The organism is Streptomyces narbonensis, from assembly GCF_014649015.1.
GTDB classification, from domain to species: domain Bacteria; phylum Actinomycetota; class Actinomycetes; order Streptomycetales; family Streptomycetaceae; genus Streptomyces; species Streptomyces narbonensis.
Genome location: NZ_BMSF01000012.1, coordinates 1 through 57,671, shown reverse-complemented (window position 1 = coordinate 57,671; position 57,671 = coordinate 1). Strand labels below are relative to the sequence as shown.

At 72.3% G+C, this 57,671-nt stretch carries 44 protein-coding genes and 2 pseudogenes (1 of these 46 running past the window's edge); 34 read left to right on the top strand and 12 right to left on the bottom strand.

Going from position 1 to position 57,671, the window contains the following annotated elements:
* The 4 genes from IE124_RS22930 to IE124_RS22915 all read left to right on the top strand — a co-directional run.
* On the top strand, window positions 1-1,934 hold the 3' portion of the coding sequence (locus tag IE124_RS22930) for a hypothetical protein (RefSeq protein WP_189509821.1). 436 nt of this gene lie to the left of the window's left edge; only the last 1,934 of its 2,370 coding nucleotides appear in the window; its start codon lies off the left edge, out of view; the stop codon is at window positions 1,932-1,934.
* 271 nt (window positions 1,935-2,205) lie between these two features.
* The gene (locus tag IE124_RS22925; protein WP_189509820.1) at window positions 2,206-3,414 is read left to right on the top strand and encodes a PE-PGRS family protein; all 1,209 of its coding nucleotides are present in this window, start codon (window positions 2,206-2,208) and stop codon (window positions 3,412-3,414) included.
* Entirely contained in the window at window positions 3,411-3,959 is a 549-nt protein-coding gene (locus IE124_RS22920) for a Pycsar system effector family protein (RefSeq protein WP_229832737.1), read from the top strand. Before IE124_RS22925 ends, IE124_RS22920 begins: the two co-directional genes overlap by 4 nt.
* 75 nt (window positions 3,960-4,034) lie before the next feature.
* Complete coding sequence (locus tag IE124_RS22915; RefSeq protein WP_189509819.1) at window positions 4,035-5,921, top strand: M48 family metalloprotease; 1,887 nt, start codon at window positions 4,035-4,037, stop codon at window positions 5,919-5,921.
* Between the two features lie 11 nt (window positions 5,922-5,932).
* On the opposite strand, the gene IE124_RS22910 is transcribed toward IE124_RS22915, so the two are convergent.
* The gene (locus IE124_RS22910) at window positions 5,933-6,394 is read right to left on the bottom strand and encodes a MarR family winged helix-turn-helix transcriptional regulator (protein WP_189509818.1); all 462 of its coding nucleotides are present in this window, start codon (window positions 6,392-6,394) and stop codon (window positions 5,933-5,935) included.
* Window positions 6,395-6,482: 88 nt separating this feature from the next.
* Here IE124_RS22910 and IE124_RS22905 point away from each other — a divergent pair, with 88 nt between their 5' ends.
* Together IE124_RS22905 and IE124_RS22900 are read left to right on the top strand one after the other, a co-directional pair.
* Window positions 6,483-6,812, top strand: a complete 330-nt coding sequence (locus IE124_RS22905; protein WP_189509816.1) for a rhodanese-like domain-containing protein — start codon at window positions 6,483-6,485, stop codon at window positions 6,810-6,812.
* Between the two features lie 18 nt (window positions 6,813-6,830).
* Complete coding sequence (locus IE124_RS22900; protein ID WP_229832735.1) at window positions 6,831-7,400, top strand: YceI family protein; 570 nt, start codon at window positions 6,831-6,833, stop codon at window positions 7,398-7,400.
* A 211-nt stretch (window positions 7,401-7,611) separates the two neighbouring features.
* On the opposite strand, the gene IE124_RS22895 is transcribed toward IE124_RS22900, so the two are convergent.
* Window positions 7,612-8,223, bottom strand: coding sequence for a TetR/AcrR family transcriptional regulator (locus IE124_RS22895; RefSeq protein ID WP_189509812.1), 612 nt, complete (start codon window positions 8,221-8,223; stop codon window positions 7,612-7,614).
* Window positions 8,224-8,657: 434 nt separating this feature from the next.
* Here IE124_RS22895 and IE124_RS22890 point away from each other — a divergent pair, with 434 nt between their 5' ends.
* From IE124_RS22890 to recQ, 8 genes are all read left to right on the top strand, one after another.
* On the top strand, window positions 8,658-9,842 hold the full coding sequence (locus IE124_RS22890) for an aminotransferase class I/II-fold pyridoxal phosphate-dependent enzyme (protein WP_189509810.1): 1,185 nt from the start codon (window positions 8,658-8,660) through the stop codon (window positions 9,840-9,842).
* Window positions 9,832-10,377, top strand: a complete 546-nt coding sequence (locus IE124_RS22885; RefSeq protein ID WP_189509808.1) for a DUF6190 family protein — start codon at window positions 9,832-9,834, stop codon at window positions 10,375-10,377. The genes IE124_RS22890 and IE124_RS22885 overlap by 11 nt, the downstream gene beginning before the upstream one ends.
* A gap of 1 nt (window position 10,378) precedes the next feature.
* Complete coding sequence (locus IE124_RS22880; protein ID WP_189509806.1) at window positions 10,379-11,176, top strand: dihydrodipicolinate synthase family protein; 798 nt, start codon at window positions 10,379-10,381, stop codon at window positions 11,174-11,176.
* Complete coding sequence (locus IE124_RS22875) at window positions 11,173-12,069, top strand: iron-containing redox enzyme family protein (protein WP_189509804.1); 897 nt, start codon at window positions 11,173-11,175, stop codon at window positions 12,067-12,069. The genes IE124_RS22880 and IE124_RS22875 overlap by 4 nt, the downstream gene beginning before the upstream one ends.
* A complete protein-coding gene (locus IE124_RS22865) occupies window positions 12,066-13,373 on the top strand; it encodes a methyltransferase domain-containing protein (protein WP_229832733.1) in 1,308 nt (435 codons plus the stop codon). Before IE124_RS22875 ends, IE124_RS22865 begins: the two co-directional genes overlap by 4 nt.
* Before the next feature lie 44 nt (window positions 13,374-13,417).
* Entirely contained in the window at window positions 13,418-17,218 is a 3,801-nt protein-coding gene (locus IE124_RS22860) for a multicopper oxidase domain-containing protein (protein WP_189509801.1), read from the top strand.
* Window positions 17,215-17,961 carry a DsbA family oxidoreductase gene (locus IE124_RS22855; RefSeq protein ID WP_229832731.1) on the top strand — a complete coding sequence of 249 codons (747 nt, stop codon included), beginning with the start codon at window positions 17,215-17,217 and terminating at the stop codon, window positions 17,959-17,961. Before IE124_RS22860 ends, IE124_RS22855 begins: the two co-directional genes overlap by 4 nt.
* A gap of 123 nt (window positions 17,962-18,084) precedes the next feature.
* A complete protein-coding gene (gene recQ / locus IE124_RS22850) occupies window positions 18,085-20,163 on the top strand; it encodes a DNA helicase RecQ (RefSeq protein WP_189509800.1) in 2,079 nt (692 codons plus the stop codon).
* A gap of 90 nt (window positions 20,164-20,253) precedes the next feature.
* Here recQ and IE124_RS22845 read toward each other — a convergent pair whose 3' ends face one another.
* Entirely contained in the window at window positions 20,254-20,919 is a 666-nt protein-coding gene (locus tag IE124_RS22845) for a class I SAM-dependent methyltransferase (protein WP_229832728.1), read from the bottom strand.
* Between the two features lie 129 nt (window positions 20,920-21,048).
* Between IE124_RS22845 and IE124_RS22840 the strand changes: the two genes are divergently transcribed.
* The 4 genes from IE124_RS22840 to IE124_RS22825 are packed head-to-tail and all read left to right on the top strand — an operon-like array spanning window position 21,049 to window position 24,348.
* Window positions 21,049-21,984 carry a hypothetical protein gene (locus tag IE124_RS22840; RefSeq protein WP_189509798.1) on the top strand — a complete coding sequence of 312 codons (936 nt, stop codon included), beginning with the start codon at window positions 21,049-21,051 and terminating at the stop codon, window positions 21,982-21,984.
* A 7-nt stretch (window positions 21,985-21,991) separates the two neighbouring features.
* A complete protein-coding gene (locus IE124_RS22835; RefSeq protein WP_189509796.1) occupies window positions 21,992-22,510 on the top strand; it encodes an HD domain-containing protein in 519 nt (172 codons plus the stop codon).
* Window positions 22,511-22,555: 45 nt separating this feature from the next.
* The gene (locus tag IE124_RS22830; protein ID WP_189509794.1) at window positions 22,556-23,263 is read left to right on the top strand and encodes an RNA polymerase sigma factor; all 708 of its coding nucleotides are present in this window, start codon (window positions 22,556-22,558) and stop codon (window positions 23,261-23,263) included.
* On the top strand, window positions 23,260-24,348 hold the full coding sequence (locus IE124_RS22825; protein ID WP_189509792.1) for a CU044_5270 family protein: 1,089 nt from the start codon (window positions 23,260-23,262) through the stop codon (window positions 24,346-24,348). The genes IE124_RS22830 and IE124_RS22825 overlap by 4 nt, the downstream gene beginning before the upstream one ends.
* On the opposite strand, the gene IE124_RS22820 is transcribed toward IE124_RS22825, so the two are convergent.
* The 5 genes from IE124_RS22820 to IE124_RS22800 all read right to left on the bottom strand — a co-directional run bounded on the left by IE124_RS22820 (window position 24,338) and on the right by IE124_RS22800 (window position 30,407).
* Complete coding sequence (locus IE124_RS22820) at window positions 24,338-25,240, bottom strand: glycerophosphodiester phosphodiesterase (RefSeq protein WP_189509790.1); 903 nt, start codon at window positions 25,238-25,240, stop codon at window positions 24,338-24,340. The two genes, IE124_RS22825 and IE124_RS22820, sit on opposite strands and share 11 nt — an antisense overlap.
* A 325-nt stretch (window positions 25,241-25,565) precedes the next feature.
* Window positions 25,566-27,008 carry a GH1 family beta-glucosidase gene (locus tag IE124_RS22815; RefSeq protein ID WP_189509788.1) on the bottom strand — a complete coding sequence of 481 codons (1,443 nt, stop codon included), beginning with the start codon at window positions 27,006-27,008 and terminating at the stop codon, window positions 25,566-25,568.
* Between the two features lie 71 nt (window positions 27,009-27,079).
* A complete protein-coding gene (locus IE124_RS22810) occupies window positions 27,080-27,964 on the bottom strand; it encodes a carbohydrate ABC transporter permease (protein WP_189509786.1) in 885 nt (294 codons plus the stop codon).
* Window positions 27,965-27,968: 4 nt separating this feature from the next.
* Complete coding sequence (locus IE124_RS22805) at window positions 27,969-28,973, bottom strand: carbohydrate ABC transporter permease (RefSeq protein ID WP_189509784.1); 1,005 nt, start codon at window positions 28,971-28,973, stop codon at window positions 27,969-27,971.
* Window positions 28,974-29,063: 90 nt separating this feature from the next.
* Window positions 29,064-30,407 (bottom strand): ABC transporter substrate-binding protein, encoded by a 1,344-nt coding sequence (locus IE124_RS22800; protein WP_189509783.1) that lies wholly within the window; start codon window positions 30,405-30,407, stop codon window positions 29,064-29,066.
* Between the two features lie 331 nt (window positions 30,408-30,738).
* On the opposite strand from IE124_RS22800, the gene IE124_RS22795 reads away from it, so the two are divergent.
* The 3 genes and pseudogenes from IE124_RS22795 (at window position 30,739) to IE124_RS22785 (ending at window position 32,852) form a co-directional block, all read left to right on the top strand.
* Window positions 30,739-31,824: a LacI family DNA-binding transcriptional regulator gene (locus IE124_RS22795; RefSeq protein ID WP_189509781.1), complete on the top strand. Its 1,086-nt coding sequence runs from the start codon at window positions 30,739-30,741 to the stop codon at window positions 31,822-31,824.
* 88 nt (window positions 31,825-31,912) lie between these two features.
* Window positions 31,913-32,251: pseudogene (locus tag IE124_RS35645) on the top strand (NAD(P)-binding domain-containing protein); the annotation flags it as partial.
* Between the two features lie 91 nt (window positions 32,252-32,342).
* Entirely contained in the window at window positions 32,343-32,852 is a 510-nt protein-coding gene (locus tag IE124_RS22785; RefSeq protein WP_229832726.1) for an imine reductase family protein, read from the top strand.
* Window positions 32,853-32,937: 85 nt separating this feature from the next.
* On the opposite strand, the gene IE124_RS22780 is transcribed toward IE124_RS22785, so the two are convergent.
* On the bottom strand, window positions 32,938-34,689 hold the full coding sequence (locus IE124_RS22780) for a glycoside hydrolase family 6 protein (protein ID WP_189509776.1): 1,752 nt from the start codon (window positions 34,687-34,689) through the stop codon (window positions 32,938-32,940).
* A 61-nt stretch (window positions 34,690-34,750) separates the two neighbouring features.
* Entirely contained in the window at window positions 34,751-36,298 is a 1,548-nt protein-coding gene (locus IE124_RS22775) for a cellulase family glycosylhydrolase (protein ID WP_189509774.1), read from the bottom strand.
* Window positions 36,299-36,572: 274 nt separating this feature from the next.
* Here IE124_RS22775 and IE124_RS22770 point away from each other — a divergent pair, with 274 nt between their 5' ends.
* From IE124_RS22770 to IE124_RS22735, 8 genes are all read left to right on the top strand, one after another.
* Window positions 36,573-39,476: a glycoside hydrolase family 48 protein gene (locus tag IE124_RS22770; RefSeq protein WP_189509772.1), complete on the top strand. Its 2,904-nt coding sequence runs from the start codon at window positions 36,573-36,575 to the stop codon at window positions 39,474-39,476.
* Window positions 39,477-39,681: 205 nt separating this feature from the next.
* Window positions 39,682-41,196 carry an arabinosylfuranosidase ArfA gene (gene arfA, locus IE124_RS22765; RefSeq protein WP_189509770.1) on the top strand — a complete coding sequence of 505 codons (1,515 nt, stop codon included), beginning with the start codon at window positions 39,682-39,684 and terminating at the stop codon, window positions 41,194-41,196.
* 193 nt (window positions 41,197-41,389) lie between these two features.
* Complete coding sequence (locus IE124_RS22760) at window positions 41,390-42,640, top strand: ABC transporter substrate-binding protein (protein WP_189509768.1); 1,251 nt, start codon at window positions 41,390-41,392, stop codon at window positions 42,638-42,640.
* Window positions 42,640-43,674, top strand: coding sequence for a carbohydrate ABC transporter permease (locus IE124_RS22755; RefSeq protein WP_370468801.1), 1,035 nt, complete (start codon window positions 42,640-42,642; stop codon window positions 43,672-43,674). The genes IE124_RS22760 and IE124_RS22755 overlap by 1 nt, the downstream gene beginning before the upstream one ends.
* A complete protein-coding gene (locus IE124_RS22750; RefSeq protein ID WP_229832721.1) occupies window positions 43,671-44,543 on the top strand; it encodes a carbohydrate ABC transporter permease in 873 nt (290 codons plus the stop codon). The genes IE124_RS22755 and IE124_RS22750 overlap by 4 nt, the downstream gene beginning before the upstream one ends.
* Window positions 44,540-45,124: a hypothetical protein gene (locus IE124_RS22745; RefSeq protein WP_189509766.1), complete on the top strand. Its 585-nt coding sequence runs from the start codon at window positions 44,540-44,542 to the stop codon at window positions 45,122-45,124. The genes IE124_RS22750 and IE124_RS22745 overlap by 4 nt, the downstream gene beginning before the upstream one ends.
* Before the next feature lie 961 nt (window positions 45,125-46,085).
* Window positions 46,086-48,818, top strand: coding sequence for an exo-rhamnogalacturonan lyase family protein (locus IE124_RS22740; RefSeq protein WP_189509764.1), 2,733 nt, complete (start codon window positions 46,086-46,088; stop codon window positions 48,816-48,818).
* A gap of 8 nt (window positions 48,819-48,826) precedes the next feature.
* Window positions 48,827-49,876, top strand: a complete 1,050-nt coding sequence (locus IE124_RS22735; protein ID WP_189509763.1) for a rhamnogalacturonan acetylesterase — start codon at window positions 48,827-48,829, stop codon at window positions 49,874-49,876.
* A 3-nt stretch (window positions 49,877-49,879) separates the two neighbouring features.
* Here the strand turns inward: IE124_RS22735 and IE124_RS22730 are convergent, their stop codons facing one another.
* Entirely contained in the window at window positions 49,880-52,759 is a 2,880-nt protein-coding gene (locus IE124_RS22730; RefSeq protein ID WP_189509761.1) for a glycoside hydrolase family 2 TIM barrel-domain containing protein, read from the bottom strand.
* A 273-nt stretch (window positions 52,760-53,032) separates the two neighbouring features.
* On the opposite strand from IE124_RS22730, the pseudogene IE124_RS22725 reads away from it, so the two are divergent.
* The 3 genes and pseudogenes from IE124_RS22725 to IE124_RS22715 form a co-directional block, all read left to right on the top strand.
* Window positions 53,033-54,049: pseudogene (locus IE124_RS22725) on the top strand (LacI family DNA-binding transcriptional regulator); the annotation flags it as partial.
* Window positions 54,050-54,368: 319 nt separating this feature from the next.
* Entirely contained in the window at window positions 54,369-54,899 is a 531-nt protein-coding gene (locus IE124_RS22720; protein WP_189509759.1) for a SigE family RNA polymerase sigma factor, read from the top strand.
* Entirely contained in the window at window positions 54,899-55,585 is a 687-nt protein-coding gene (locus IE124_RS22715) for a hypothetical protein (protein ID WP_189509757.1), read from the top strand. The genes IE124_RS22720 and IE124_RS22715 overlap by 1 nt, the downstream gene beginning before the upstream one ends.
* 147 nt (window positions 55,586-55,732) lie before the next feature.
* Here the strand turns inward: IE124_RS22715 and IE124_RS22710 are convergent, their stop codons facing one another.
* Window positions 55,733-56,218 (bottom strand): hypothetical protein, encoded by a 486-nt coding sequence (locus IE124_RS22710; RefSeq protein ID WP_189509755.1) that lies wholly within the window; start codon window positions 56,216-56,218, stop codon window positions 55,733-55,735.
* 122 nt (window positions 56,219-56,340) lie between these two features.
* Here IE124_RS22710 and IE124_RS22705 point away from each other — a divergent pair, with 122 nt between their 5' ends.
* Window positions 56,341-56,688, top strand: a complete 348-nt coding sequence (locus IE124_RS22705) for a PadR family transcriptional regulator (protein ID WP_189509753.1) — start codon at window positions 56,341-56,343, stop codon at window positions 56,686-56,688.
* On the top strand, window positions 56,685-57,434 hold the full coding sequence (locus IE124_RS22700; protein WP_189509751.1) for a permease prefix domain 1-containing protein: 750 nt from the start codon (window positions 56,685-56,687) through the stop codon (window positions 57,432-57,434). Before IE124_RS22705 ends, IE124_RS22700 begins: the two co-directional genes overlap by 4 nt.
* Window positions 57,435-57,671: the final 237 nt, after the last annotated feature.

Here is a 57,671-nt window from a genome sequence, read left to right as displayed (position 1 = left end):
CCGCCCCGGCCGACTCGGGCGCAGACGGGGGCTTACCCCACGGACCGTGGCAGCCCGGCAGCCCCTTCGCCCTCGCCCTCGCCGGACTTCGCGAACACCGCGTCGCCATCCTCTCGGGACCCGCCACCACGGGCCGCCGCGCCGCCGCCCTCATGCTGCTCCGCGCCGTCGGCTCCCGCTCCTACCGGGCCCTCGACCCGGCGCTCCCGCCGGGCCGGCTCGCCGGAGAGCTCCGCGACGCCTGCGGACACCTCGTCGCCGACTTCGTCACCACCGCCGAACGCCCCCTGCGCGAGCACCACATCCGCGCCCTCAGCGAGCGGCTCCACGCCTCCGACAGCCACCTCGTCGTGGTCGTCGGACCCCACCCGGTCGTCCACGGCAGCCTGAGCCCGGTCCCCTGGGAACCGCCGGAGCCCGCGGCCCTGCTCGCCGGACACCTCCGGCACAAGGACCTGGCAGGGCGGAGCGTCGACGAACTCCTCGCCCTCGCCGAGGTACGGGCCGTCCTCGCCCACCACCGGCCCGTCGCCGACACGGCCCGCTTCGCCGAACGCGTCGCCGGCCACGCGCGGGGAACCGTGTCCCTCGCCGAGCTCGGCGCCTTCGGCCACTACGCCGCCGAGCGCCAGGTCAGGGAGTGGTTCGACAGCGCGGACCACAGCCTGCACGACAAGGCCTTCCTCATCGCCCTCGCCACCTTCGACGAGGCGCCCTACCCCCTCACCGCCGAACTGAGCGACGTCCTCTTCGCGCTCCTCCAGCGCATCGAGAACCCCGGGGAGCCGGCCCGCATCCCCGTCTTCGGCACCTCCAGCGCCCAGCGCGTCGAGCAGGCGCTCGCCGACCGCTACCAGGAGCCGGAGGAGACCGAATGGGGCCCGGTGCTCCAGACGAAGGTGCAGTTCAGGGACAGGCTCACCGCGATCACCCTGCTGCGCGAGGTCTGGACGGGCCACCCCTCCGCCCGGCCCGCGCTCGTCGCCTGGCTCCGCCGCCTCGCCGACGACCCCCGGCCCGTCGTCCGCACCCGCGCCGCCGCCACCGCCGCCGTCATGGCCGAGGCCGACCTGCCGTCCGCGATGGCACTCCTCATCCGCTCCTGGGCGGCGGACCGCCGACTGCGTGCCCGCCTCGCGGCCGCCAACGCCCTTGCCCTCGCCCACCACTTGGGTGCCCCGCACGTCTCCAGGATCCTCGCGGAGTGGTGCGTCGCCCCCGACCACCGGCTCCGCTGGACGGCCGTACGCGGCTACGCCCTGGTCGGGGACGCCTTCCCCGAGGAGGCGCTCGCCGCGCTCACCGAGGCGGTACGGGGCCTGGAAGGCCGGGGCGGGCCCGCCAACGGCTGGTCGAACGAACGCGACGACCTCGCCCAGTCGGCCGCGGCCCTGCTGCTCGCGGCGGGACAGGAAGCGGCAGCGCGCGACGACTGGGACTCCGTCGCCCGCCTGTGGAGCGCGCTGCCGCCCCAACTCCGGGGAACCACGAGGGACTTCGTCCTGCGTGCCACGGTTCACGCCAGCGGACCCACCGACGGACCCGTGGGTACGGGACGCGCCCTGCTGCTCGACCTGTTCGCCCGGGCCGACGCGACACCCGGCACGGACGGAGCAGTCCTGCGGCACGCCCTCGCCGCCCTGTGGCGCGGTGTCCTCAACGACCCCGTGTGCTCGGCCTCCGGACTCAACACCCTGCGTCAATGGGTCCGCGCCGCCGAGGACGACCGGGGGGCCGAGGCCGCGCTGGCCGAGCTGCTGCCCCTGCTCGCGGTCTCCACCGAGGACCACAAGCGGCTCGTCTACCTGCTGGAGAACCTGCGGAGCGCGGGCGAATCGGCCGCGCCCTCCGTCGCCCTCCGGCTGCGCGCACTCGTCCTGGTGTCGGCGCCGCCGCTCGCGGACGCCCATGCCCGGCGTACGTCCCCGGCGTAGTTCCCGGCGCGGATCACCGGCGCGGTTCCCGGGCGTCGGATCCCCTGCGCGGTTCCCGGGCGTCGGATCCCCTGCGCGGTTCCCGGGCGTCGGATCCCCTGCGCGGTTCCCGGGCGTCGGATCCCCTGCGCGGTTCCCGGGCGTCGGATCCCCTGCGCGGTTCCCGGGCGTCGGATCCCCTGCACGACCCGCCGCGTACACCACCGCCGTAAACCCCCGGCGTGCGCCTCGTGCGCACGCCACCAGAACGGTCCCAAGGAGCCAAGTCACCATGATGAGCCAGCCGCCCCAGTGGCAGCAGGACGCGAACCGCCACACCGCGCTCGTCGACCCGGTGGTCACGATCCAGGAGCTGTCCCGCTTCAAGCCGCTGCGCGCCACGCGCATCGACCACGCCCTCGTCTTCACGACGGCCCAGGGAAGCCGCGACACCTATCTGCCGCCGAGCCGGCCGAGCCGCACCGAGCTCGCCACCAAGCGCTGGACCAGCGTGTACGAGGTGGACATGGGCCGGCACGAGGCCGCCACCCTCCTCGCCGTCCCCAGCCGGCGCGACGCCTTCCTGTTCGAGGTGACGCTGAGCTGCACCTGGCAGGTCGTCGACCCGGCCGCCTTCGTGGCGAGCGGCGAGCGGAACGTCCCGGCCATGGTCCAGCGCCTCGTCGAGGACTCCGTCCGGCCTGTCCTCCGGGGCTTCGACATGGAGGACAGCGCGGCGGCCGAGTCCCACGCCCGCAAGGCCGTCGAGGCCGCCGGGCCGCTGGGCGTACGCGCCGGACTCGACGTCCGCTGCGGCCTCCAGATCCGGCGGGACGAGGCGGCCCTCGAACAGGAACGCCAGATGCGCGAGATCGCGTTCGCACGCGAGAAGCTCGAACCGCAGCACGCCCTGCTCATGCGGGAGGACGAACTGGCCGCGGAGCGCGCGCTCGTCCAGGGCCGGCAGCAGCACCGCATCGACTTCCAGCAGCAGGAGCTCGACCACGAGCGCAGCCTCGCCCGCGGGCAGCAGGAGCTGGAGCTCCAGGAGATCGAGGCCAAGAAGATCGAGTACTACGCCTACTACCTGGAGCGCGGCGGCCCGGCCGCGATGGCCTTCCAGCTGGCCCGGCACCCCGAGGACGCCCGGCTCGTGATGGAGAACCTGCGCCAGGACCAGTTGCTGGCGATGAAGAACCAGCTGACGGTCGCCATCCAGGCGCTCGGCGGCGGGCCGGGCGGGCTGGAGGAACACCAGATGGACGAGCCCCGCCGGCTCGCGGCGAACGTCATCAAGGAGGTCCTCGGGGCGAAGCTGTCCCCGGGCCCGGTGCTGCCACAGCCCGCGGTCGACGCGGCGGCGGTCGAGGGAGCCGGGGCCCCGGCCGACGCCCCCGTCGAGGACCTGGTGCCCGGGGCGCCCGACACCGCGGCGGCCCCGCCCCCGCCGGAGGACGGGCCGGTCTTCGGCTACCGCACGCCTCCGCAGCCGCCCCGATGAGTACGCCCGCTCCCGAAGGGGGCACCGCGGCGGCGCCGCGGGCCGCGGACCTGTCACCGGGCGCGGCCGAGCGGCTCCTGGGCGAACTCCGGCAGGAGGCCGTCCGCGCCGACACCAAGGGCTCCATCCTGGTGGCGGCGCAGGGCATGGCCGCCGCGGCGCTCGTCGGCGTGCTCGCCGCGCGCGGCTGGCACCCCACCGACCTCTCGGGTTTCGGCCAGGTGCTGTGGTGGGCCGGGGCCGCGTGCTTCCTCGTCTCGCTCACCGCCCTGCTCATGGCCGTCGTACCCCGCTACCGGACCGTCGGCTGGCAGCCCGGCGACCCCCTCACCCACTTCGCGGACATCCGGGGCGCGGCGCGCCACGGACAGGAGGTCCTGGAGGAGGCGCTGCGGGACACCGACCGTGCGCCGAGGGCCGCCGTCATCGCCTCGCTCATGGAGAACAGCCGGATCGTCTCGATCAAGTACGACTGGCTGCGGGTGGGCATCGCCGGGTTCACGGTCGCCCTGGTGCTGCTGCCCGGCGCGCTGCTTGCCGGCTGACACGGCGCGGCCACCGCGCGGGCGGACGCCGCCGCCGACGATTCGTCACGCACAACCGTCAGGAGACACTTCGCCATGTCCGACCACGAGGACGTCCCGCCCCCGCCGTACCCGGGGGAGGACGCCCCGCCACCGCCCTACCCGGGAGGCCAGGCCCCGCCCCCGTACCCGGGAGGACAGCTCCCGCCCCCGTACCCGGGAGGCCAGGCCCCGCCCCCGTACCCGGGCGAGGGGGAGACATCCCCGCCTCACCCGGGTGAGACCCCGGCACCGCCCACGCCGCCGGCGCACCCGGCGGCCCCCGCGTACCCGGGGGACGACGACGGCGCGCCCACGTACCCGGGCGCCGCGGCCCCCGCGTACCCAGGCGAACCTGAACCCCCCGCGTACCCGGGCGAGTCGACGCCCATCACTTTTGAGGACGTTCCTCCCGCGTACCCCGCTGAGATCCCTCCGCCCGCCTATCCCAGTGAGATCCCTCCGCCTGCCTACCCCAGCGAGATCCCTGCCCCCACCTACCCGGGCGACGCCGCGCCCCCCACCTACCCGGGCGACGCCGCGCCCCCCGCCTACCCGGGCGACGCCGCGCCCCCCGCCTACCCGGGCGACGCCGCGCCCCCCGCCTACCCGGGCGACGCCGCGCCCCCCGCCTACCCGGGCGACGCCGCGCCCTCCGTCTATCCGGGCGAGGCCCTCTCGGTCTCCCCGCAGGACGCCTCGCCCGCGTACCCCGAGGCGGTCTCGTCCTCCGTCCTCGCGGGCGTCGCCGAGCCCTCGTACCCCGGGGACGTGCAGACCGTCTTACGGGACGAGGCGCCGCCGGCGTACGCCGCCGAGGGGGCGGTGTCCGCGGTGCCCGGGCCCCGGTCCGGGGGTGACGTGGTGCCCGCCGACTCCCATGACGACCTGGCCCTGGACCACGGTCGCCGGATGGTGAAGTCTGTCCAACGGGGGATGGACGGTGCCGCGTTGTCCCATCTTCTGGTGACCGTTCCCATCGGGGTCATCAGCCTGGGTGTCGTCGCCTTCCTGTCCGCCCTGGTCAACCCCGTCCTCGCGGTGGTCGTGCCGGTGGTCTGGCTGTTCTCCGGTCCGCTGGTCTTCCACCGCAAGGTCGAATCGGCCATCGCCCGGCGCCTGTTCGGCATGCGCAGGCCCACCCCCGAGGAGGCGCAGCGGCTCGACCTGGTGTGGGAGCAGGTGACGCGGCGCGCGGGCGTGGACCGGGAGACGTACGAGCTCTGGATCCAGGAGCGCACCGAGCTCAACGCCACGGCCGCCGCCGGGCACATCGTCGCCGTCACGCGGCACGCGATGGACCGCCTGCCCAACTCCCGTCTCGGTGCCGTGCTCGCGCACGAGCTCGGCCACCACGTGGGCGGTCACACCTGGGCGGCGATGCTGGCCGACTGGTACGCCCTGCCCGCGCGGGCCGCCGGGCGGGCCATCGTCGTACTGCTCTTCGTCCTCTTCCGGACGAAGCACTGGGCCGGCATCGCCTGCGGGGGCTGCCTCACCCTGATGATCGTGCAGTTCCTCTTCGTCTTCACCTTCGTCCAGGGGAACTGGTGGTTCGTCCTTCCCGTGGCGGCTGCTCCGCTGCTCGTCGCCTGGCTCCACCGCCGGGCCGAGTTCAAGGCCGACGCGTACGCCGTGGGGCTCGGATTCGGTCAGGCACTGGAGACGGTCCTCGTGGAAGAGGCCCAGTCGGCGGCGCCGCCGCCGGGCCTTCCGCCGCAGATGCCCCCGCAGCAGCAGCACCCGGGGCAGCAGTACCCCGGGCAGTACCTCCCGCCGCAGTCGTATCCCGGCCGGCCGCATCCCACACCGCCGGGGGCCGAGGCCGACAGGGCCGCGAAGGGCCGGGGCATCGCGGCCAGGGCCGCGCACACGAACACCGAGGCGCGCCTGCGGAACGTGCGGCTCGTCATGTCGCAGCAGGTCCGACGCTCGGCCCCGTAGGCCACGGGGGCTCAGCCCAGCTGGATGTCGTCGCCCGCGTGCGCCACGCGCAGGAGCGCCGTCGTGATCACGGCGGCCTCCTCGTCCGTGAGGTACCGGCCGAAGTGTTCCCGGATGCCCCGCATATAGGCGGGTGCGGTCGCACGCAGGGCCGACCGGCCCTCGTCGGTGATGACCGCCCAGGTCACGCGCTTGTCCGTGGCGTCGGGCTCCTTGGTCACCAGGCCGGAGCGGGCCATCTCGTCGACGAGCCGGCTCACTCGCGTCCTGCTGAGCACCACGCGCTCGGCGACCTCCTGCATGCGCAGGCCCTGCTCGCCCGCGCCGCGGAGCTCCAGGAGCACGTCGTACCAAGTGAGCGGAATCCGGCCGTTGCGCTGCACATCGCTCTCGATGGCGCGCACGGCGGCGTTGTGGGCCAGCAGCAGGGCTCGCCACGCTTCGACCCGGTACTCACCTTCTCTCATGACCATGACGAGAAGTATAGCTTGTGTGCGCACGCACGGACTATTAGAGTGTGTGCAGACGCACGGACTATTTCCTCATTGAAGGAGAACAGCCATGGCTCAGCGGATCTCGCGTGACGAGCTCAAGAAGAAGATCGACGAGAACCTGGTGACGGTGCTCGAAGCCCTGCCGGCGCAGTACTACAACGACAAGCACCTGCCCGGAGCGCTCAACCTGCCGCACGACCAGGTGGACGAGCTCGCCCCGGCCCTGCTGCCGAACAAGGACGCCGAGATCGCCGTCTACTGCGCCAACAGCCCCTGCCCCAACTCGGGCATCGCGGCCGACCGTCTGGTCGAGCTGGGCTACACCAACGTGTACGAGTACTACGAGGGCAAGGACGACTGGGTCGAGGCGGGTCTGCCGACCGAGTCCGTCGCCTGACCGAAGGAGCGCATGGACATGACCACTGCACCGACCCGTACCGTCGACGGCGTGGAACTGCCCGCCGCCGGCTCGTGGAAGATCGACCCCGGTCACGCCGAGGTCGGCTTCGTCGGGCGTCACTTCATGCTGACGAAGGTCCGCGGGCGCTTCACCGGAGTCGAGGCCACCCTCGTCATCGGTGAGCGGCCGGAGGACAGCAAGGTCGCCGCGGTCATCGACGTGGCCAGCGTCGACAGCGGTGACGCCACGCGCGACGATCACCTGCGCTCCGCCGACCTCTTCGACGTGGAGAAGTACCCGAAGGCCACCTTCGCGTCCACCTCGGTGACGTGGGACGGCAAGCGGGGCACGCTCGTCGGGGACCTGACCATCAAGGACGTCACCCGCCCGGTGACGCTCGCGGTGGACTACCTCGGCTACGCGCGCGACCCGTGGGGCAACGACCGTACGGTCTTCTCCGCCCACGGCAAGGTCAACCGTGAAGACTGGGGCCTGACCTGGAACATGGTCCTGGAGTCCGGCGGCATCCTCGTCTCCAAGGAGATCGAGCTGTCCCTCGAGTTCGAGGCGATCAGGGAGAGCTGACCCGCTCTCGCGAGGGGCCCCGGTGCGGTGTGCACGCCGCACCGGGGGTTCCTTCGTCATGCCCCGGCGACCCCGGCGTGCCCCGGCGTACCCCCGTGGACTCCGGGTGCCCGGGCGCGCGCAAGCGTGCGCGGTGTGCCCCGGCGCAGCGGTGTGCGCCGGGGTGTTCGCGCGCCTGCGTAGGCCCGGGCCGCGCCGCCGTGGTGCCCTGTCAGTCGGCGATGACTCGTTTCACCAGCGTGAGCAGCGTGCCCCTGATGCGATCGGGCGTGAACTGCCCCTGGCGCAGGGCGTGCTGGAGGTCGGAGTCCAGCGGTGCGAGCAGCAGGTGGGCCGTGCAGTCGGCGTCGAGGTCGGGGCAGGCCTCCCGGAGCATCAGTGCCAGGTGGACGCGCCAGAAGCCGTACGAACCTATCCGGTAGCGCGCGCCCGGCGCGGCCGTCTCGGAGAGCCTCAGCAGCTCCAGGTTGTCGTCCACGAGGTCCAGGTACGCGTCGAAGAACGCCAGGATCCGGTCACGGGCCGGCGCGTCGGGGCCCAGCGGGGGCGGGTCGAAGAGGATGCGCTCCTGGAGCCGGCTGTCCTGGGTGTCGAGCAGGGCGGCGGCGAGCCCCGCCTTGCTCCCGAACCTGCGGAAGAGCGTGCCCTTGCCCACGCCCGCCTCCGCCGCGATGCGGTCCATGGACACGCTCTCGACCCCATGGGTGTCGAAGAGCTCCTGGGCCGCGGCCAGGATGCGGAGTCGGTTGCGTGCGGCGTCGGACCGCTCGGACGGCGGTTCGGGGGCGGCGAGGGGACAGCTGTCCGGCGAAACGTGCTGCACCTGGGGGCCTCTCGGTTCACGCTCCGTGGGGGGTCCCGGTGGGGGGCCGGGTGGCGTCTGCGCAGTTTACGGGCAGGGGCCTCGATGCGGCCCTCGGTGGCCGCGACGCGCCCTCCCCCGGATCGCTTGTCCCGTCACCGCCGCATGTGGCAGAGTCGCCCCCAATCGGACCGCAGTCCGTTTACGGGGGAGATACATGTCTGGAACCGAGTTCCGATATTGCATCGCAGCCGACGATGAGCGCCTCGGCCACTGTCCGTAGAGGCAGTCCCCCCACCGTCCGACCGAGACGGTCTTCCGTGTGCCCCGGGGGCGCGGCTCGCCGCGGCGGCCCCCGGAACACGTAGCAAAAGACGAGCAAAATCCGTGACGCCCACACGTCACGCCGGCACTTCCGCACGCGCTCACCCGTATGCCGTTCGCATGGAGGAACCATGACCGCGCACGCCGGCACGACCCTGAGCAGCCAGGAACTCCTCGACCTGACGCAGCACGAGATCCAGGCCCTGCTCACCGAGTTCAACCTCGCAGACGCCCACACCCACCAGCGCCAGTCCGCCGCCCAGCACAAGATCGTCGAGCGGCTGCCCGAGCTCTGGTACGAGGCGGAAGAGGGTCTCCAGGCCACCTACGAGCAGCGGTTCGTCGAGGCGTTCTTCCGCCTCCACCGCCAGCCCACGGCGCTCGCCAAGAACAAGACGCTCCTGTCCTACGCGGCCTCCATCTCCACGATGGTCGTGGCGATGTACCTCAAGCAGCAGCGCATGGCCGTGACCCTCGTCGAACCGTGCTTCGACAACCTGCACGACGTCCTGTCGAACATGGGCGTCCCGCTGTACCCCGTCGAGGAGTCGGCGCTGCACGACCCCGACCGGATCTACGCCGAGCTCAAGCGCCGGGTCCGCACCGACGCGCTCTTCCTCGTCGACCCCAACAACCCCACGGGGTTCAGCCTGATGCACTCCGGGCGCAAGGGCTTCGAGGAGGTCGTCCGCTTCTGCAAGGACCACAACAAGCTGCTCATCATCGACTTCTGCTTCGCCTCGTTCACCCTCTACGACCCCGAGCTCGCGCGGTTCGACGTATACGAACTGCTCGAGGAGTCCGGGGTGCGGTACCTGGCCATCGAGGACACCGGGAAGACCTGGCCCGTGCAGGACGCGAAGGCGGCCATGCTGACGGCCAGCGACGACATCAAGGAGGAGGTGTACAACCTCCACACCAGCGTCCTGCTGAACGTCTCGCCCTTCGTCCTCAACATGCTGACCCAGTACGTGGAGAACTCGGAGGCCGACGACCTCGCCTCGATCCGCGACGTCCTCGACGTCAACCGGGCGGCCGTCAAGGAGGCCCTCCAGGGCACGATCCTCGAATACCAGGAGCCGATCGCGAAGACCAGCGTGGCCTGGGCCAGGATCCAGCATCCCGACCTCACCGCGACCGAACTCCAGCGTGAGCTGCGGGAGGTGGGCGTGTACGTCCTGCCGGGGCGGTTCTTCTACTGGAGCCAGCCGGGCCGCGGCGAGCCGTTCGTCCGGATGGCCCTCGCACGCGAGCCCGAGATGTTCGCCGGTGCCATGAAGCGCCTGCGGGAGGTGCTGGACCGCCATGAGCGCTGACGACATCGGCACCGGCCGGGACGTCTTCATCGACGCGGCGCTCTTCCTCGGCATGCACAGCGCCGACGACACCGTGCGCGTCGCCGCCAAGGCCTTCTTCGTGCGGCACCTCGACGGGCGCGTCGTGATGAGCCTGGAGCAGGTCGGCCGCTGCGACGACGTGATCTGGGGATACTCGCGCGAACTCCAGGACCTCTACTACCCGTTCATGGACCACCTCCACACGGTCATGGACATCAGCCGGGAGGGGTACGACCGGGCGGACGTCCGGCTGGCCCTCTCCGACACCGGAACTCCCCCGTGGCTGCCCTTCACCGACCGCATGCTGCTCGGTCAGGTGATCAACCGGAAGGGGCTGCTGCACACCGTCGGCGGCCGGTCGGAAGCCTTCGACGGGCTGCCCGTCCGGGCCGTGGCCGACTGGCCGGCCGGCCAGCCGGAACCCTCCTTCCCCGAGCCGCTGGAGCGGCTCTACCGTGAATCGCTCGCACTGCGCCTGCCCGTCGGGCCCGGCGCCCTGTCCGAGGGAGTCTGAGATGAACCAGGGAGTGATCGCGGCCCTGGTGACACCCTTCTCGGAGACCGGCGAGGTCTCGGAGAGCGGGGTCGCCCGGCTGCTCGACACCCTCCGCCCGCACGTCGACGCGCTGCTGCCGAACCTCAGCACCGGCGAAGGGCGCCGACTCACGGACCGCCAGTGGGAGGACATGCTCCGGGCCACCGTGAGGCACGCCGGCGAACTGCCCGTCCTCGCGGGCGTCCTGCGGCCCACCACGGAGCAGGTGCTCGAACGGGCCCGGGTGGCGGCCGACCTCGGCGCCCATGGACTGGTCGCGACCAGTCAGTACGGCGCCGGAGTCACCCAGGCCGAGATCTACCGCCACTTCGCGGACCTCGCCGAGCAGAGCGGCCTGCCCGTGGTCGTCTACCACGGCACCGAAGTATCCGGAAACGCCGCCGACTTCGACACGCTGCTCCGGATCTGCGAACTGCCCTCGGTCGTGGGCGTCAAGGACTCCTCAGGCAGCGCCGACTTCACCCGGCGGCTCGTCGAGGCCCGCCCCGGCGCGCGCGTCCTCGCCGGCCTCGAACACCTGCTGCTCGAATCCGGCCCCGTCGACGGCTACGTGGTCGCCCTCGCCAACGTCGAACCGGCCCTGTGTGCCGACCTGTTCGCCGGTCGCCTGGCCGACCCGGAAGGCTCCCTCGCCGAGGCCTGCGAGCGCTACGGCCTGGAGAAGGACGACTGGTACCGCTGGGTCAAGAACGAGCTGTACCGCCGCGGCGTGCTGGAGACCGACAGGACCGCGGACACCGGGGAGCTGCCATCATGACCTTCGCGACGAGCACCACGGTCCCCACCCCCCGGACCGTCGGCGCGGAGCAGGAGCCGGAGCCGCAGTCCGTGCACCGGGAGCTGTTCCGCCACAACCGCGGGCTCCTGGACTCCCGGCTGCTCGCCCGGGTCGAGGAGATCGAGCGGGGCTGGATCGTCCCCCTCGTGGACTCCCTCGACTCCACCGGCGAACCCGTCCCCGACCGGGCCGCCTGGCAGCGGCTCCTCGACGGCCTGCTGGCGGACGAGCGGGCGGGCAGTCCGTCCGGCGAGTACCTCGCCGACCACGCCGACAGGGAGGAATTCACTTTCGTGGTAAGGGAGTTCGCGCTCGACGGGCTCACCGAGGCGCAGAACTTCTTCCCGGCCGTACCCCGGCTCCCCATCAAGGCCCAGATGGCCGTGATGCGGGTCCTGATCGACGAGTTCGGCTGCGGCAACCTCCAGCAGGCGCACTCCCAGCTCTACCGACTGCTCCTCGCCGAGCTGGACCTGCCGCAGGAGCCCGAGGGCTTCCTCGACACCACAGGGGACGAGACCTTCCAGTTCCTCAACGTCTTCTACTGGCTCACCCAACGCGCCCCGCACGTCGAGTACTTCCTCGGCGCGCTCGCCTACCTGGAGGCGTCCATCCCGGACGCCTTCACCCACCAGGCGCGGGCCTGCGAGCGGCTCGGCATCCGGCAGGGCCGCTACTACACCGAGCACCTGCACATCGACACCTTCCACATGCAGGAGATGCAGCTGGCCATCAAGGAGTACGAGACGGCCCGCGGCCTCGACCCGGCCCGGCTGTGGACCGGGGCCCGGCTCCTCTCCGCACTGATCGGCGACGCGTTCGACGCCGCCGTGGCGCGGGCCAGGGAACTCGCCGGCCGGGCGGCGGCATGACCGGCCGCGACCCCGCCGCCGAGCCGCCGTCCCTCCTCGAGCTCCCCGGTGACCGGCTGCGCGTCCGCGCGGCGGGCCAGGAGTTCGTGATCGACGCCTCCTGCCCGCACCGCAAAGGGCGCCTCGTCCACGGCTACGTGAACCCCGGCACCCTGCGCATCAGCTGTCCGCTCCACCACAGCAGCTTCGACCTGGCGACCGGCTGCGCCGTCCGCGGCCCCGGCGACGACCCGCTGACCGTGTACCGGGCGGGCGTCTGGCCCGGCTACTACGGCTCCGAGCAGGTCTGGCTCCCCGCATCCGAGCAACTGCTGGAATGGGGCGAGGAGTTCCACGAGCTGATGCTCGGCGACGAGCTCCGCATGACGGCCTTCAGGACCGCCATCGCCGAGTCCGTACGGCCCGGGGACGTCGTCCTCGACCTCGGCACCGGCACCGGCATCCTGGCCCGCTGGGCCCTGGAGGCCGGCGCGGCCCGGGTCTACGGGATCGACCTCAACGAGAAGGTGCTCGCCACGGCGGCCGAGCGCCTCGCCGAAGCGGGCTTCGCCGACCGCTTCGTCCCACTGTCCGGCCTCTCCTTCGATCTGGAGCTGCCCGAGCGGGTCGACATCGTGATCTCCGAGATCATGGGGAACCTCGCCGACAACGAGAACTTCTCCGCGATCCTCGACGACGCCCGCGAGCGCTTCCTGCGGCCCGGCGGCACGATGCTCCCCGGCCTGGTGGACAGCTTCCTGGTGCCGGTGGCCGCCGAGACCGCCCACGCCCAGCTCACCGGCGAGGGGCCCCGGGACGCCGGCGGGCGTGAGGCGTTCGCGGCGCTGCTCGCCGCCCGGGGCGCGCAGGGCCCCTTCTCGCTGTACTACGACACCGTCCTCCCCATCGCGGGCCACCTCGCCTCGCCCCGGCTGATCCGGCGCTACGACCCGGCGGCGCCGGCCGGCGCGGCCGGGACGGAGACCTCGTACCGCGTACCGCTGGCGTACACGGTGCAGAGGGACGGTGTGTTCACCGGCTTCAAGGGCTACTTCGTCGCCCAGCTCTCGGGGTCCGTCGCCCTCGACATCTCCGGGGACGACATCGAGGGACGCACCACGTCCGACAGCTGGAAGCACTGCTACCTGCCGGTGGAACGGCCCGTACGGGTCAGGCGGGGCGACCGCATCGCCCTGACCTTCAGCCGCCGGGGCGGTCGCGACGGCGAACCCTTCGGCCAGACCTACAGCTGGGAGGGGCAGGTCCTCTCCGGCACCCGGGTGGTGGACCGGTTCGCCCACAGCACCGGTCCCGCCACCGACTGATCCACCGCGACAGAACCGATCGAGCACGGGGGAGTACCGCAGAGATGAACAGCACCACGGCCTTACCGGCCGAGCGCCACGGGGACGGCAGGCCCGTCCGGACGTACGACGTCGTCGCGCTCCACGTACCCATCGCGTACAACGAGTTCGGCGACCACGACCGCAACGGCACCCTGTACGTCCTGGCCTCGGACGCCCCGGAGCTGAGGGAGGTCGCGGCCACCTGGCCCCAGCCGTTCCCCAGCTATCTGGAGCACCCGGAGCTCGTGCCCGGACCGAACCCGCTCGCCCGCCCGCTGGTCCTGCGGGTCCGGCGCGGCGAGCGGCTGCGGGTCCGGCTGACCAACGAGCTCGCGCGACCCGCCGGCATCACCCTCCAGGGCGTCCGGTACGACGTCCGCACCATGGACGGGCTCGCGGCGGGCGCCAATCCCGACAGCAGCGTCCCGCCGGGCGGCACCCGCGTCTACGAGTGGGTGTGCGAGCACGAGGGGGTGTTCCACTTCGGGGACATGTCCGACGCACGGGGCGAGGGTTCGCAGAGCCACGGCATGGTCGGCGCGGTGGTCGTCGAGGCGCCCGAGGCCACCTGGACCGACCCGGAGACGGGAAACCCGCTCGCGACCGGCCTGTACGCGGACGTGCATCTGCCGGACCGCAGCTTCCGCGAGTTCGTGATCTTCATGATGGAGTACCCGAGCAACGACAACCCGGCGCTCCCGCCGCCGATGCCCGGCCACGGCCACGGTGGAGGGCACGGCGGAGGACACGGCGCGGCCCTCGATGGCGCCCGGCCGGCCGCCGCGGCCGGGATCTACCGGCCCGTCGCCTCCGCCACCGGCTCCCCGGCGGCCGGCCCCGGCACCTCGGACACCGTCGACGACCTGACACCCGTCAACATCGCGATGCTTCCGGTCAACCACCGCATCGAGCCCATGGAATGGCGGATGTACCGCTACCAGCAGCTCCTCGACGAGGGCCGCATCGACCCCGTGCGGGACGCGGTCCTCGGCGAGGAGGTGCACCACAGCTCCTGGCTGTTCGGCGACCCGTCCACGCCCGTCCTGCGCGGATACTCCGGCGACCCCACGGTCATCCGGCTCGTCCACGGCGGCATGCGCGACACCCACGTCTTCCACACCCACCTGCACCAGTGGCGGCTGCGGTCCGACGACGAGAACGCCCCGATCGTCGACTCCGTCAGCATCGGCCCGCAGGAGGCCATGACCCTCGAACTGATCGGCGGCCTCGGCTCGACGCAGGGCGCGGTCGGCGACTCCATCTGGCACTGCCACATGTACGTCCACTTCCACATGGGCATGTGGGGCATGTTCCGGATCTTCGACACCCTCCAGGACGGCACCCGTGGCTACCCCGACGGGCGGCCGATCCAGCGGCTCGTACCGCTGCCCCACCGGGAGGCCCCGCCCGTCCCCACGCCCGAACGCCCCGGATTCCCCGGCTTCCTCGCCGAGGCGGCCACCTTCCCGCAGAAGAACCCCCGGCCGCCGCGGACCCCGCTTCAGCCGCCGGGCATGGGCCGCGAGCCCACCCCGCTGGAAGCCGCCGCGTTCGTCACGGACCCGCGGCCCGGCGAGGCCTTCACCCGGGTCGGCCCGCGGGACGCGCCGGTACGCCGCTACGACCTGGTCGTCACCAACGGCACCCTGCACTACCACGGCGACCCGGCCGACGAGCACGCCGCGACCTGGCACGACCACAACGCCCACTTCTACGTCCTCGCCGAGGAGATCGAGGAAGCGGGCGGCCTCGCCGAGTTCAAGCGCCAACTGGCCAAGGGCGAGAGGACCCTCGAACCGCTGGTCATCCGGGCCAACAAGGGAGAGGTGCTCGAACTCACCCTGACCAACTCCCTGCCGGCCGGGCCCCAGAAGGAATCCGCCTTCGACCCCAAGCTCCCCTTCCAGCCCGAGTGCGGACTCCACACCCACCTCGTCAAGTACGACCCGCTCATCTCCGACGGCTCCGCCGTCGGCTGGAACTACCTGTCGGCGACCACCACCGCCGACCAGGGAGCCGAGGCGAACGACCGTTACAACTCCTGGACGTACCGCTGGTACGTGGACGAGGACTTCGGCACCGTCCTCTTCCACGACCACCTCCTCGCCAACTACCGCCAGCGGCACGGCCTGTTCGGGGCGCTCATGACCGAACCGGAGGGCGCTGTCTGGGTGTCGCCGGACGACCACGACAAGGAACTCCGGCGCGGCGCCCAGGCCGTCATCAAGACCGCCGACGGCAAGGCCCACCGCGAAATGGTCCTGGCCATCGGCGACTTCGTCCCCATGGTCACCCACGGACACGGCGACCACGGCGGCCCCATCAACCCGCCGCCGTTCCCCGGAGCCCCCGACGACCAGGGCTCGATGGGCGTCAACTACCGCAGCGCACCGCTCTCCGAGCGGGGCGGCGACCCCGCCCACTGGTTCTCCAGCACCGTCCACGGCGACCCCGGCACCCCGCTGCTCCGCGGCTACCCCGGCGAGGACCTCCGGGTCCACGTCCTCCAGGGCTCCCACGACCTCCAGCACAGCTTCACCCTCTCCGGCGCCCGCTGGCGCGAGTGGCCCGACCGCGAGGACACCGCCTGGCGCAACCAGCAGACCCTCGGCATCTCCAACGTCGCCGAACTCGCCCTCGCCCCCACCCTGGGGCCCGGCGACCACCTGTGGTCCTTCGGCGCGGGCAACGACCTGTGGCTCGGCTGCTGGGGACTGCTGCGGCTCCACGGGCGCCCGCAGGCCGACCTGCCGCCCCTGCCCGGGCGCACCCCCGACGCCCCGGCGAGGCCCCCGCGCCGCCGGGTCCGCCGGCACACCGTCCGGGCCCGCGCCGAGGTCGTCACCTACAGCCCTCTGCGCACCGACCCGTACGGCCTCGTCTTCACCGCCGACGGCGACGGCGGCCCCGAGGAGGGCCCGCTGGTCCTGCGCTGCCGGGCCGGCGAATGGGTGGAGGTCACCCTGATCAACGAGCTGGACGGGCCGCCGCCCGCCAGCCCGCTGGACCCGCGGCTGATGAACGAGGCCGACAGCGGGGCCCGGACGATCTCCGGCCGTGTCTCCCTCCACCCCACCCTGCTCGACTTCGACGTCCGCACCGACGACGGCGCCCACGTCGGCCGCAACGCCGACACCACCGTCAAGCCGGGCGCCTCCCGGACCTACCGCTGGTTCGCGGCCGAGCCGGGCGTGATGCTGCTGCGCTCCCACGCCGACGTCATCTCCCACCCGCGCCGCGGCCTGGCCGGCGTGCTCGTCGTGGAGGAGGCCGACGCCACCCCGTACGACCCCGACAGCGGCCTGGAGCGGTGGACCGGCGAGCGGGCCGTGGTCCGCAGGCCGGACGCCGAGCCCGTACGGGAACTCGTCCTGGTCTCCCAGGACGGACTGCGGCTCTACCACGACGGGGACCTGACCCAGCCGGTCACCGACCTCTTCTCGGACAGCCCCGACGACGCGGGCCAGAAGGCGTACAACTACCGCAGCGCCGCCCTGCACCCGCTGGATCCGGTGCTGTCCGACCCGGAGCCGCCCACCCCGCTGCTCACCTGCCGCGCCGGCGACCAGGTGGCCGTGCACCTGGCCGTCGCCTCGCACCGCATGCGCAACCAGGGCTTCACCGTGCACGGCCAGGTGTGGGACGCCTCGGAGACCGGCCTCGGCTGGTACGTGTCGACGCTCGGCGCCCTGGCCTCGGGAAGCACCCGGACGGTGCGCTTCCGCGCCCAGCACCCGGGCGACCACGTGTACCGCACCGGGAACCTCCACTGGGGTGTCAGTGAGGGCTGGTGGGGACTGATCCGCGTCGAGGAGGCACCGTGACCGACACGACCACCGACAGCACGGCCGCGCAGGAGCGGGGGAGGGCCGCCGACCCCCGGCTGCCCGCCGCGCCCGACACCATCGCCGTCTACACCGACCTCAACTGCTCCTTCGCGCACGTCGCCGTGCACCGCCTGCACGAGGCGCGGCGGCGCCTCGGCCTCGAAGGGCGCGTCTGGTTCGACCTGCGGGCCTTCCCCCTGGAGCTGTTCAACCGCGAGGTCAACGCCCGCCCCGGGGTGGACTCGGAGATCTCCGTCCTCGGAGCCCTGGAGCCCGAGGCCGGCTGGCGGCTGTGGCAGGGCCCCGACTGGACCTACCCGGTGACCACCCTCCCGGCGCTGGAGGCGGTCCACGCCGCCAAGGCCCAGAGCTGGCACGCCAGCGAGCAGCTCGACCGGGCCCTGCGCCGCGCCTTCTGGGCCGAGGGCCGCTGCATCTCGCAGCGCCACGTCATCCTCGACGTGGCCGAGGAGACCGGGGCGGTGGACGTGACGGCCCTCGCCGAGGCCTTCGACAGCGGCACCGCCCGCCCGGCGGTCATGGCCCAGTACGCGTCGGCGCGGGACGGGCGGGTCGACTGCAGCCCGCACCTCTTCCTGCACGACGGCACGGACAGCGCCAACCCGGGCATCCGGGCACGCTGGGTCAACGGCGACTTCGGCACCGGTTTCCCCGTCATCGACGAGGACCGCCCGGAGATCTACGAGAAGCTCCTGACCCGGGCGGCGGACCTGCTGTAGCACCGGCGGGTGCCGGCGGTCCCCCGACCCGCGACCGCCGGCACCCCCCTTTCCGCTCTCGGCTTGTCCACAGGTTCCGGCGGACGGCGCCGGGGTGTCGGCGGCGGCCGCTAGGCTTCTCGAATGGCCCCTTCCGACGAATCCGCCCAGCTCTCCGACGCCTCGGAGGTGCTCCAGCGCGTCTTCGGCTACAGCTCCTTCCGAGGGGAGCAGCAGGAGATCATCGAGCAGGTCGTCGGCGGCGGCGACGCGCTCGTCCTGATGCCGACCGGCGGCGGCAAGTCGCTCTGCTACCAGATCCCCGCGCTCGTCAGAGAGGGCACGGGAGTCGTGATCTCGCCGCTCATCGCGCTGATGCAGGACCAGGTGGACGCGCTCCGCGCCCTCGGCGTGCGGGCCGGATTCCTGAACTCGACGCAGGACCCGTACGAGCGGCAGTCCGTCGAGCAGGCCTTCCTCGCCGACGAGCTGGACCTTCTCTACCTGGCCCCCGAGCGGCTGCGCACCGAGGGCACACAGCGGCTGCTCGACCGGGGCAAGGTGTCGCTCTTCGCGATCGACGAGGCGCACTGCGTCGCCCAGTGGGGCCACGACTTCCGGCCCGATTACCTCGCGCTCTCGATGCTGCACGAGCGTTGGCCCAAGGTGCCGAGGATCGCGCTGACCGCGACGGCCACCGAGGCCACCCACGCGGAGATCGCGGCCCGCCTGGGTCTGGAGGAGGCCCGGCACTTCGTCGCCGGCTTCGACCGGCCGAACATCCAGTACCGCATCGTCGGGAAGAACAACCCCCTCAAGCAGCTCCTGGAGCTGATCAGGACCGAGCACGACGGGGATGCCGGAGTCGTCTACTGCCTCTCGCGGTCCTCGGTGGAGAAGACCGCCGCGGCCCTTGTGGAGCAGGGCATCGACGCCGTGCCGTACCACGCGGGCATGGACGCCCGCGCGCGTGCCGCGAACCAGTCCCGGTTCCTCCGCGAGGACGGCGTCGTGGTGGTCGCGACGATCGCCTTCGGCATGGGCATCGACAAGCCCGACGTGCGCTTCGTGGCCCACCTCGACCTGCCGAAGTCGGTCGAGGGCTACTACCAGGAGACCGGCCGTGCCGGCCGTGACGGCGAACCGGCCACGGCCTGGCTGGCATACGGCCTGCAGGACGTCGTCCAGCAGCGCAAGCTCATCGACGGCTCCGAGGGCGACGAGACCCACCGCCGTTCCCTCGGCATGCACCTGGACGCCATGCTCGCGCTCTGCGAGACCGTCGACTGCCGCCGCGTCCGGCTCCTCGCCTATTTCGGGCAGTCGGGCGAGCCCTGCGGCAACTGCGACACCTGCCTGACCCCGGCCGAGTCCTGGGACGGCACGGTCGCCGCGCAGAAGCTGCTGTCCACGGTGTGGCGACTGGCGAAGGAACGGCGCCAGAAGTTCGGCGCCGGCCAGATCATCGACATCCTCCAGGGCAAGAAGACGGCCAAGGTCATCCAGTTCGACCACGACGCCCTCTCGGTGTTCGGAGTCGGTTCGGACCTGGGGACCGCGGAGTGGCGCGGCGTCGTGCGCCAGCTCCTCGCCCAGGGCCTGCTCACGGTGGAGGGCGACTACGGCACGCTCGTCCTGACGGAGAACAGCGGCGAGGTGCTCGGAGGCCGGCGCACCGTCCCGATGCGCAAGGAGAAGGCGCCCGCCGCCGCGCCCCGGAAGGAATCCGGCGCACGCTCCGGGAAGAGCGCCCGCGTGCCGGTCGACCTGCCCGCCGCCGCCGTGCCGGTCTTCGAGGCCCTCCGCGCCTGGCGGGGGGCGACGGCCCGCGAGCAGGGCGTCCCGGCGTACGTCGTCTTCCACGACGCGACGCTGCGCGAGATCGCGACGCTGTTCCCCACCACGGCCGAGGAGCTGGGCACCGTCGGCGGAGTCGGCGAGGCCAAGCTCACCAAGTACGCCGAGGGCGTCCTCGCCACCCTCGCGGAATGCGGGGCCCCGGCCCCGGACCCGGACCCGGCCCAGGCGACCGGCACTGCCCCGTCCGCCGCGCCCGCCTCCGCCCCCGCGGCGCCCGCACGAGCCGGTTCCGTCGGCCGGGCCCCCGCGCCCCGCGCGGAGGCGGGTGCCTCCCGGCAGTCGCCGTACGACGACGGACCGCCGTTCGACCTGGACGAGCCGCCCGCCGACATGGACGAGTTCGAGCCGCCCTGGGACGAGTGACGACACGCCGCGGGGCCGCCCTTCGGGCGACGACGGGAATGTGACGACACCCCCTAGCCCGGTTCCCGCGCCCACGCGCCGGAACCGGGCTCACCCGCCGGGCAGTTCCTTCGCCCGGCGGGCGTAACAGAAGACGTGCTCCTCCGGGCCCGCCTTCTCGTCGTCCGGCTGGAAGACGGAGACCGCGTGGTGGAGGACGTCGAGCCCGCACTCTTCGCGGACCTGGCGCACGTACTCCTCGGCCGAGAAGCTGGAGACCCTGACCCGGCGCCCCATCCACTCGATCTCCACGTCCTCGACGTCCGCCGGGACGGTGGCCGTCACCAGATAGCCGCCGGGCGCCAGCCAGCCGGCCATCCGCCGCAGCGCGGCGGACACCTCCGCCCGGCTCATGACCAGCAGCGGGAAGAACGCGCACACGGCGTCGAAGCTGCCCTCGGGCGCCTCGAAGTCGTTGACGCCGCACTGCTCGAACCGGGCCCCCGGCACCTGGGCGCGGGCCAGCTCGACCATCGTCCGGGACACGTCGATCCCCGTCACGTCACAGCCGGACCGGACCAGCAGGTCCGCGACCGGCCGGCCGGTGCCGCTGCCGACGTCCAGGACGCGCGCCCCCTCGCCCAATCGGTCCGTGAGCCACCCGACCGCCTCCACCTGCGCCGGCAGACGCCCGAAGGCCCGCTCGTACTCGATGCCCATGCCGTCGAACAGCTCCGCCGCCGACAAGGCCCGTCCCTGCACCTCGTGTTCCCGCACGCCACTTCCCTTCGCTCGCGCCCTCGTGTCCCGCCGGACGGCCCGACACGAGGCCGTCCGGCGGACCCACTACCCTTCTGTGGCGATCCTTACCACCGGGATCGCCTGTACCGACATCGGAGGCTGTGAATGACGGGGAACGGGCGAAGGGTCCTGCGAGGGATCGCCGCGACGGTGCTCGTCGGCGTCCTGGGCGCCGGAGCCGCCGCCTGCGGCGACGACGCGGCGGACTCGGCCGGCGGCTCGCCGACGGGACTCACCGCCGTGCTCGGGACCGTGGCCGAGGCGGACGCCGGCACCGTCCTCACCTACACGGACGTGACCGCCACCCGACGGCTCGTGGAGCAGGACAAGAAGCTGTACGGCGGACTCTCCACGTACGGCATCCCCGAGGTCGCGCAGGCGGGATACGAGAAGCGCCCCCTCAAGGACACCCACGGCTTCGACGAGAACGACGTGACCACCGCGCTCGGGATCGGCTCCGACCGGTGGCGGCTCACCGGCGGCTTCGACGTCGGCGCCGTCACCGCCGGCATGAAGAAGCTCGGCTACACCGAGAGCGCGACCGACGGCGGAACGCTCCTGAAGGACCCGAAGGGCGGCCAGGTCGCCGTCTCCGCGTCCGTACGCTCCCTGTCCCTCTCGCCGGACACGCCCCCGCCCGCGCTCGCCGCACCCGAGGCGTCGGTCGCGGACGACGCCACCTACCAGGCCGTCGCCCGCTGCGTCGGCGATGCCACGTACTACGCGACCTTCTACGGCAAGGGCGGCGAGAGCCGGACGCCGGACGTCACGCTGTACGCCATCGGGGCCACAGCCGCGGCCGAGGGCACGTCGCGCGAGCGGCTCTGTGCGCTCACGGTCTCCGCCGAGGGCGCCCGGCGCACGGCCGACAGGCTGCGGACGGCCACCGGCGCCGGCGAGCGGTTCGCGGGAGCCACCGTCGACGCGGGCAGCGGCGACACCCCGATGGTCACGATGGAGTGGGCCAACGGCCCCAAGACGCTCCCCGGCGACCAGAACCGCACGATGCAGCTGCCGAAGCTGCTCATGAACGGACGGTGAGACGGAGATGACGACACTCGCGGAGGTCGACGCGCTCGCGGCCCGCGCGCACGCGGGCCAGGTCGACCTCATCGGCGTCCCGTACGTCGAGCACGTCCGGGCCGTCGCCGCCGGACTCGAACCCTTCGGCGAGGAGCTGGCGATGGCCGGACTCCTGCACGACGTCGTCGAGGACACCGACTGGACGGCCGAGCGGCTCAGGGCCGCCGGCATCCCGGACCGGGTCGTCACCCTCGTCGAAGCCGTCACCAACCGGCCGGACCTGTCCTACGAGGCCAAGCTCCACCTCATCGCGCGGGACCCCGACGCCACCCTCGTCAAGATCGCCGACAACGCGCACAACAGCCGCCAGGACCGCGCCGCGGCACTCCCGCCCGACCGGCGCGAGCGTCTCGCCGCCAAGTACCGGGGCGCGCGGGACATCCTGTGGGCGGGCGTCGACGCCGAGCGCCTCGCGACGATCCTGACCGTGGTCAACCCCGGCCTCCTGGCCGAACTGCGCGACCGGACCACCGGCGCGATGTGACCCGGCTCACGGGAACCCGCCCCGTGAGCCGGACAGACGACAGTCGTGAACACCGACACACGCGCACGGATCCGGGCCGGGGACCCCTCGGCCTTCGCCGAACTCTTCGACTCCCACGCCCGGAGCGTCTACAACCACGCCTTCCGGCTGACCGGCGACTGGTCGGTCGCCGAGGACGTCATGGCGGCGACCTACCTGGAGGCCTGGCGGCTGCGGCAGAAGGTCGACCCCGAAGGGGGCTCGCTCCGCCCCTGGCTCCTGGGCGTCGCCACCAACGTCGCCCGCAACCACTGCCGGGGCAACCGGCGCTACCGGCGGGCCGCCTCCGCCTATGCCGCGGCCGGCGCCGCCGAGGCCGCGATGCCCGACCACGCCTCCGAGGTCGCGGGCCGGCTCGACGACCGGCGCCGCATCGCGGCCACGCTGCGGGCGCTCGGCACGCTGCGCCGCACCGAACGCGAGGTGCTCGTGCTCTGCCTCTGGGAAGGCCTCGCCTACACCGAGGCCGCCGCCGCCCTCGGCGTCCCGGTCGGCACCGTCCGCTCCCGCCTCTCGCGCGCCCGCGCCAAGCTCCGTACCGGAGCCGAGGAGGAACTCGCCCGCGACATGCGGCAACCCGCCCGCGACATACGGCAACCCGCCCACGACATCAGGAAACCGGTCCCCGAAATCCGGGAACCCGACCCTCGCACCCGACAGACAACAGGTGATCGCGTGAACGCGGTCCGGCCCGCACAGGAGGGAATCCGATGAACCCCGACCCGCACGAAGCCCGTACGGCACCCCGGCACGAGGCCGGTGACCTTCCGGCGATCGAGGAGCGCGAGCTTCCTCCGGGCCGTCACCAGTTCCACAAGGAGCGCCTGATGAGCCAGATCCACGACGACCGCCGCACCCTCGCCGAGGAGCGCGCCGCGCACACCGCGCGCGCCCGCAACCCCTTCCTGCGGAAGGCGATCCTCCTGCCCGCGGTGACCGCCCTCGCGGGCGCGCTCGCGGCCGGCGCCCTCGTCCTCCTCCCGGGCGACCTCACCGGAACCGGGGAGGACCGCGCGACCGGCCCCGCCCTCACCACCCGGATCGGCGCCGTCGACCCGAAGGGAGCCCCCCGGCTCCTGGACCGCATCTCCCTGGCCGCCGCCGAGGCGGACGCTCCGAAGCCCGCCGCGGCGGGCCAGTACGTCTACATCGAATCCCGCTCCGCCGGCACGCACGTGCGGACCGACAGCGGCGTGAGCAGCCTCGTCAGCGTGCCCCTGCACACCCGGCAGGTCTGGGAGTCCCCCGACGGCAGTGACGGCTGGCTGATCGAGCCGGGCAACACCGAGCCCGAGGGCATCACCCTCGCCGGCCCCGACGAGCAGGGCAACGCCCCGAAGCCGCACCTGGGCGCACCCTCGCACGACTACCTCGCCAAGCTGCCCACCGACCCCGACGCCCTGCTGCGGAAGATCTACGAGGAGACCGAGGGTCAGGGCAGCGGCCCGGACCAGCAGGCCTTCAGCACCATCGGCGACCTGCTCGGCGAGAGCTGGCCGTCGCCCCAGCTCACCGCCGCGCTCTACCGGGCCGCCGCGAAGATCCCCGGCGTGGTGACGGTGGACAGCGCCACCGACGCCGTCGGCCGTCAGGGCGTCGCGGTCGCGCGGCTCGACGAGGCCAGCGGCGCGCGCACCGAGTGGATCTTCGACCGCAAGACCCTCACCTTCCTGGGGGAGCGTTCGGTCCAGGTCGAGGGCGACAGCGGTGAGGACGGACTGATCAAGCCCGGGACCGTGATCTCCACCCACGCGGTCCTCGTGAGGGCCTTCGTCGACGACATGAAGGTCACCCCGTAGCGGCGGCGGGGGAGCGTCCCGCGAGCCAGCCGGTGAGCTCGGCCGGCCGGTTGGTGATGATCCCGTCCACCCCGAGGGCGTCCAGCGCCTTCCAGCGGGCGGGACTGTCCACCGTCCAGACGTTCACGGCCACGCCCGCCTCGTGCAGGTCCCGGACGAGACCGGGCCGGGTGGCGAGCGCGCTGTCCGAGACGTTGTACGCCGTGAGGCCCAGGTCCTCGGCGAGCCCGACCGGGTCCGCGTCGAGGGTGGAGCGCAGCAGCCCGATGGGCAGCTCGGGCGCGAGCTCGCGGGTGAACTTCAGCGTCGGGATGTCGAAGCTCTGCACGAAGACCCGGCCGCTCATGGACTGCGCCCGGACGTCCTGGACGATCCGGGCCACCTCGGCGTGGCTGTGGCGGCCCTTGATCTCCAGGAGGAGGTTCCCGCCGCGCACGCGCAGGTCCGCCAGCTGGGCGGCCAGCGTGGGGACCCGCGCCCCGGCGTAGGCGGGGGCGAACCACGAGCCGGCGTCCAGCGCGTCGAGCCGGGCGGCGGTGAGGGAGCGGATGGGACCCGTGCCGTCCGTCGTCCGGTCGACGGTCGCGTCGTGCAGGATGTACGGCACGCCGTCGCTGCTGGGCTGGACGTCGTTCTCGATCCACCTCGCTCCGCCCCGCCTGGCGACCTCGTCGGAGACCAGGGTGTTCTCGGGGGCGGCGGAGGAGGCGCCCCGATGGGCGATGACGGTCGGCGCGGCCCGGGCGGCCGCCTGCCCGGCGGCACGGGCCACCGGATCGGCGAGGAGTGTGGAGGGAGCGGCAAGCACCAGGACGGTGGCGAGCGCCGCCGAGCCGTAGGTGACGCGTCCCGGGCGCCGGGACGGGAGGGCGGTCGATCGTCCGTCGTTCATGAACGCACAGCATAGATACGCAGGGTGACGCGCCAGGGACCACACACCGGCTCGCTCGTGACGAATCGTCAACATGCGCCGGGGCCTCACCCCCCCCATCAGCAGGTACGCCTCCCGCTCCACCGCCCCGTTCAGCATCGCCCGGCCGCGGGCGGACAGCCGGCCGTGCCAGTCGCCCGGCGCCGCCTCCCGCGGCTCGGGAATCGTGTTCGTCAAGGACATGCCGTCGCCGAAGAGCCAGGGGGTGTCTTGGGGGTGTGTCCGGGGTCCGGGGCATGCCGACGGGCCGTGCCGGTGGTCCGGCACGGCCCGTCGAGCTACCGCCTCAGTCGCTGAACGGGGCGTGGAGTTCGCCCGTCCGCGCCACCCGCCCGTACCAGAGCGCGCTGGACTTCGGGGTGCGCTCCAGCGTGTCGTAGTCCACCCGGACCGCGCCGAACCGCTTCGCGTAGCCGTACGCCCACTCGAAGTTGTCGAGCAGCGACCACAGGAAGTAGCCGCGCACGTCCACCCCGTCCGTGAGCGCGCGGTGCACGGCCTCCAGGTGCGCGTGCACATAGGCGGCGCGCTCCGGGTCGTGCACCGAGCCGTCCTCGCCGACCTCGTCCTCGTACGCGGCGCCGTTCTCGCTGATCACCAGCGGCAGGTCCGGGTAGGCGGCCGAGACCCGGCTCAGCAGGTCGTACAGTGCGCTCGCGTCGACCGGCCAGCCCATCGCGGTCCGCTCGCCGGGTGCGCGGTGGAAGGCGACGGAGTCCGCGCCGGGCCACGGCGAGTGCTCGCTGTTGCCGTGCCCGTCGTCCTGCGGCTTCTCCGCACCCTCCGCGACGTGCGAGACCAGCGTCGGCGTGTAGTAGTTGACGGCCAGCAGGTCCAGCGGCTGCCGCACGGCCGCGGTGTCGCCGTCCCGGACGAAGGACCAGTCCGTGAGGTGCGCGGTGTCGGCGAGCAGGTCCTCGGGATAGGCGCCGTCCAGCATCGGACCGAGCCAGATCCGGTTGCCGACGGCGTCGATGCGGCGGGCCGCGTCCCGGTCCTCGGCGGAGTCCGTCAGCGGGCGCACCTCGTGGAGGTTGAGGGAGACCGCGAGCTGCCGGTCCGCCGGGAGGGCGGCCCGCAGGGCCTGGACGGCGAGGCCGTGTCCGAGGTTGAGGTGGTGGGCGGCACGCAGGGAGTCGACCTGGTCCGTGCGGCCCGGGGCGTGGACCCCGGAGCCGTAGCCCAGGAAGGCGGTGCACCAGGGTTCGTTGAGCGTGGTCCACCGGGTGACCCGGTCGCCGAGGGCGTCCGCGACGATCCCGGCGTACTCGGCGAAACGCTCGGCGGTCGCCCGCTCGGGCCAGCCGCCGGCGTCCTCCAACTCCTGGGGCAGGTCCCAGTGGTAGAGCGTCAGGGCCGGCTCGATCCCGGCGGCGAGCAGCTCGTCGACGAGGGCCCGGTAGAAGTCCAGGCCCTTCTGGACGGCCGGGCCCCGCCCGGTGGGCTGGACGCGGGACCAGGAGACGGAGAACCGGTAGGCGTTCAGGCCCAGTTCGGACATGATGCCGACGTCCTCGCGGAACCGGTGGTAGTGGTCGACAGCCACGTCACCGGTGTGGCCCTCGAAGACCTTGCCGGGGGTGTGCGAGAAGGTGTCCCAGATGGACGGGGTACGGCCGTCCTCCGCCGCCGCCCCTTCGATCTGGTACGCGGCGGTGGCGGCGCCCCAGAGGAAGTCGGACGGGAACGAGCGGATGGCGGTGAGCGGCCGGGTTTCGGACGCGGTCATAGGAGAGCGCTCCCAACGCGGGTACGGGGTCGGTACGTTCGGAATGTGGGGTGCGGAGCAGGTGCGGCCGCTCAGCTCTTCACGGCGCCTGCCGTGATGCCGCCGACGATGTGCTTGCCGAGGAAGGCGAAGACGAGCAGCAGCGGCACGGTGGATATGAGGGCGCCGGTCAGGACGACGGCGTGGTCCACCGTGTGGTTGCCCGCGCCGAGGCCGGCGAGGGCCACCTGGAGGGTGGGGTTGCCGTCCTGGGTCAGTGCGATGAACGGCCAGAAGAAGTCGTTCCACGCCTGGACGAAGACGAGCATGCCGAGCACGGCCATCGCGGGCCGGGCCACGGGGAAGACCACGTGCCAGATCACCCGGAGGCTGTGCGCGCCGTCCATGCGGGCCGCCTCGACCAGCTCGACGGGCAGGGCCTCGACGAGGAACTGGCGCATGAAGAACACGCCGAAGGCGGCGACCAGCGAGGGCAGGACGACGGACTGGAGCTGGTCGAACCACCCGAGGTCGGTGATGATCTGGTACAGCGGGATGACGCTGAGCTGCGGCGGGATCGTCATCGTGGCGACCACGAGAGAGAGCAGCATGCCGCGGCCCCGGAAGGGCAGCTTGGCGAAGGCGAAGCCGGCGAGCGTGGAGAAGACGACGGTGGACGCGGCCACCAGACCGGCGACGACCGTGGTGTTGATCAGCGCCTCGCCCATGTGGACCTGGTTCCAGGCGAAGCTGAGGTTGTCCAGGAGGCGGGGGCCGGGCAGGAGCGGCGCCGGGGCCTGGACGACCCGCTCGCCGCTGTGCGAGGCGGCGACCAGGTTCCAGTACAGCGGGAAGAGCGAGACCACGGCGGCCACGGCCAGCAGGACGTAGGTCAGGGGCCCGGCGTGGTGCTGCCGTCCGGCCGACTGGCGGAAACGCCGCCCGGAACGGGGCGCCGTGTCGAGAGTGCGGGCCATGGCGTCAGCCTCCCAGCTTCTTGCGGTTGTGACGGGAGACGAGCGCCTGGACGCCGCCGACGAGCAGGAGGAGCAGCAGCATGATCCAGGCGATGGCGGAGGCCTGGCCCAGCGCGTTGTTCACCCACCCCTTCTCGTACATCAGCAGGCTCAGCGTCTGGAACTGGTTGCCGCTGCCGCCGCTGATGCCGACGCTGCCGCCGTAGAGCATCGGCTCGCCGAAGAGCTGGGTGGCGCCGATGGTGGAGACGACGACGGTGAAGAGGATGGTCGGCCGGATCGACGGGATGGTGACGCTGATGAACTGGCGCCAGCGCGAAGCCCCGTCGAGGGAGGCGGCCTCGTACAGGTCCTGGGGCACGGCCTGCATGGCGGCCAAGTAGATCAGGGCGTTGTAGCCGGTCCAGCGCCAGGTGACGATCACGGAGATCGCGATCTGCGCCGGCCACTTGGACGACTCCCAGTGGACCGGGTCGAAGCCGACCCAGCCGAGGACGGTGTTGATCATCCCGTAGTCGGTGTTGAAGAGCTGGGCGAAGACGAGGGTCGCCGCCGCGATCGACGTGGCGTACGGGGCGAGGATCGCGATCCGGAAGAAGCCGCGGCCGCGGAGCTTGTAGTTGAGCAGGTGTGCCAGGCCGAGGGCCATGAGCAGCTGGGGGACGGTCGAGATGACCCCGATGGTGAAGGTGTTGGCGAGGGCGTTCCAGAAGAACTCGCTGGTCGCGAGGTCGGTGTAGTTCTCCAGGCCCTTCCACTGCGGGTCGCCGCCGAGCTCGACCCGGTTGAGGGAGAGCCAGCCCGTGTAGATCAGCGGGAAGAGGCCGAAGGCGGCGAAGGTGAGGAAGAAGGGGGCGATGAAGACGTACGGGGTCGCCTTGATGTCCCAGCGGTAAAGGGTGCTGCGCCAGCCGGGGGAGGCGGAGCGGCGCTTCCGGGAGCCGGAGGGGGAGGGCGGTGCGGCGGGCGGCGGGGAGCCGTCGGGCCTCGCCCGAACGGAGGTGGCCACGGGGGCGTCCTTCCAGGTCGATGCGTGCGGTGGTGCGGACGGTGCCGGTCCGCCGCCCGCAGGCGGCGGCGGACCGGCAGGCGCCCCCCGCTACTGGTCGATCTTGTCGTCGACCAGCTTCTTGACGTTCTCCCAGGCCTTGGCCGGGTCGGTGCCGCGCTGCTCGATGTCGAGGATGCCGTTGTCGGTGAGGAAGGTCTTCACCTGGCCGTCCCAGCGGCTGATGACGGCGGGCTTGATCCCGGCGGCGGCGGACGAGAAGATCTTGCCGACCGGGGTCTCGCCGAAGTACGGCAGCTTGGCGTCCTGGACCGCCGAGGAGGTGAGCGTGTCCCTGGACGAGGGGATGTTGCCGTTGACCGCGAAGACCTTGGCGTGCTGCTCGGGTGCGGTCAGCCAGGCGGCGAGCTCGGCCGCCTCCTTGGTGTGCTTCCCGGACTTCGGCACGGCGAGGAAGGCGCCGCCCCAGTTCCCGGAGACCGGCGGCGTGGCGATGTCCCACTTGCCCTGGTTGGCGGGGCCGGCCTGGTCCTTGATGATGCCCGTCATCCAGCTGGGGCAGGCGACCGTGGCGAACTTGGAGTTCTTGAAGGCGGCGTTCCAGGTGCCCTTCTCGTCGAACTGGCGGAGCTTGGCGGTGAGTCCGCCCTTGCTCGCCGCGACGGCGGTGTCCCAGGCCTTCTTCACGCCGGGGCTGTTCTCCCAGTCGAGCTTGCCGCTCGCGTCGGCGTACTGGACGGGGTCGCTGGAGACCACGGCGTTGAAGAGGCCGCTCGCCGAGTCGTGGAAGGCGGTGCCGGCGGGCGCGTTCTTCTTGTAGGTGTTCCCGGCCTCGAGGAACTTGGACCAGTCGCCGGCCCACAGCTTGGCGACCGCGTCGCGCTCGGTCGGCAGCTTGGCCTTGGCGAAGAGCTCCTTGTTGTAGCAGACGGCCATCGGGCCGATGTCGGTGCCGAGGCCGATGACGCTGCCGCTCGCCGTCGTCGCCTGCTTGACCTTCCAGTCGAGGAAGGCGCCGATGTCCGCGCCGCCCTCCTTGCTCAGGTCGACCCACTTGGAGGCCATGGTCTCGCCGGTCGCCTCGGCGATGTAGCCGACCTCGACGGCCTGGATGTCGGCGAGACCGTTGTTCTGGGCGAGGCGCAGCTTCAGCGTGTCCCAGTACTTCTGGCCGTCGGAGACGTTGGTCTCCTCGATCTTGATGTTGGGGTGGGCCTTCTCGTACTCGGCGTAGAGCTTGGCGCCGGTCTTGTTGTCGTAGCCGAAGGAACCGAAGGTCCCGACCCGCAGGGTGATCTTGCCGCCGCCCTGGGCGTCGCCGCCGCCGTCGTCACTGTCGCTGCCGCAACCGGTGAGCAGGGTCGTACCGGTCACGACGACGGCGACCGCCGCGATCGCCGCACGGCGTCCGCGTCTGCTGCTGGAAGTGCGCATTCCACTCTCCTCGTCCAAAGGTGGTGCTCGTTGTGCGCCAAGAGGTCCGGCCGGCTGATCGCGGCTCGGCGGCTGCCCGCCAGGACCTGATGCAGGCTGTGTGCGCCCGATGGGAGCGCTCCCACGTCGTTGCCGGAAGGTTGCTGCCTGGCGGGTGCGGGTGTCAAGACATGAACGCGGATTCGTTACCGGAAGGTGCCTCGGGGGTTTCGTCGGGGTCACGTGGGGGCGGGGCCGTCATCTCCTGAACGCACGCGCGTGGCGCGGGAGGAGTGCGGTGAACTAGTGTGGGAGCGCTCCCATTCCTGTAGTGGTCTTGGTGGGCTGCGCGATGTCCTACGAGGGGAGTTCGGGAGTTGTGAACGGACGGCAGAACGGCAGACCGACCCTGGAGCAGGTCGCGGCCAGGGCCGGGGTCGGCCGGGGCACGGTCTCCCGGGTGATCAACGGCTCCCCCCGGGTGAGCGAACAGACCAGAACGGCCGTCGCCCGCGCCGTCGCCGAACTCGGCTACGTACCCAACCAGGCCGCCCGCGCCCTCGCGGGCAGTCGCACCGACGCCATCGCGCTCGTCATCCCCGAGGCGGAGGCCCGGCTCTTCGCCGAGCCCTACTTCCTCGACCTCATCCGCGGGGTCAGCGCCGAACTGGCGGACGCCGACAAGCAGCTGCTGCTCACCCTGGTCCGCAGCGAGCAGGAGCGCCAGCGCTTCGAGCAGTACCTCGCCGCCCAGCGCGTCGACGGAGTGCTGCTCGCCTCCGTCCACGGCGACGACCCGCTGCCCGACCGGATCCGTGAGCTCGGCCTCCCGGTCGTCATGAACGGGCGCCGCTCGGAGGCCGAGCCCGTGCCGTACGTCGACTCCGACAACATCGGGGCGGGGCGCGCGGCCGTCGCGCACCTCGTGGGCGGCGGCCGGAGCCGTATCGCGACCGTCACCGGGCCGCTCGACATGTACGTGGCCCGTGCCCGGCTCGGGGGCTACCGGGCCGGGCTCGCCGAGGCGGGGCACGCGCCGGACGAAGCGCTCGTCTCCACCGGCGACTTCACCGAGGAAGGCGGCCGGCGGGCCATGCGGCTGCTGCTCGACCGCAGGCCGGACCTGGACGCCGTCTTCGTCGCCTCCGACGTGATGGCGGCCGGCGCGCGCGGGGTGCTGCGGGAGGCGGGGCGGCGGGTGCCCGAGGACGTGGCGCTGGTGGGGGTCGACGACTCGGCGGTGGCGCGGCTGATGGATCCACCGCTGACGAGCGTGCGGCAGCCCATCGAGGAGATGGGCCGCACGATGGCGCGGATGCTGATCCGGGAGATCCAGGGAATGCCGGAGGGTGGAGGGAGCGGCGGGGGCGGGGAGGTGTCGGAGGAGCCGCGGCGGCACGTGCTGCCGACGGAGCTGATCGTGCGCGAGTCCTGCTGAGGGAAAACGGATTACTATCCGCCTGTTGACCTCAAGTGCGGTTCAGCTTTTAGCGTGACGTTCCTCGGACCACAGGCGCCCCGGACCCATGGGACCGGGGCGACCCGACAGAGGGATGACATCGATGACCACCACCACCACCGCAGCACAGACCGACGCCCAGCCGCCCGTCAACGTGGCCGTGTTGGGGCTCGGCGAGATGGGTACGGCGCTCGCGCACGCGTTCCTTGCGGGCGGGCATCCGACCGCCGTGTGGAACCGCTCGCCGGAGAAGGCCGACGCCCTGGTCGCCGGAGGGGCGGTGCGGGCCGCGACCGTCCGCGAGGCCGTCTCCGCCGCTTCGCTCGTGATCGTCAGCGTGAAGGGCGCCGCCACGGCCCGCGAGCTGCTGGAGGCGTCGGGCGACGCGCTCTCCGGCCGGACCGTCGTCAATCTGACCGACGGCACGTCGGCGGAGGCCAGGGCCGCGTCCGAGTGGACCGAGGGCCGGGGGCGCACGGTACCTGCACGGCCAGATCATGACGATCGCCCCGGGCGTCGGGGGAGCGGAGACCGTCGTCTTCTACGGAGGCTCCGCCGCCGACCACGTCCGCTTCGAGCCGGTGCTCCGGCTCATCGGCGGTCGGGGAACCCTGATCGCCGAGGACGCCGGCGTACCCGCCCTCTACGGCATGGCCGTGCACGGCACCATGTGGGGCGCGCTCAACGGATTCCTGCACGCGTCCGCTCTGCTGGCCAGTGAGGGCATCGGGACGGCGCGGTTCCTGGACGACGCCCGGGCATCCGTGTCGTCTCTCCTCGCGTCCCTCCCGTTCATCGCCGACGAGGTCGACTCCGGCGCGTACGCGACGGAGTACGGAGCACTCCGGCACCACCGGCCGTCGGTCGAGGACCTGGTCCGCGAGAGCGCGGCGCGGAACGTCGACACCGAGTTCCCCCGCTACACCCTCGGCCTGGTGGACAAGGCCCTGGCGGAGGGGCACGGCGACGACAGCTACGCGCGCCTGGTCGAGCATTTCAGGCGGTAGGACACGTGCCCGCGGCCGGCCGGGACCGGAAGGTCCGGCCGGCCGCGGATTCCCGTACGAGCGGAGCGCTCGCGTGCGAGAGGTGCTACAGCGCCGGGTGCGCGTTCTTCAGGAGCTCCTGGAACTGGGCCGAGAACCACTTGCCCGCGAGCGGGGCGTCCGGGAGCGAGCCCGACATGCTGTTCCCGTTACGGACGTTGCCGGTGTACGTCGGGTCGCACATCCGGTCGAAGCCCTTGCCCTCGTCGTTCGGGATCTCCTTGGAGGCGCCGTCGGACTCGCCCGGGGGCTTCATCCACACGTACGCGTCGATGCCGGCGGCCGGCGCCGCCTGCGGCCGTTCGCCGAGGCCCGCCCCGGACTGGTTGCACCAGTTGCCGGGGTTGATGCGCCGGTCGTAGCGTCCGCCGTTGACGTAGGTGTCGACGCTGGTGAGCGCGCCCGGGCCGGTGGGGCGCGCGGTGCCGCCCCAGCCGTTGCGGGAGGTGTCGATCAGCATGCCGAGGTTGCTGTTGAAGCCGATCGAGACCAGCTTGGCGCGCATCGCCTGGGCGTAGGACAGCTCGTCGGTGTACCGGTTCCAGTCGACCCACTTCGACTGGCGCACCGAGGTGCCGTTGACGCTGTCGTTGATGGTGAAGTGGTCCTCCTTCAGGGCGCTGTAGTTGGCGGTGTTCACGATGAAGCCGTGGACGTTCTCGACCGTCGAGCCCTCGGCCGTGGCGGCCTGCTTGAACAGCTCGGCGGAGGGGCCGAAGTTGTCGTCCCAGCCCAGCCAGCCGTGGTGTCCGGCATCGACGTAGTTGTAGACGTTGCCGATGGAGCCCAGCTTCTTGAGCGCGTAGCCGACACCGGTGATGTAGTTGCCGTTGGCCTTCATGACGTCGCAGTTGGCGGTGGCCGTCGGGCGCCCGGAGACGTTGGTGACCAGGTTGGGCAGCGAGTCGATCTCCACCGTGGTGACGATCCGCAGGCCCCCGTACTTCGGGTCGGCGAGGATCGCGGCGAGCGGGTCGATGTACTCGGTCTTGTAGCGGCCGATCTCCGTCGGGCCCAGCTCTCCGTTGGAGGCCAGCGCGGCGCAGTCGCGGCCGGGCAGGTTGTAGACGACCAGCTGGACGACGAGCTCGCCGGAGCCCTTCTGCTTCAAGGCCTCGTCGAGGTGGGCGCGCAGACCCATGGTGGTGGCGGAGCCGTTGACCGCGGCGATCCGGTCCAGCCAGATGCCGGTGGGCTGGTTGGACACCTTGGTGCCGCCAGGCTCGGCGGCGGCCTTCGCGGCCCACTCGGGGTTCACGTACACCTTGGCGCCGGCGTACGGGTTGTCGGCCTTGGTTCCCGGCGGTGTGGTGGGAGGCGTGGTCGGGGGAGTCGTGGGCGGGGTGGTCGGGGGAGTGGTCGGCGGGGTGGCGCCGTTGCAGACGACCCCGTTGAGCGTGAAGGTGGCCGGCACCGCGTTCGTACCGCTGTAGGAGCCGTTGAAGCCGAAGGAGGTGGAACCGCCCGTGGCCAGCGTCCCGTTGTAGGAGACGTTCTTGGCGGTGACGGCGGCGCCGGACTGGGTGATGGTGGCGTTCCAGCCCTGCGTGACCTGCTGGTTGCCGGCGTAGGACCATTCGAGGGTCCAGGAGGACAGCGGGTCGCCGGTGTTGGTGACGGTCACGTTGGTGCCGAAGCCGGTGCTCCACTGGTTGGTGATCTGGTAGTCCACCTTGCAGCCGGGGGCTGCGGCGCCGGCGGTGGCGGTGCCGAGGACGGTGGCGGTCGCGCCGGTGGCCGTGATGAGGCCGAGTGCGGCCAGGAGCGCGGTGCGGCTGGTGTTTCTGGTGCGGCTCATGCGGGTGGGGGTTCCTTTCCGGGGACGTGCGAGGAAGGTGCGAGGGGACTCGCGGGGGACGTCACGGGGTCAGCGCGCGCAGGTGGTCGCGCAGCCCGATGCCGAACGCGGTGGGAGTGCCGTCGTACGAACTGATCAGTGCAGGCCCGGAGTTGCAGTTCCAGGTGTTCCAGGTCCAGCCCAGGTACGAGAGACCGCGGTCGTCGAACCACTTCATGACGCGGTCGATGAACGTGTGTCCGCAGGTGTTCTCACCGATCTCGCCCGCGAGGAGAGGTGCCTCGGCGGCCACGGGGGCGAGGGTGTTGTTCCAGCACGTCTCGTCGGCGCAGGTGTTGAAGTTGTAGACGTGCCAGGCGGCGGCCAGATTGCCCGCCGGGTCAGTGGGTTTGTACGCGCGCCACTGGCTGAGGTCGTTGGAGTACGCGATGCCCGGGACGAGAACCAGGTTCTTCGCCCCCGTGGCGCGGACCGCGTCCACCAGGTCCTGCATGCCGGCGACCTCGTAGCCGATGCCGGGGCAGGTGCCGCCGTCGCGCCAGCAGGACCAGGCCTGCGTCGCGGTGGAGGTCGCCCGGTCCGGATAGGGCTCGTTGAACAGGTCGAAGACGACCCGCTTGTCGTTCTTGAAGGTGTTCGCCACCGAGGTCCAGAACGCCGGGGTGTACTGGGCGCCGGGCATCGGCTTCTGGCAGGAGGCGTGCACGTCGGCGCAGCCGGCGGAGTTGCCCGTGTACTGGCCGTGCGTCCAGTGCAGTTCGACGACCGGTGTCATGCCGTGGGCGAGGACCTTGGTCACCAGGTCCTTGACCGCGTTGACGTAGTTCGTGCCCCGGTACTCGGGCTTGATGTTGTCCAGGCCGAGCCAGCACTCCTCGTTGAGGGGGATGCGGACCGTGTTGGCCTTCCAGTCGGCGATGGCCTTGACCGAGGCGTCGTCGACGGGACCGTCGAAGAAGCCGTGGCCCTGGACGCACATGAACTCGCCGCCGGAGCGGTTGACGCCGAGGAGACGGCGGACGGCGCCGTTCTGGTCGGTGAACTTGTTTCCGGTGACGCTCAGTTCGGGCGCACCGGTGGCCGGAGTCGGCGGCGGTGAGGTCGGGGGCGTCGTCGGGTCGGTGGGAGCAGGGGTGGGAGTGGGTGTCGGCGTCGTGGCCGTCGCCGTGGGCGTCGGTGTCGGGGGCGCGCCCGTGTCGCACGGCGTGCCGTTCAGCGTGAAGGTGGTGGGTGCCGTGTTGGCGCCCGTCCAGGAGGCGATGAAGCCGCCCGTCACCTTGGCGCCCGTGCCGAGCGCCGCGTTCCAGCTCTCGTTCACGACCGTGACGGAGGCCCCGGACTGGGACCACTTGCCGCCCCAGCCCTGACTGACGACCTGGCCGGCCGGGAAGTCGAAGCCGAGGCTCCAACTGCTCAGCGCGGCACTGTTGTTGGTGACGGTGACGGCGCCCTGGTAGCCGCCGGCCCACTGGCCGGCGACCGAGTACTCCACCGTGCAGACGGATGCGGCCGCGGCTCCTGAGGCCGTACCCATGACGGCGAACGCGGTGCTCGCCATCGTGAGCGCCGCTCCTGCGAGCAGCGCGGAAAGACGTGGGGGATGTCGCATGAGCGAGTCCTCGCAGCGTGGGCACACCAATGGCGGTGCGCCGACCGGACGGATTCGCTCCCACTGGTCGGGCAGACCGTAGCGTCAACTGCCGCCAAGGAAAAGAGGGGTTGGGTAAATTTCCTCGTCATTCGGCTTCGACTCTTCGCACGTCTTGACGCCGATGCGGCCCAACTGCACAGTGGGAGCGCTCCCACTGGTTCAGGGCTTGTCCCCATGGGCCCATCCGCTCTTCGCACCCCCAACCTCCCGAGCCGCGAGGAGAACCACCCGCATGCCTCGAACACGACCACGTCGGACACTGACCGCGCTGGCCGCGGCCCTCTCCCTCCCCCTGGGTCTCACGGCCGTCGGCGCCGTCTCCACCGCCCAGGCCGCGTCCGTGCAGTGCAGCGTCGACTACAGGACCAACGACTGGGGTTCGGGCTTCACGGCCGAACTCACGCTCACCAACCGGGCGGCCGAAGCCCTCAACGGCTGGACGCTGACCTACTCCTACGCCGGCGACCAGAAGCTCACCAACGGCTGGAGCGGCAACTGGTCCCAGTCCGGCAAGAACGTCACGGTGACCAACGCGTCCTGGAACGGCACCCTCGCCGCCGGTGCCGCCACCACCACCGGCGCCCAGTTCACCTACAGCGGGGCCAATGCCGCCCCCACCTCCTTCGCGGTCAACGGCACCCCCTGCACCGGCGCCCACCAGCCGCCGGTCGCCGTCCTGACCAGCCCCACCGCGGGCGCCGTCTTCACCGCCGGCGACGCGGTCCCCCTCGCCGCCACCGCCGCCGCTGCCGACAGCGCCACCGTGAGCAAGGTGGAGTTCTACAGCGACACCACGCTCCTCGGTACGGACACGACCGCGCCGTTCGCCTTCAGCGCGGCCGGCCTCGCCGCCGGCTCCCACTCCCTCTACGCCAAGGCCTACGACAGCCTCGGCGCGTCCGCCGAGTCGGCGCCCGTCGGCATCACCGTCGCCGCGGGGGCCGCGCTCGTCGCCTCCCCGAGCCAACTCGGCGTCCGCCAGGGCGCGACCGGCACCTTCGACCTGAAGCTCTCCACCGCCCCCACCGCGAACGTCACGGTGAGTGTCGCCCGTACCTCCGGCAACGCCAACCTCACCGCGACTCCGGCCTCGCTCACCTTCACCCCGGCGAACTGGAACACCGCCCAGAAGGTGACCGTCGCCGCCGCGGCCACCGGCACCGGCTCGGCCGTCTTCACCGCGACCGCCCCCGGTCACGCCAAGGCCGAGGTCACCGTGGCCCAGCTGGCCGCGAACTCCACGTACGACGCCCGCTTCCTCGACCTGCACGGGAAGATCACGAATCCGGCCAACGGCTACTTCTCGCCCGAGGGCATCCCGTACCACTCCGTCGAGACCCTGATCGTCGAGGCCCCCGACCACGGGCACGAGACGACCTCGGAGGCGTACAGCTACCTCGTCTGGCTCCAGGCCATGTACGGCAAGATCACCGGCGACTGGACCAAGTTCAACGGCGCCTGGGACACCATGGAGAAATTCATGATCCCCACCCATGCCGACACGCCCACCACCGGCTCGTACAACGCCTCCAAGCCGGCGACTTACGCCCCCGAGTGGGATCTGCCCTCGCAGTACCCGGCGCGGCTCGACTCCGGCGTGACCTCCGGCTCCGACCCGATCGCCGCCGAGCTCAAGAGCGCCTACAACACCGACGACATCTACGGGATGCACTGGATCCAGGACGTCGACAACGTCTACGGCTTCGGCAACGAACCCGGCAAGTGCTCCGCCGGACCGACGGCGACAGGCCCCTCCTACATCAACACCTTCCAGCGCGGACCGCAGGAGTCCGTCTGGGAGACCGTCACCCATCCCACCTGCGACAACTTCTCCTACGGCGGGAAGAACGGCTACCTCGACCTCTTCACCGGGGACGCCTCCTACGCCAAGCAGTGGAAGTTCACGAACGCCCCCGACGCCGACGCCCGCGCCGTCCAGGCCGCCTACTGGGCCGACCTCTGGGCCAAGCAGCAAGGCAAGGGCACGCAGGTCTCCGCCACCGTCGGCAAGGCCGCCAAGATGGGCGACTACCTGCGGTACGCGATGTTCGACAAGTACTTCAAGAAGGCCGGCAACTGCGTCGGCCCGACCGCCTGCCCCGCGGGCACCGGCAAGGACAGCGCCACCTACCTGCTCTCCTGGTACTACGCCTGGGGAGGTGCCACGGACACCTCCGCCGGCTGGTCCTGGCGCATCGGATCCAGCCACAACCACAGCGGCTACCAGAACCCCCTCGCCGCCTACGCGCTCAGCCAGTACGCCCCGCTCAAGCCGAAGTCCGCGACGGGCCAGGCCGACTGGGCGACCAGCCTCGACCGCCAGCTGGAGTTCTACCGCTGGCTCCAGTCGGACGAGGGTGCCATCGCGGGCGGCGCCACCAACAGCTGGCAGGGCCGCTACGCCACCCCGCCGGCCGGCACGCCCACCTTCCACGGCCTCTTCTACGACGAGAAGCCCGTCTATCACGACCCGGCGTCGAACCAGTGGTTCGGCTTCCAGGCCTGGTCCATGGAGCGGGTCGCCGAGTACTACCAGCAGACCGGCGACACCGAGGCGAAGACCGTCCTCGACAAGTGGGTCTCCTGGGCGCTGTCCAAGACCACGATCAACCCGGACGGCACCTACCGCATCCCCTCCACCCTCCAGTGGTCCGGCGCGCCCGACACCTGGAACGCGGCGAACCCCGGCGCCAACGCGGGGCTGCACGTCACCGTCGCCGACTACACGAACGACGTCGGTGTCGCCGCCGCCTACGCCAAGACCCTCACCTACTACGCGGCCAAGTCCGGCCACGCCGAGGCCAAGCGCGTCGCCAAGGCCCTGCTCGACGGCATGTGGGATCACCACCAGGACCCGCTGGGCATCGCCGTCGAGGAGACCCGCGCCGACTACAACCGCTTCGACGACCCGGTGTTCGTCCCGAGCGGCTGGACCGGCGTCATGCCGAACGGCGACACGGTGAACACCTCCTCCACCTTCGCCTCGATGCGCAGCTTCTACCAGGACGACCCGGCCTGGCCGAAGATCGAGGCCTATCTGGCGGGCGGCGCCGCCCCCGTCTTCACCTACCACCGGTTCTGGGCCCAGGCGGACATCGCCCTGGCCATGGGCTCGTACGCGGAGCTGCTCGAGTAACAGCCCGCCCCGCATGGAGACGGCTCCGCGTGCGACGAGGCCGGGTGGACCCCGAGAGGGGACCGCCCGGCCTTCACGCGTGCCCGCCCCGGCCTTCACGCGTGCCCGGACCCGCCGGTGATCCATTGACGCCCGAAGTCCCTGCTCTTACGTTCTCGTTCGGACACACGGCCAGTGTCCGAAATCTCGAACGAAAGGGATCGGCGTGTCACTTCCCGAGCGCACCGCCCGCTTCACCCTCGACCCCGACTTCGCCGTCGGCGCCGTCGACCCCCGCCTCTTCGGCTCCTTCGTCGAGCACCTGGGGCGCTGCGTCTACACCGGCATCCACGAGCCCGGCCACCCGGCCGCCGACGAGGACGGCCTGCGCACCGACGTCCTGGAGCTCGTCCGCGAGCTGGGCGTCACCGCGATCCGCTACCCCGGCGGCAACTTCGTCTCCGGCTACCGCTGGGAGGACGGCGTCGGCCCGGTCGACGAGCGACCGCGCCGGCTCGACGTCGCCTGGCGGTCCACCGAGACCAACCGCTTCGGCCTGAGCGAGTTCATGACCTTCCTGCGGAAGGCCGGACCCGGGGCCGAGCCGATGATGGCGATCAACCTCGGCACCCGCGGGATCACCGAGGCCATGGACCTCGTCGAGTACGCCAACCACCCCGGCGGCACCGAGCTCTCCGACCGCCGCGCCGCCCACGGCGACAAGGACCCCTTCGGCATCCGCTTGTGGTGCCTGGGCAACGAGATGGACGGCACCTGGCAGACCGGCCAGAAGACCGCCGAGGAGTACGGCAGGCTCGCCGCGCAGACCGCGCGCGCCCTGCGCGGCATCGATCCGGACCTCGAACTCGTCGCCTGCGGCAGCTCCGCGCGCGGGCTGCCGACCTTCGCCGCCTGGGAGGCGACGGTCCTGGCGGAGACGTACGAGGTCGTCGACCACGTCTCGCTGCACGCCTACTACGAGGAGGCGGACGGCGACCGAGACTCCTTCCTCGCCTCCGCGGTCGAGATGGAGGCCTTCATCGAGGAGGTCGTCGCGACCTGTGACCACGTCGGCGCCCGGCTGAAGTCCGCGAAGAAGCTGACGCTCTCCTTCGACGAGTGGAACGTCTGGTACCAGCGCCGGCCCAACCCGCACGCGGTGGAGGACTGGCAGGAGGCCCCGCGGCTCCTGGAGGACGTCTACACCGTCACCGACGCCGTCGTCTTCGGCAGCCTCGTGATCACGCTGCTGCGCCATGCCGACCGGGTCGCGGTGGCCTGCCTCGCCCAGCTCGTGAACGTGATCGCCCCGATCATGACCGAGCCCGGCGGCCCCGCCTGGCGGCAGACCACCTTCTTCCCCTTCGCCCAGGCCTCCCGGCACGGCCGGGGCACGGTCCTCGACGTCCGCGTGGACTCGCCCGCCCACCCCACGGTGAAGTACGGGGAGGTCCCCCTGCTCCACGCCACGGCGGTCCGCGCCGAGGACGGCACCGTGACGGTCTTCGCCGTCAACCGCGACCGGGCGGCGTCCCTGCCGCTGGAGGTGACCCTGCGCGGCCTCGGTCTCGACCGGGTCGTCGAGCACAGCGCGCTCGCCGACGCGGACCCCGAGGCCCGCAACACGCTGGAGGAGCCGGAGCGGGTCCTGCCGCACCCGGTGGACGGGTCGACGCTCGACGACGGGCTGCTGCGGGCGGTCCTGGAGCCGATGTCCTGGAACGTCATCCGGCTGGGCTGACGAGCCCTGGGTTGAATCCTTTCACAAGGGCCGCCACCTCGGGCGATTCGAAGCGCTTCGAAAGATCCGGTCGCAAGCGTTGACGTGGCTGGCCGACAACCCTACTTTGTCCCAGCAAGCGCTTTCCTGAAACGTTCCATTAACGCACGGAGGACGAACTGTGCGCACTCAAGGCACTGTTGACCGTCGGAGCATGCTGAAGGTCGCCGGCGGCTCCCTTGCGACTCTCGGCCTGACCGCGGCGGGCTGTGGCACCGGCTCGGGCTCCGGAGACGGCACCGTCACCCTTCGGTACAGCTGGTGGGGCTCGGAGGACCGGGCCAAGCGGATCAACCAGTCGATCGCGCTCTTCGAGAAGAAGTTCCCGAAGATCAGGATCAAGACCGACTTCCAGCCCTACGCCGACTTCTGGAAGAAGTTCAACACCCAGGCGTCCGGCGGCAACGCGCCGGACGTCTTCCAGAACGCCATCGGCTTCCTGCGCAAGTACGACGCGAAGAACGTCCTCCTCGACCTGCGCGAGCAGGCCGGGGCGGGGAACCTCCGCCTCGACGGCTTCCGCGCCGGCCTGGAGAGGTTCGGCGAGGTCGACGGCAAGCTGCTCGGCGTCCCCGTCGGCAGCAACTCGATGGCCCTCGTCGTCGACCAGGCCGTCTTCACCAAGGCGGGGGTCACCCCGAAGCCCGGCTGGACCTGGGACGAGTACCACGCGGCCCTCGCCCGGATCCAGGAGAGCCAGGGCCGGGCCGGGGACGCGGGTCCGTACGGGATCATGTACCTGTACGACCTCTACCTGCGCCAGCAGGGCAAGGCCTTCTTCACCACCTCCGGCCTCGGCTTCACCGAGGCGGACCTGACGGACTGGTGGACCAAGGCCGCGGCGCGGGTGAAGTCCGGCGTCTACGCCGACCCGAAGAAGACCATCCCGGCCAAGCCCAAGTCGGCCGTGACCGCCGAACTCGCCGGCTGCGAGTTCACCTGGGACAACTTCGCCGTCCGCTACACCGCCGAGGGCAAGAGCAGTTACGGCCTGGCGCCCATCCCCACCACGGACGGACGCAAGACCGGACAGTACCTCGGGTCCCTCATGCTCAGTGCCTCCAAGCGCACCAAGTACCCCATGGAAGCGGCCCGGTTCATCGACTTCATGGTCCACGACCCCGAGGTCGGGAAGATCATGGGTTACGACCGGGGCGTCCCGGCCACCGAGGCCCAGTACGGGGCGTACGTACCGACCGACGAGGTCGGCAAGCAGATCGCCGCGTACGAGAAGCAGCTCGTCGAGTCCCGCGTCCTGGAGCCGATCACCCCGCACCCGGCCGGCGCCGACGTCTGCGAGGCCGCCTTCATGCGGCTCGCCGAGGAGATGTCCCTGGGCGAGCGACCGGTCGCGGACGCGGTGAAGCAGTACTTCACCGAGGCGAAGACGGCGCTCTCCTCCTGATGGACGCCGCCGTGACCTCCGCGCCGACTCCCGCAACGCACCCCGTGCCGGCGACCGGCCCGGACGGGGGGACCGCACCCGTGGCCTCCCCGTCCGGCGCCGGGCGCCCACCCCGGGCGGCGGGCCGCACGGCCCGCCCCCACCGGGCCCGCCGCGAGAACCTCGCGGGCTACCTCTTCATGTCCCCCTGGATCGCCGGCTTCCTCCTGCTCACCGCCGGTCCCATGGTGGCCTCGCTCTACTTCGCCTTCACCGACTACAACCTCTTCGACGCCCCGAAGTGGATCGGCCTCGACAACTTCACCGAGATGTTCGGCGACCCCCGCTGGCGCACCTCGGTCGAGATCACCGGCTGGTACGTGGTCATCGGCACCCCGCTGAAACTGGCCGCTGCGCTCGGCGTCGCCCTCCTGCTCAACCAGAGCCGGCGCGGACAGGGCTTCTACCGGGCCGCGTTCTACGCGCCCTCGCTCATCGGGGCCAGCGTCTCCATCGCCATCGTCTGGCGCGCGATCTTCTCCGACGGCGCCGCCGTCGACCGCACGCAGCAGCTCTTCGGCCTGGACGCCGGAGGCTGGATCGGCGACCCCGACCGGATCATCTACGCCCTGGTCGCGCTGACCGTCTGGCAGTTCGGTGCCCCCATGGTCATCTTCCTGGCCGGACTCAAGCAGGTGCCCAGGGAGTTGTACGAGGCGGCGCAGGTCGACGGAGCGAGCCCATGGCGTCGGTTCTGGCACATCACGCTGCCGATGATCTCCCCGGTGCTCTTCTTCAACGTCCTCCTGGAGACCATCCACTCCTTCCAGATCTTCGGCTCCGCCTACATCATCGGCAGCCAGGGCAACGCCTGCGGACCGGCCGACGGCACGCTCGTCTACACCTGCTACCTCTACATCCAGGGCTTCGAGAACAGCCGGATGGGTCTCGCCTCGGCGATGGCCTGGATGCTGCTGCTCGCCGTCGGCCTGGTCACGGCGGTGCTGTTCTGGTCCCAGCGGCGCTGGGTGCACTACGAGGAGGGGGCCCGATGAGCCTCGCCACACGCACGACCGTGAGGGCCGCGAAGCCCCGCACCGCGGGTTCCCTGGCCTGGCACCTCGGGTCCCTGGCCGTGCTCGCCGTCATCCTCTACCCCGTGGTGTGGGTCGTGGGCGGATCCTTCAAGCCGAACGACGAGATCGTCGGCAGCCTGACCCTCTTCCCCGCCGACCCCATCACCGACAACTACCGCCGGCTCGCCGACGGCATCGCCGACATCCCCATCTCCACCTTCTTCGGCAACTCCCTGCTCCTGGCCGTCGGTTCGGTGGTGGGCGTGCTGATCTCCAGCTCGCTCTCCGCTTATGCCTTCGCCAAGATCGGCTTCGCCGGGCGCGGAGTCCTCTTCACCCTGATGATCGGCACGCTGCTCCTGCCGTACCACGTGCTGCTCATCCCGCAGTACGTGCTCTTCCAGAAGCTCGAACTCATCAACACCTACACGCCGTTGCTACTCGGCAAGTACCTGGCGACGGACGCCTTCTTCGTCTTCCTGATGCTCCAGTTCATGCGTGGACTGCCGAAGGAGCTCGACGAGGCCGCCCGCCTCGACGGCTGCGGGCACCTGCGGACGTACTGGTCGATCGTGCTGCCGCTGTGCCGGCCGGCCCTCATCACCAGCGCGATCTTCACCTTCATCAACGCGTGGAACGACTTCATGGGCCCGCTGATCTACCTCAACGAACCCGAGAAGTACACGGTCTCGCTCGGCCTGAAGATGTTCGTCGACCAGGACGGCGTCGCCAACTACGGCGGCATGATCGCGATGTCGCTGGTGGCGCTGCTCCCGGTGGTCGCCTTCTTCCTCGCCTTCCAGCGGTACCTCATCGACGGCATGGCCACGTCGGGCCTCAAGGGATGAGCGCCCGTCCGAGGGGCCGGTTCCAGGCCGGGTTCGGCGTCTTCGCCGAGTGTCTCCTGGTGGGGGTGTGGATCGCCGTCGCCGCGCTGCCCCTGGTGACACTGCCGGCGGGGCTCGCCGCCGGCGCGGGGCACCTGAGGCGCTGGACCGGGGACGAGCAGGCCGGCCTGCGGTTCTTCGCGGCCGACCTGCGGGCGGCCCTGCGGGGCGGGGGCTGGGCGGCGGGGACCGCCTACCTCACCGCGCTGGTCCTGGCGGGCGCCGACCTCGCCCTCGTACGGGCGCTGCCCGTGCCCGGGGGGAAGGCGGCCGGCACCCTCGCGATCCTCGCGGCGATCTGGCTGACGGTCACCGTCCTGCGGGCGGCCACGGCCTGGCGGCCGGAGCTGCGGTGGCGGGCCCTCCTCGGCCCGGCGGCCCGGCGGTCGCTGCGCGACCCCGCGGGGTCCCTGCTCGTCGTCTGCGGCCTGGTGGTGATCGCCGCGTCGGCCTGGTTCTCCGCACCTCTGGCCGTGCCGGCCCTCGGCGTCCTTGTCGCCGCGACGGTGGCGGCGGAACACCGCGCGACGCTACCGGTCTGACCCACACTCCCGGGGCCGCGACCATCCCGGTCGCGCCGGGCCCGCGACCCCGGGGCCTTGGGCTGCGCCCCGCCCCGCCCCGACGGGGGCCGCCAGCCCGCCACGGGTCTGCGCCCTGCCCGTTGTGGGACGGCGCTCCACCCCCGTCGTGGGACGGTGCCCCACGCCCGTTGTGGGACGGCGCTCCACTCCGGTTGTGGGACGGTGCCCCACTCCCGTTGCGGGACGGTGCCCCACCCCCGTTGATGGGACGGCGCTCCACGCCCGTTGCGGGACGGTGCCCCACCCCCGTTGATGGGACGGCGCTCCACCCCCGTTGTGGGATGGCGCTCCACGCCCGTTGCGGGACGGTGCCCCACCCCCGTTGTGGGCAGTCGTTCCGCTGGGGCGGAACGGGTGGGCACAACGGGACGGCGCCCCGTGCCGGGCCTAGGCTTCCGCGCCCTGACCCGCACCCGGTGTGCGGCTCGCCAGTGGTGCGGGTCCAGGCACAGGGGGCGGAGGCGCCCGCAGAGGGCGCCGTCCCGTGTGCCCACCCGTCCCGCCCCAGCGGGACGAATGCCCACACGGGGGTGGGCTCAGCCCCTGCAGGGGTGCGGCCCACACGGGGGTGGGCTCAGCCCCTGCAGGGGTGCGGCCCACACGGGGGTGGGCTCAGCCCCTGCAGGGGTGCGGCCCACACGGGGGTGGGCTCAGCCCCTGCAGGGGTGCGGCCCCCCACGGGGGTGGGCCCAGCCATGCAGGGGTGCGGCCCCCAGGGGGTGGGCTCAGCCCCTGCAGGGGTGCGGCCCCCCACGGGTGGTCCGGGCCCGGGCACCCCCGGGTCCGCCGCCGTGGCCGACCGGTCGGGGCGTCGCAGGCCCGGGCCCGGCTCCGCCAGGTCCGCCCTTAGGCGCCGCGCCGCCCCCGTACCCCCCACTTCCGCAGGCATGCCCTCCGCATGCCCCTGAAAGGAGAATCCGTGTCCTCACTACCTCGTCGCTCCCTCCTCAAGGCCGCCGCCGTCGCCGGTGCCGCCGTGCAGTTCAGTTGGGTTCTCGGGCGCGGGGACGCCCAGGCCGCCGGGCCCGTCGAGGTCCCCGCGGCCGACCGGCCCTCCACCGTCGGGTGGCTGGAGCCCGGTGGGCTCGGGGCCGCCGGCGGGTCGACCTTCGGGGCCGCATGGCCGAAGGGCGCCCACCCGGCCGACCAGGCCTTCGCGCTGACCACCGCCGACGGCGCCGCCGTTCCCGTACAGACCTGGACCACCGCCCGCTGGCCCGACGGCTCCCTCAAGTGGACCGCGCACGCCGTCGGTCCCGAGGCCGCCGGGTCCGAGCGGTTCACCCTCGCCCCCGGGACCCCCGCCACCGCCACGAAGACCGTCTCCGTCACCGAGACGGGACGCAGGATCACCGTCGACACCGGCACGGTTCGCGCCGTGATGTGGAAGGACGGCGGGAAGCTCGTCGAGTCCGTCACCCGCGACGGAGTGAAGATCGCCACCGACGGCCGGCTCGTCCTGCTCCGGCAGAGCGACCTCGACGACGGTGATCAGGGCAACGCCAAGTGGGAGCGGTTCGACGGCGAGATATCCGGCGCCGTCGTCGAACAGAGCGGTCCCGTCCGGGCCGTGGTCCGGATCGACGGCAAGCACCGCAAGGGGAGCCGCAGTTGGCTGCCGTTCTCCGTGCGCCTCTACTTCTACGCGGGCTCCGAGTCCTTCCGCATGGTCCACACGATCACCTACGACGGCGACCAGAACAAGGACTTCATCCGCGGCCTCGGCGTCCGCTTCACCGTCCCCCTGCGCGACGCCGCCTACGACCGGCACGTCCGCCTCGCCGGCGAGGGCGCGGGCTTCCTCACCGAGGCCGTCCAGGGCGTCACCGGCCTGCGCCGTGACCCCGGCGCCGCCGTCCGCACGGCCCAGGTCAAGGGCGAGAAGCTGCCCGACCCCGCCACCTGGGACCAGCGCGTCACGACCCGGATGCAGTACGTCCCCACCTGGGGCGACTACACCCTCTCCCAGCTCTCCGCCGATGGCTTCGCCCTGCGCAAGCGGACCAAGCCAGGCCACGGCTGGATCCCGGCCGGCGGCGGTCGCCGCGCGAACGGCTTCGGCTACGTCGGAGGCGTGACCGGCGGACTCTCCTTCGGTCTGCGGGACTTCTGGCAGAAGCACCCCGCCCAGCTCGACATCCGGGGCGCGGCCGGCGACGCGGCCGAGGTCACCCTCTGGCTCTGGTCGCCCGAGGCCCAGCCCATGGACCTGCGCTTCTACCACGACGGCATGGGCCAGGACGCCTTCCCCGAGCAGCTCGAAGGCCTCAACATCACCTACGAGGACTACGAGCCGGGCTTCGGCACCCCGTACGGCATCGCCCGTACCAGCGAGCTGATGTTCTGGGCCAACGCCGCCACCCCCACCGCCGAGACCCTCGTCGCCCAGTCCGCCGCCGTCAGCACCCCGCCGCAGCTCGCCGTCGCCCCCGAGGACCTCGTCCGCGCCCGGGTGTTCGGCGGGCTCTTCTCGCCCGTCGACCGCTCCACCCCCGCGAAGGCGAAGATCGAGGACCACCTCGACTACCTCTTCACCTACTACAAGGACCAGGCGGAGCAGCGTCGTTGGTACGGCTTCTGGGACTACGGCGACATCATGCACACCTACGACGAGGACCGGCACCAGTGGCGGTACGACGTCGGCGGCTACGCCTGGGACAACTCCGAGCTCTCGCCCGACCTCTGGCTCTGGTACGCCTACCTGCGCTCCGGCCGCGCCGACGTCTTCCGCTTCGCCGAGGCCATGACCCGCCACACCGGCGAGGTCGACGTCTACCACCTCGGTCAGTGGGCCGGACTCGGCACCCGCCACGGCGTCCAGCACTTCGCCTGCAGCGCCAAGCAGCAGCGCATCTCCACCGCCGTCTACCGGCGCCCGTACTACTTCCTCACCGCCGACGAACGCGTCGGCGACCTCATGAGCGACCTCGTCGACTCCGACGAGACCTTCCTCGTCCTCGACCCCATCCGCAAGATCCGCACCGAGCCGTACACGCCCGACCGCCACGCCCTCTCCATCGGCTTCGGCACCGACTGGAGCGGTCTCGCCGCCGCCTGGCTCACCGAATGGGAGCGGGGCGGCCCCAAGGCCGCCAAGGCCGAGGCCCGGCTGCGCTCCACCATGGAGACCATCGCCGCCCAGCCCAACGGCTTCGTCCAGGGCACCGGTCTGTACGACCTCGACACCGGCCGCTTCGCCGTCGCGACCGAGCCCGTCGTCGGCGTCTCCCACCTCTCCGCCATGTTCGGCCTCGTCGAGATGTGCGCCGAGCTCATCGACCTCGTCGATATGCCGCAGTTCAAGGCGGCCTGGCTCGACTACTGCCGCTACTTCAACGCCTCCAAGACCGAACAGGCCGCCCGCTACGGAAAGAACTTCGGCACCCTCCTCCTCTTCCAGGGCCACTCGCGCCAGGACGCCTACGCCGCGGCCCAGTTGAACGACACCAAGCTCGCGCAGCGCGCCTGGGCCAAGTTCGACAAGAGCGACGGCTATACGGCGGCCATGGTCTGGGACAAGACGCCCGTCCAGGGCTCCGCCGCCCTCGAACCCGGCTACGAGCACCTGTGGATCAGCACCAACACCACGGCCCTGTACGGCCTGGCCGCCATCCAGAACCTCGCCCTCGTCGGCGACCACCTCCCGAAGTGAGGCACACGATGAGAACCGCAGCCGTGATCGCCGCCGCCGCGACCCTCCTCGGGTCGCTCGCCGCAGCCCCCGCAGCCCACGCCGACGGCCCCTACGGACAAGGCCTCGACCACTGCGCCGTCACCGCCGCCGGCGCGCTCGCCTGCCACTTCGACGTCGCCCCCGGTACGTACGACGTCACCGTCACCCTCGGTGGCGCGACCGCGGGCTCCACCGCCGTCACCGGCGAGACCCGGCGCGCCCTGCTCGCCGAGACCGCCACCGCAGCGGGGGAGACCGTCCGGCGCTCGTTCACCGTCGACGTCCGCGAGCCGGAGGGCGAGCCCACCGGACCGGCCGGCAGCCCCGGACTCGACCTGGTCCTCGGTGGCGCCGCCCCGCGCGTCACCGCGCTCCGGATCACCCCGGCCCCCGCCGCCCGGCGCCTCTTCCTCGTGGGCGACTCCACCGTCTGCGACCAGCCGGGCGACCCGTACACCGGCTGGGGACAGCAGCTCCCCGCCCACCTCAGGCGGGGGATCGCCGTCGCCAACCACGCCGACTCCGGCGAGAGCACCGTCACCTTCCTGGCGAACCCGGCGCTCTTCGACACGGTCGAGGCGGCGATCCGCCCCGGCGATCCCGTCCTGATCCAGCTCGCCCACAACGACAAGCAGACGGATGCGGCCACCTACCGCGCCAATCTGACCGGCCTGGTCGAGCGGGTACGGGCCCGGGGCGGCGAACCCGTCCTCGTCACCCCGATCGTCCGCCGCTGGTTCAATTCCGACGGCACCCTGGACAACGGCGTCGCGCTGCTCGTCAACGGCCTCGGGGTCGACCACCCGGCCGAGATCCGGGCGCTCGCGGCCTCCCTCGGCACCCCGCTGATCGACCTCACCGCCCTCACGAAGGCACGGGTCGAGCAGCTGGGGCCCGAGGCCTCCAAGGCGCTCTACCTGACGGCCGAGAAACGGGACAACACCCACACCTCGGTCCGCGGGGCCACCGAGTACGCGGCCCTCGTCGCCGCCGAGCTGCGGGCCCGGGACGTCGTCCCGGACCGGCTGCTCAGGTGAGGCCTAACGTGCCACGGGGGTGAAGGTCAGGGCGAACGCCGCCGGGGCCGCGTCCAGCCGGTGCTCCGGCAGCACGCCCGGTCCGCAGGACTGGGAGCCGATGCCGTGCTGGGCGTGGTCCAGGTGCAGCCAGAGCGTGTCGCCCGCGACCAGGTCGGTGTCGTGGGCGGCGGCGTCCAGCTGCTCGGTGGTCCAGCGGCGGGCGGTGAACGCGAAGGCCGGCTCGCCCTCCACCCGTACGCCTTCGCTCGCGGAGGTCAGCTCCAGCCACCGGGTGTCGATCCGGGCGCCGTTCTCCTGTGGTCGCAGGTACGGGGTCCGCAGCGCGTCCACGACGGACTCCCAGCGGCCGAGCCGTGCGGCGGCCCGGGTGTCGGGGTACGCCTCGCCCGGCCCGGCGCCGTACCAGACGGCCCGGTCCAGGGCGGCCGGCAGCCCGAGCCGGACCCCGAGCCGGGGCAGCGGCACCCGCCAGTCGCCCTCGGGGACGACCTCGACGGCGAGCCGCAGCGCGGTGCCGTCCGAGGTCCAGCGGTAGGTGGTGCGCAGCCCGACGTCCCGGGCGGCGGGCGCCACGCGGGTCCGTACGGTCAAGGAGTCTTCGTCCAGGGCGACTTCGTCGATCCGGTGCCGCATCCGGTGGAGTCCCAGCTCGCGCCAGAGCGGTCCGTGGCGCTCGTCGGGCTGCCAGGGTGCGCCCTCGTCGTTGTCCGTAGGCGCCCGCCAGACGTCGAGTCGCGGCCCGGTGACCGCCAGGGGGCCCAGAGCGAGGGGCTCGCCGGTGCGGGCGTCGAAGACCGCGGGGCCGAGGGTGATCCTGCCGTCGGTCGAGCGGACCGGCCGTGCACCGGTCGCCTTCCGCGGCGCGGGGGCCGGCGCGGAGGCGGGGACCTGGCCCCAGGCCACCTCGTGCCCGGCGGGCGCCCACGCGGTGTCACGCGCGAGCAACGCCCGTACGGTCCACATGGTTTCGGCCCCCGCCGGGTGTGCGGGCGCGGTCGGCAGGGTCACCCGCGCGCTCGCTCCGGCGGCGAGCGGCGGGACGTCGAGCGGGCCGGCGGCGAGGGTCTCGCCGTCGGCCAGGAAGGACCAGGTGAAGGCGAGATGCGCCAGATCGACGACGTCGTGGCCGTTGGCCACCCGCACCGAGTTCGCCGGGCCGGGGGTGATCCGTACCGGCTCGATCACCTTCTTGTACTCCACGAGCCCCGGCGACGGGGTCCGGTCGGGGAAGAGCAGCCCGTCGCAGACGAAGTTCCCGTCGTGCACCTCCTCCCCGAAGTCGCCGCCGTAGCCGTGGCCGTGTACCGGGTGGACGAGGCCGTGGTCGATCCACTCCCAGACGAAGCCGCCCTGGCAGCGTTCGTGGGTCTCGAACAGTCTTTGGTACTCGGAGAGTCCGCCCGGTCCGTTGCCCATCGCGTGCGCGTACTCGCAGAGGATGAAGGGGAGTTGCTGCCTCGCCTCCGGACCCTCGTCGGCGCGGTGGCCGATCTCGTCGACCTCCGCGTGCGGCGGGTACATCCGCGAGTAGAGGTCGGTGTCCGCGCAGGAGCGGTCGCCCTCGTAGTGGACGAGCCGGGACGGGTCGCGGTCGCGGATCCACCGGGCCATCGCGGTCAGGCCGGCGCCGGTGCCGCATTCGTTGCCGAGCGACCAGACGATCACCGAGGGGTGGTTCTTGTCGCGCTCGACGAGCCGGGCCGCCCGGTCGAGCAGGGCCGGGGTCCAGCGCTCGTCGTCGACCGGATTGCCCCGCCAGGCCAGGTCCTCGAAGCCGTGGGTCTCCAGGTCGCCCTCGTCGATCACCCACAGTCCGTACGTGTCGCAGAGGTCGAGGAAGGCCGGGTGCGGCGGATAGTGGGACGTCCGGACGGCGTTGATGTTGTGACGCTTCATCAGTTCCACGTCCTCGCGCATGGTCGCCAGGTCCAGGCTCCGGCCGCGCTCCGGGTGGAACTCGTGGCGGTTCACGCCGCGGAAGAGGATCCGGCGGCCGTTGACCTTCATGACCCCGTCCTCCACGGCCACGGTCCGGAAGCCGATCCGCAGCGGGATCCGCTCACCGCCGGCCGTGAGCACGCCCTCGTACAGTCGGGGCGCTTCGGCGCTCCACGGCTCGACCGGCACGGTCGCCGGCTCCCCGACGGCGAGGTCGAGTCCGAGCTCGGGCACGGTGACGCGGCCCGGCACGTCGCACTCGACGCGCAGGGTGCCGGCGCCGGTGGTGTGGTCGTACGAGGCGTGCGTGAAGAAGTCGCCCGGTGCGCCCGCCGGCCGGTGCAGCAGGGTCACGTCACGGAACACGCCCGGCAGCCACCACTGGTCCTGGTCCTCCAGGTAGGAGCCGGAGGACCACTGGTGGACGCGGAGCGCGAGGACGTTGTCCCGGGCCTTCAGGAGGTGCCCCACGGCGAACTCGTGGGCCAGCCGCGAGCCCTTGAACTCGCCGAGCTCCGTGCCGTTGAGCCAGACCCGGGCGCAGGACTCGACCCCGTCGAGGCGGAGCACGGCACCGCCGTCCGCCGGCCAGCCGTCGGGCAGGTCGAAGCGGCGCAGATGGTCGCCGGTCGGGTTCTCGGTGGGGACGCGGGGCGGGTCGACGGGGAAGGGGTACTGGACGTTCGTGTACGCGGGACCGCCGTACTCCGCCTCCTTGCCCTGGAGCACCCAGTGGCCCGGGACGGCGATAGCGCTCCAGCCGCCGGCGTCGAAGTCGGGGGCGGCGAAGGAGTCGTCCTCGGCGTCGGCGGTGGGGGAGAGGCGGAAGCCCCAGGAGCCGTTCAGGGAGAGGACGGTGGCGTCGGAGCCGGCGTACCAGGCGCGGGGCGGGAGCGTGCCGCGGCCGGGGGAGAGGTCTTCGTACCAGGGAAGGGCGTCCATGGTGCTCCTGACGGGGTGAGGGAAAGAAGTGTGCGGGAGGGAAAGGAGAGGTCAGTGATGCAGAAAGCGCTTTCCGTCCGGGATCCATCCCATCGCGCGGGAGGCCGGCGCACAACCCCGCGCGGCCGTCGGGCCCTTGGACTCTTCGCGACCCGCCTGGACAGCTCGTCGAGCAGCCGCTTAGGGTCGGGAGCCGGATCAACGGGCGGTCGCCCGGAACCATCACCGTCGGGCGGTCGCCCGGAACACCGGGAACTGCCGAGGAGCGCGCACGTGGTCACCCTCGCCGATGTCGCCCGCCACGCCGGGGTGTCGGCCAGCACCGTCAGCTACGTGCTCAGCGGCAAACGCTCCATATCCGCGCCCACGCGCGAGCGGATCCAGCACAGCATCGACGCCCTCGGCTACCGGCCGCACGCGGGCGCCCGCGCGCTCGCCAGCAGCCGGACCGACATCCTCGCCCTGATGATGCCGCTCCGCACCGGGCTCTACGTGCCGGTGATGATGGAGATCGCGATGGCCGTCACCACCACCGCCCGCTCCCACGGCTACGACGTGCTGCTGCTCACCGGCGAGGAGGGCCCCGAGGCCGTCCGGCGGGTGGAGGGCAGCGCCATCGCCGACGCCATGATCGTCATGGACGTCGAACTCGACGACCCCCGGCTGCCCTGCCTCCAGGAGGCCGAGCGCCCCTCCGTCCTCATCGGGCTCCCCGCCGCGTCCGCCGAAGCCGCCTCCTCGACCGGACTCGACTGCGTCGACCTCGACTTCGAGGCGGCCGGCGTCCGCTGCGTCGAGCACCTCGCGGGCCTCGGCCACACCGCGATCGCCGTCCTCGGCGAGCCGCCCGCCGTCTACGCGCGGGGCACCGGCTTCGCCGCCCGCACGCTCGCGGGACTTCGGGCCGCCGCCGACGCGTACGGCGTCGGGCTGCTCCACCGGCCGGTCGAGGGCACCTACGCGGCCGTCGCCGCCGCGGTGACCCGCGTCTTCGAGGAACGGCCCGGCACCACGGCCCTCGTCGTCCAGAACGAGGCCGCGGTCGAACCGCTGCTCGCGCTCCTGCGCCACCAGGGCCGCGCGGTCCCCGAGGACGTCTCCGTCGCCGCGATCTGCCCCGACCAGGTCGCGGCCCACGCCTCCGTTCCGCTCACCGCCGTCTCCGTGCCCGCCCAGGAGATGGGCCGACTCGCCGTGGAACGCCTCGTCGCCCGCCTCCGAGGCGAGGCCGCGCGCGGCACGGAACTGATCCCGCCGCGCCTGACCGAGCGCGCGAGCACGGGGCCGGCGACGGGCCGCGCGAACGCCGGCCGCGCAAGTGCCGCTCATACGGGCGCGGGTGCGGGCGCTGGTGCGAGTGCGAGTGCGGGTCCGGGGCCGGGTGTGGACGCGGGTGCGGCGGCCGGAGCCGGACCGTCTGCACTCGCCGAAGCGTCCGGGACCGTCGAACCGGCTCGGACCGTCGAATCGGCCCGGACCGTCGAATCGGCCCGGACTGTCGAATCGGCCCGGACGGCGGAGTCCGCCCGGACCGTCCGGCCCTCCCGAACCGCTCCGTCCGCCGCGCCCGATGCGTCGGCCCGTACCACCGAGGGCCGTCGTGGTCACGGTGGACGCTGACGTCGACGACAGCGCGACGGAGTTCCGGGCCTTCTTCGCGCGCCACTACGCCGAACTCGCCCGCCTCGCGCACCTGCTGACCGGGGAGACCGACGCGGCCGACGACCTCGCCGCCGACGCCATGCTTGCCCTCTGGCACCGCTGGGACCGGGTCCGCGCCGCCGACCACCCCGCCGCCTACGCCCGGGGCGTCGTCACCAACCTCGTCCGCACCCGGATCCGGGGCACCGTGCGCGAGCGGCGCCGGATCGCCGCCTTCTGGGACCGGCGCCCGGATCACGTCGAGGACCCCGACGTCCCGGCCGTCCTCGACGTGCGGACGGCGCTGCGCTCGCTGCCCTTCCGCAAGCGCGCCTGTGTGGTGCTGCGGCACGCCTTCGACCTCTCCGAGCGCGACACCGCGCTCGCGCTGGGGATCTCGGTCGGTACGGTCAAGAGCCAGACCGCCAAGGGGATGGCCGAGCTCCAGCGCCTCCTGGGCGACCGGGCCGCCACCGAACTCGTCGCGGGGAGGCGTTGATGGACGAGGAGCAGTTGCGCCGCGAGCTGCGCGAGGCCGGGCTCGCCCACCAGCCCGACCATGCCCGCATGCTCGCCCGGGTGGAGCGGGGCCTAGCCGCCCCGCCGCAGGCATCCCGGCGGCCCCGCGCGGGCGGCCCGAGGGCGCTCCCGTGGAGCGGCAGGCGCTGGACGGCCGCCGTGGCCGTGGCGGTGGCCGTCGCCGGGGTGGTCGGCGTCGGCGGCCTCGCCGTGACCACGCTGGACCGGGGGCCGGACGCCCCCGCCTCACGGCTGCCCGCGCCGGGCCCGGTCGCCGCCGCGGCGGGCACCATCGACCCCGGCAGCAACCGCTGGTGGGCGCAGGGCGATCTCGCCGTGACGACGGAGACGCCGTTGTCGGGCCTCGTCGTCGACGTGCGGGTCGCCCGTACGGCCGGCGTCGTGAGCACGGGCCACTGGCGCACGCGCCCGGCCGAGGACTTCACCGTCACGGTCACCGAGGAGCCGGGGGCCCTGCTCTACCGGTGGACCCTCAAGCCGGGCCGTACGGTGCCGCCGGGCCGCCACGTCTTCGCGGCCCAGTACAACCATGCCGAGGGGATGCGGGACGCTTCGGCCGACACGTACACCGTCGTCCTGGCGGGTGGCGACGGCGGCCGGGCCACCCTCCGGGGAGGCTTCGGCGGCGCGCCCCCCGCGAAGTGACCGCGTGCGCGCCCCCCCGCGAAGTGACGGCCTGAGCGCCCCCCGCGAAGTGACGGCCTGAGCGCCCCCCCCGCGAAGTGACGGCCTGAGCCCCCCCGCGAAGTGACCGCCGGCGCGGCACGCTCGTCCTGACGGGGCGGCCAGGGGTCACACACCCGTCGTGGAGCCGGGGCGGACGATCATCAGGACCACGACGACCGCCCACAGGAGGTTGAACACCCCGGTGAGCATGGCCAGTCGGGACGCCACGGGGCGGGCATCCGCCGCGGAGGACGCGCCCTCGGCCAGGGCGAGCAGGCGCCGCTGGCCGGGCAGGACGGCGAGGCCCAGGAGGGCCGCGGCGAGCGTGGTCAGCACCATCGACACGATCAGCCAGGTGTCGGTCAGGACGCCGAGCTGGGCGCCGGTCGCCACCCCGAAGACCGGGACGACGACGCCGGCGACGGCGTAGCCCGCGCAGACGCGGTGCAGGACCACGGCCGTCCCCGTCCCTCCGGCCGGCCCCCCGTCCTCCCGTTCCCCGCCGCCGCAGGCCCGGAGCGCGACGCGGGGGAACATCGAGGCGGCCACGGTGATCGACCCGACCGTGACGATCGCCACCAGGACGTGGACGGACAACAGGAATTCGGTCACGGCGCATGCCTCCGCACACAGGAGCTGGATCGGACCGGCAGCCGCCCTGATGTGTTGGCTGCCAATACGTTGTTCCCCTATGCATACACTGCCTACCGGTCTTTTGGGTAGGCTGCCTACCTATGAAGGCGGATGCGGTACGAGGGCACCTGGACGGGCTGCTGCTCGCGGTGCTCGAACAGGGCCCGCTGCACGGGTACGCGATCATCACCGCGGTCCAGCAGCGCAGCGGCGGCGTGCTCGAACTGCGTACGGGCACGATCTATCCGGCGCTCCAGCGGCTGGAGCGGGTCGGACTGCTCAGCAGCAGCTGGCAGTCCTCCTCAGGCGAGCGGCGCCGGCGCTGCTACGAACTCACCGAGGCCGGCCGGGAGACGCTGGCGGGCGAGCGGACGGCATGGAGCGAGTTCACCGCCGCGATCGGCTCGGTGCTGAACCCGACCGCACCGCCGCCCGGGCTCGCCACATGACCACCGCCCCCGCCACCGGCCCCCTAGACCCCCACGGCCCCCAAGACCCCCTCGCCCCCCACGACCCTCTCGATCCCCACGACCCCCTCGCCGCCTACGCCGCCGAGCTGGCCGCCGCCCTGCACGGACCGGCCCGCGCGAAGGCCCGGCTAGTCGAGGAGATCCGCGGCGGACTCGCCGACACGGCCGACGCCCACGCCGAGCGCGGCGGCCCGTACCCGGACGCGATCCGCGCGGCGGTGCGGGAGTTCGGGACGGTCGACGAGCTCGTGCCGAGCTGCCAGCGGGAGCTGACCCTCGCCCAGGCCCGCCACACCGCCCGGGCCGTCGCGCTCACCGCGCCCTTCCTCGTCGCCTGCTGGTACCTGGCGCTGACCCCCGCCGCCGACCCGACGGGGTCCGTCCCCCGCGCCGCGCAGCTGCTCGCCGCGCACCTGGCCGGAGTCGCGATCGGCGCCGCACTGCTCGCAGCCGCGACCCTGGCCGTCACCGGAACCCTCGCCCGCCGGCTGCCCACCCCGCCCCGGCTGCCCCTCCTCGTCGCCTGGACCGGCACCACCGCCGGGGTCGCCATGGCCGTCACGACGCTCGCGCTCGCCGTCGCCTCCGCCCTCGCCACGAACTGGCCGCTGCTCGCCTGCGCCGGCGCCCTCGCGGCGGCCTCGCACGCCGTCGTGGCGACCTCGGCCCGCGCCTGCCGCCGCTGCGCCCGCCTCCCGGTCTCCCGGACGGCGCGCACCACCTGACTTCGGTGTCGCACGGGGGCAACCCTTCCGCGGCCGGTGGCGACCTAGGGGGTGTCGTCACATTCCCGTCTGCCCCGCGGCGTTCTCCCCCAGCTACCGCTGGGAGGTGCCCCCAGGCACGCACTCTCGCCGCACCGGGTGGAAGCCCACGTACGTCCAGTACGTGGGCTTCCCCCCGGCACGCCGAGAGCACGCACCAGACGCCGCGGGGCCGCCCTAGGGGCGACGACGGGAATG

Coding starts and splice junctions, on each gene's coding strand:
- IE124_RS22925 (WP_189509820.1), top strand. CDS start 2,206: ATGATGAGCCAGCCGCCCCAGTGGCAGCAGGACGCGAACCGCCACACC.
- IE124_RS22920 (WP_229832737.1), top strand. CDS start 3,411: ATGAGTACGCCCGCTCCCGAAGGGGGCACCGCGGCGGCGCCGCGGGCC.
- IE124_RS22915 (WP_189509819.1), top strand. CDS start 4,035: ATGTCCGACCACGAGGACGTCCCGCCCCCGCCGTACCCGGGGGAGGAC.
- IE124_RS22910 (WP_189509818.1), bottom strand. CDS start 6,394: ATGGTCATGAGAGAAGGTGAGTACCGGGTCGAAGCGTGGCGAGCCCTG.
- IE124_RS22905 (WP_189509816.1), top strand. CDS start 6,483: ATGGCTCAGCGGATCTCGCGTGACGAGCTCAAGAAGAAGATCGACGAG.
- IE124_RS22900 (WP_229832735.1), top strand. CDS start 6,831: ATGACCACTGCACCGACCCGTACCGTCGACGGCGTGGAACTGCCCGCC.
- IE124_RS22890 (WP_189509810.1), top strand. CDS start 8,658: ATGACCGCGCACGCCGGCACGACCCTGAGCAGCCAGGAACTCCTCGAC.
- IE124_RS22885 (WP_189509808.1), top strand. CDS start 9,832: ATGAGCGCTGACGACATCGGCACCGGCCGGGACGTCTTCATCGACGCG.
- IE124_RS22880 (WP_189509806.1), top strand. CDS start 10,379: ATGAACCAGGGAGTGATCGCGGCCCTGGTGACACCCTTCTCGGAGACC.
- IE124_RS22875 (WP_189509804.1), top strand. CDS start 11,173: ATGACCTTCGCGACGAGCACCACGGTCCCCACCCCCCGGACCGTCGGC.
- IE124_RS22865 (WP_229832733.1), top strand. CDS start 12,066: ATGACCGGCCGCGACCCCGCCGCCGAGCCGCCGTCCCTCCTCGAGCTC.
- IE124_RS22860 (WP_189509801.1), top strand. CDS start 13,418: ATGAACAGCACCACGGCCTTACCGGCCGAGCGCCACGGGGACGGCAGG.
- recQ (WP_189509800.1), top strand. CDS start 18,085: ATGGCCCCTTCCGACGAATCCGCCCAGCTCTCCGACGCCTCGGAGGTG.
- IE124_RS22840 (WP_189509798.1), top strand. CDS start 21,049: ATGACGGGGAACGGGCGAAGGGTCCTGCGAGGGATCGCCGCGACGGTG.
- IE124_RS22835 (WP_189509796.1), top strand. CDS start 21,992: ATGACGACACTCGCGGAGGTCGACGCGCTCGCGGCCCGCGCGCACGCG.
- IE124_RS22825 (WP_189509792.1), top strand. CDS start 23,260: ATGAACCCCGACCCGCACGAAGCCCGTACGGCACCCCGGCACGAGGCC.
- IE124_RS22820 (WP_189509790.1), bottom strand. CDS start 25,240: ATGAACGACGGACGATCGACCGCCCTCCCGTCCCGGCGCCCGGGACGC.
- IE124_RS22815 (WP_189509788.1), bottom strand. CDS start 27,008: ATGACCGCGTCCGAAACCCGGCCGCTCACCGCCATCCGCTCGTTCCCG.
- IE124_RS22810 (WP_189509786.1), bottom strand. CDS start 27,964: ATGGCCCGCACTCTCGACACGGCGCCCCGTTCCGGGCGGCGTTTCCGC.
- IE124_RS22800 (WP_189509783.1), bottom strand. CDS start 30,407: ATGCGCACTTCCAGCAGCAGACGCGGACGCCGTGCGGCGATCGCGGCG.
- IE124_RS22795 (WP_189509781.1), top strand. CDS start 30,739: ATGTCCTACGAGGGGAGTTCGGGAGTTGTGAACGGACGGCAGAACGGC.
- IE124_RS22785 (WP_229832726.1), top strand. CDS start 32,343: ATGACGATCGCCCCGGGCGTCGGGGGAGCGGAGACCGTCGTCTTCTAC.
- IE124_RS22780 (WP_189509776.1), bottom strand. CDS start 34,689: ATGAGCCGCACCAGAAACACCAGCCGCACCGCGCTCCTGGCCGCACTC.
- IE124_RS22775 (WP_189509774.1), bottom strand. CDS start 36,298: ATGCGACATCCCCCACGTCTTTCCGCGCTGCTCGCAGGAGCGGCGCTC.
- IE124_RS22770 (WP_189509772.1), top strand. CDS start 36,573: ATGCCTCGAACACGACCACGTCGGACACTGACCGCGCTGGCCGCGGCC.
- IE124_RS22760 (WP_189509768.1), top strand. CDS start 41,390: ATGCTGAAGGTCGCCGGCGGCTCCCTTGCGACTCTCGGCCTGACCGCG.
- IE124_RS22755 (WP_370468801.1), top strand. CDS start 42,640: ATGGACGCCGCCGTGACCTCCGCGCCGACTCCCGCAACGCACCCCGTG.
- IE124_RS22750 (WP_229832721.1), top strand. CDS start 43,671: ATGAGCCTCGCCACACGCACGACCGTGAGGGCCGCGAAGCCCCGCACC.
- IE124_RS22745 (WP_189509766.1), top strand. CDS start 44,540: ATGAGCGCCCGTCCGAGGGGCCGGTTCCAGGCCGGGTTCGGCGTCTTC.
- IE124_RS22735 (WP_189509763.1), top strand. CDS start 48,827: ATGAGAACCGCAGCCGTGATCGCCGCCGCCGCGACCCTCCTCGGGTCG.
- IE124_RS22730 (WP_189509761.1), bottom strand. CDS start 52,759: ATGGACGCCCTTCCCTGGTACGAAGACCTCTCCCCCGGCCGCGGCACG.
- IE124_RS22715 (WP_189509757.1), top strand. CDS start 54,899: ATGGACGAGGAGCAGTTGCGCCGCGAGCTGCGCGAGGCCGGGCTCGCC.
- IE124_RS22705 (WP_189509753.1), top strand. CDS start 56,341: ATGAAGGCGGATGCGGTACGAGGGCACCTGGACGGGCTGCTGCTCGCG.
- IE124_RS22700 (WP_189509751.1), top strand. CDS start 56,685: ATGACCACCGCCCCCGCCACCGGCCCCCTAGACCCCCACGGCCCCCAA.